Raw genomic sequence first — 44,272 nt, forward strand, 5'->3', positions numbered from 1 at the left:
TCTACGAGGACCGCGGGGTGGTGGACAAGTGCGACTTCTGCAAGGACATCGTCGATGCGGGCGGTGCACCGGCCTGTGTCGAGGCCTGCCCGATGCGAGCGATGGAATGGGGGGATATTGAGGAACTGAAGGCTCGCCATCCTGAGGCGGTGTTCCCGGTAGCGCCTCTGGCGGAGCCACAGGATTTCGGCCCCAATGCCCTGTACACCAAGCATATCTGGGACACGGGCCAGCCGGGCGAGATCCTGAATCAGGAAGAGATCTAGGCTGTACGGCCTCCGGCGCCTGGCGATGTGGTTCCCGTCAGGCGCCGGTCAAAGGAAGTATCCTGGCCGGGCACGCCCGGGTTGTTGGCTCAACAGGTCTGCGCGAGCGGACCTGTTGAGCGCCTGTTTCCGTCCGATTGTAAAGCTGTGGCGCTCAGACACGGCTTTGAGGGCGCAAGCAGGTTTTCCGGTTGCTGGTGTCTTGGAGGGTATACCGCCAGGATCGGGTGTGCCCGCCGCAACCGCTGCCATCTGACAGGGAAACAGCGCCATTCCTCAGTTGCGGGCTTGGATGCTCGATACTGATGGTACAATGATGTCGCAATCCAAGGGGCTGCTGGTATCCCACCGGTTGTGGTAACTGTTCGCTGTTTGCTGACAGGTCGTCAGCCTTTAAGGAGAGACTGCTCACCATGAATGAACGCTCCCTGGTCTACGAGGCGCGTCAGGCCGTGTATGCGGTATTCCAGCGGCTGTATGCCGCCGCCCCTGACCGGGCGTTGCTCGACTGGCTCGTCACGGAGCAGCCATTTGCGGAGTTCCCTGTGACGCTCGATGCGGAAGCGGATGCTGCCCGCCAGCGGGTGGCTGCGTCCTGCCCGCAGTTGACTTTGCAGGCACTGGCTGACGATTTTCACCAGTTGTACATCGGCTATGGCGCAATGCAGGCTCCTCCCTGGGAGAGTGTCTACCGTAATGAAGAACATACGCTGTTCGATATCCACACCCTGCAGGTGCGCGAGACGTATGCCCGGCACGGGATGGAATTCATCCACAAGAATAAGATGCCGGAAGACTCGATCAGTATCGAGTTGGAATTCATGAAAACGTTGACTGACCGTTTGTTAACCGCTCTGGAGAAGGGTGATGGGCGGGCAGAACGCATCCTGTTGAATGAACAGTTGAAGTTTCTCCAGGAACATCTGCTGGTCTGGGTGCCGGAATTTGTCGCCCTGAGCGAAAAGCACGCTCAGACACCATTCTATGGCAATCTGGGCAGTGTTCTGCTGGGCTTCCTCAGGTGGGATCAAGAAGTCCTGCGGGAACTGGTGGCGCTATTCCCGGCAGAGACCGGCTTTGACCTGAGTTGAGCGTGGAAACGGCGCCAACCCCCTGTGCTCATTGGGCAGGGTGGCTGGCTCCGAAGCTGTACGTGAATGCTGCCGGCGGGCGATCCGTTCTGGAGGCGTAACCCGGCGCGAGGAAAGCGAGAGTGCAATGCCTAAACCATTTACGCGTTTGATCGGTGTCATGCTGGTCGTCATGATGGCCCTGACGGCCTGCGGCGGTGAAACCCCGACCAGCACACCCACCCCTTCCAATACCCCTGAGCCAACGAATACACCGGCTCCGACCGACACCCCTGTTCCAACGGTTGATGTCGCCAGCCTGTCTGCCGCCGATTTGCAGGCAACCCTGACTGTGCTGGAAGTTGACCTGGCCAATGCTGAGGCTCGTCTGGCGGCTGCCTCCTCCGCTGGTGAAGAGAATGCAGCGGAGAACGACATCCGGCGCATTGAAGGCCAGATCGAAGAGATCAACGCCTTGCTGGCCGCTACTGGCAGCGAAGGGGCGGAAGGTCCTGTCCTGACGTTGAGCGGCGACTTCGTTGAATCCCGCGAGTGGACATGGGCGGAACTGGAGGCCCTGGGCACGGTTACGGCGACTGTCGCCGGTCCGAATGATGCGCCGGAAACCGAATACGCCGGTATCAGTCTGGTAGCGTTGCTGGAGGCCGCTGGACTGGGCGCAGATGCGACAACCCTGGTGGCGACAGCAGGCGACGACTTCACAACTGAGATCGCTGTAGCTGAGGTCAAGGCATGCGAGAACTGCCTGATCGTGGCGGAGGAGGGTGCTCTGCGCCTGATCATGCCTGGCTTTGACGGCAAAGCCTGGGTGAGTGGCCTGGTTAGCCTGGAAGCCAGATAGCGCGGGTCACGCCCTCTGCGCCGGGTGTACAGGGGTATACCGCAGTCGCACGTATGAAGACGATTCTGCGAATTGGGTTGTGTGCCGGGGGACTTCTGGCTGTGCTGCTGATCCTGCAACTGGGGGAAGTGGTTGCGGATGGCCCCCGGCAGTTCTCAGCCGGGGACTGCGCCGGGTGTCATCCTGGCCAGTATCGTGGGTGGTTGCTCTCCAGCCACCGCCTGACCCTGTATGACAGGGTATTTCAAGAAGCCTGGAAGCGGGAAAAACGCTCGACCGAGTGCCTGACCTGCCATACGACCGGCTATGACGAGGAGACTGGCCCGCTGTACTGGGGCGTGACCTGTGCGGCCTGTCATCAGCCAGCGGGGGCGGTTCTCCAGCCCGGCGAAGAGCGCGATCACGAGCCGCTGACCATCCCCGATGAGTCGGCAGATTGTGCGGCCTGTCACCAGGGCGGCCATACGGTTACCTATGCTGAATGGGCGGCCAGCGATCACAATGGTTACCGGCCTGCCAACTGCCAGGACTGCCATGATGCTCACAGCGTGGCGCTGGTCGCCGGGAATATCACCGATCTGTGTGGGATTTGCCACCTGCAGCCGGTGCCGACCGACGCTCCTTATATGCACTACGAGGGCACCTGCACCAATTGCCATGCTCACGAAATCTCGGTGGATAACGTGCATATGCGGGGTGGCGATAAGGCGGCAGCGAGTTGCGTGGACTGCCACATGTTGAGCGCCAGAAACTTCAAGGGCTACCTGACTGCGTCGGGCCACGGGATGACAGTCTCGCTGGCCAGTTGCGTGGGCTGCCATGGCAGCCTGCACGAGATGGCCGGGGGCAGTTCTCCGTAGCAAGGATGTACCGGTTACTCTGGCGGCGCGGAAGGACTTCTGCGCCGCTTTTACATATGGCGCCCGGCAGGTTGTGGGATCGGTCTTGCCTGCTCTAGAATGAGACCGGTGTGAACGGGATATGCTCCCCAGTGGGGACTCTTGATGGAGGTTGGCGACTCATGGTCATCGGCAATAGCACCCTGGCGGATCTGGCGCGGCTGCGTCCGGGGGTCCGGCGGCTGCGTGTCTCCAGTTACGATACGCGCGGCGGCAACTTTGACTGGTGGGACTTTGAAGCGGGTCAGGCGCGGGATATCGCCAGCCTGCGGGGACCGGGCTGCATCAAGCACATCTGGATGACGACGCTCTCTGATGACCGGTACGCCCTGCGCAAGGTGCTGCTGCGCGCCTGGTGGGATGACGAGCCGCTGCCGAGCGTCGAGGTCCCGCTGGGCGATTTCTTCGGCCTGGGGCACGGCCTGACGCGCAACTTCGTCTCCCTGCCGTTGCAGATGAGCCCTGAAGATGGCCGCGCCTTCAACTGCTGGTTCCCCATGCCCTTCCAAACGGCGGGGCGCCTGGCGGTGATTAATGAGACGGAGCGGCCCTTCCGCCTGTACTTCTATATCGATTACGAAGCTTACCCGGCGGGGACTTCCCTGGACGACTACGGGCGTTTTCATGCCCAGTGGCGACGGGAGAATCCCACCGCTGGCTGGGCTGACCCGGCTGTCCGCTGGGCCGACCATCCGGAATCCATGCAGACCGCCTGGCAGACGCCCAATACCAGCGGCAAGGACAACTACGTCATCCTGGAGGCGACGGGCCGGGGGCACTATGTGGGTTGCCACCTGGATATTGATTGCTTTTCCCGCCAGGCCAATGACTGGTACGGGGAAGGGGACGACATGATCTTCGTCGATGGGGAGCCATGGCCGCCCGCCCTGCATGGCACCGGCACCGAGGACTACTTCAACACAGCCTTCTGCCCCACGCAGGAGTACAACGCGCCCTATCACGGCCTGATCCTCTACCAGGGGACGGCTGACTGGCGCTGGCGCGGCAAGAACACGGTGTACCGTTACCACATCGAAGACCCGATCTTCTTTGAAAAATCGATCCGGGTCACTATCGAGCACGGCCACAGCAATAAGCTCAGTAACGACTATTCCTCCACGGCCTACTGGTACCAGGCCGAGCCTCATCATCCTTTCCCGCCCTTGCTCCCGGTTGCGGCCCGCCTGCCGCGCTGAAGCGAACAAGAGGCCCCGGACGATTGAGCCGTTCGGGGCCTGCGTATCAGGCTAGGGCGCTACACTCAGGTGAGGTCTCAGTTACCCTTCTCCCAGGTTACTTGCAAGGTGCCGCCGTTGACGGCCTCAAAGCGCAATTCATGGGTGGCCGCCAGGCCGTCTGTCTGCGCCAGAACGTCGCCGCCTTCGTCCTGCACGAGGATTGTCGCCGGGGCCGGGGGCAGGCGGCAGATCAAATGGACGGCCAGCCGCCCCTCTGCCTTGACGGTGTAACTGACGTCAAAGCGGCAGTCGCCGCAGCGCAAGTTGGTGATGCCGTAGGTCTTACCGGGTTCGAACAACGTCGCAGGCAGGGCTGGCGCGAGGAGGAAGCCGGTTGCTGGCCGATCGTTGGGTGTCTCCTTCAGCTCACGGAAGCCGATCAGGTTACGGATGACCAGCGAGGGGAAGGTTGCCCCCCAGCCGTAGTTCTCACAGCCGTCCAGGATCGGGTGGGCCTCCAGGTTGACCGGCCAGAATTCGCGGGCCACACCGGGGATGCGGTAGTTGTACTGGGCTGGCAGGCGGTCGGCATAGCGCGTGCTGGCAGGGCGCACCTCACGGGCATCCGTCCGAGCGTAAATGCGGTTCCCTACCTTGATCAGTTCCTCAGCGATGAACTCGCGTAGCCCGGCGTTCCAGCCTGCCTCGGAGAACGGTAGCCAGAATGACGGCCATTCCAGGAAAGGAGTCGGGTTATTGCTAAAGATCTGGAACTTGGGCCTGACGCCCTCGATCTGCTCCGGCGTGGCGACCCCTACTGCCAGCGGCACCAGCATCATGACATCGTAGTAATCTTCCAGCAGGAAGGGCCGGTTGTCCCGCCCGTCCCAGTCGCGGAACCAGCCATCCACGTACATGCTGCGGGTGCGGGCGATGCGATCTTCAGCCAGGCGCTGCCAGAGGGCGATGTCATCAGGGTGACCGGCGATGCGAGCATAATCGACCATGGCCAGCATTGCCTGGGCCATCCCGGCTTCGATATCGACCGTGCGCACGAAATGGGCTGGGGTGCCTTCCTGCGCGTCGCCGTGCAGGAAGCGTCGGGAGCCATCCTGGCCGGATTCCCAGCTATTGTCGGCGTGGAACCAGCCGTCTTCATCTGTGCGGTTGGCCAGCCACCATTCGATGAAGGCCTTGAGGTGTGGGTAGAGCCGCCGGATCCAGGCGTCGTCGCTGTCACGCCGGTAGATCGACTGGATGACCAGGAAGGGGAAGCCCCAGGTGGGAGCGGTGCCGCACTCCGCGCCGCTTTCGCCGATCATGTTCATGCTGCCGTCCTCGCGGCTACAGGGGACATTGGGCATCGGCGCGTCGGCGAAGACGCCGTAGATCACCTCTTTAGCCAGGGCGGTATCGCTATAGCTCAGGCAGAGCGCATCCAGGCAGGTCTCGCCCAGCACAGCACGCGGGGAATGAATCTGCATGGCGTCCCAGGGATGTTTGTAAATGCCCAGCGGGCGGCGGATGGTCATGCGCAGGGTTTCCAGGTCGTAGACCCAGCCATGCTTCCAGGCGGTGGGCCAGTCGCCGCTGAGCAAGGGCGCCTGCGCATAGAAGTGCTCGTCGTCAGCCAGTTGCCGCGCCGCTTCGTGGAAGGCGTCCGCGATCCTGGCCGGGAGCCGCCACAGGGCATAGAGTTCGTTGACATCCCGCACCAGGCCTATCACCAGCGCCTCACTGGTGCCGGGAGGCAGTTCCAGGACATAACTCATAACCGCGTAAATCGGGTCGTCGGTTTCGTGAAAGCGGACGACCGCACCGCTATTGGCGCTGAGGTCGCCGCTGGTGATCCAGCTATCCCACTGCTGCTGTGACGAGGTGGCTTTGTATGCGGCACTGCGCTGGCTGGCACCGAGGGCCATTACATCCCCGTAGGCCCAGACCTTGCTTACGGCGGCATCTTCGACGGGACGGTAGGAAGAAGTCACGCCGTCGCCGCCCCAGTACATATGGCCGCGATAGCCATAAATGTTGGTGGCGTGGACGGTCACGCGGCGGGGCTGGGGCGCCTTATTCTGCAGCTCCAGGATGCAAAGCAGGGCATGCTCGTCCGCCAGAAAGTACCTGGCACTGACATCGACTCCAGCAAATGCCCAGTCGTAGCTCATCAACGTTTTGGTGTGGTAACGCGAGATCAGGCTGACGCCATGAGCGGCGAAGTCTTCCGTCCGGTGAAAAACGACCGGTGCGCTGGTGTCACCGCTGATAGCCAGGCTGAGGTGTAGGAAGGACAGGTAGCTGACAGGGCGTTCTACGTCGATGCCGTAAGGCCAGGGCATAGCCCGGGCCCACCAGCCAAAACCCATCGGCGGCACGGTGCGGATGACGCCGCTGCGGTTGAACACGGCGCTGTGATAGGGGTTGTCCAGGTAGCCAAAGGGCGTGTAGTCGCTTTGCGGGAAGGTCTCAGGCAGGCGCAGCCGGCCAGAAAGTGGAGTCATGAGGTGCAATCCTTGTGAACATACATTGCCATAACACAGGCAGACTCTAGCATGCAGGGGCAGGGAGTACAATTTGCAATGGAAACAACCAAACGCTATCCGGGCTGTTTACCGCCTGAAAGGGTTGATTGTCAGCCGCCGGGGATGACTTTGTTCAGTATGCAACAACGCTGGCGTACTTGACCCCCGCCGCGATTTCGGGTTATAGTGTCAATTGTATAGATCAATCATGCGTCGTGATGATATGCAGGCGGTTTCCAACCGCGAGATTGTACAAACATCTTGGCGGCAGGCCCTGCTGTTTTGATCATCCGGCGCAGGTGCAGTTTGAGCGATCTGTCCTGTAGAGGGAAGGCTGGCGTCATGCCGGGACTGGCAGGCTGGCTGGCCTTGCCGGGTAGAGGGTATGGGGAAAGGAGTAGAGGCGAACGAATATTCAGGTGAAGCCAGAGGCTGAATGTCGTCTAGCCATAAGTGATGCATAACACTTTGCGCAGTGGTCTCTATGGAGGAGAACCATGAAGAAGTTTGGCAAGCTCCTGACGGTGTGCGTGCTGCTGGCGATGGTGGTGCCGTCGCTGGCAGTGTTAGCCCAGGAAGGCCAGATCACGCTGCGGGTGGTTGGCCTGGAAGTTGTACCCGAAGAGCGCGAGACTCCGCTGGCGATCGCCAAGCAGGCGGCCCGGACCCGCTTTATGGAGGCGCACCCGAATATCTTCATTGAGTCGCTGGAAACGCCGCCCGAATTCGATACGCAGGTGCTGGTTGACCTGGCCGCCGGGACCGCGCCCGACATCTGGTATCAGGACGCCTCGACCCTTGCCCGCCTGGTCGATACGGGCAATATCCTTGACGCAAGCGTCTGCCTGGAGCTTGTTCCCGAACTGACGCTGGATCGCTTCTCGGAAGGCATGCTGGACATCCACCTGCGCGACACCGGGGAACTGTGGGGTCTGCCCGATGGCGGTACGCCCATGGTGATGTATTACAACCCGGAAGCGGTGGCCAAGGCTGGCGTTGAGCCGCCTACCTCTGACTGGACCTGGGACGATTTCCTGACCTTCGCGCAGATGACCACCCTTGACAGCGAAGGCCGCAACCGTCTGGACCCGAACTTCGACGAAGAGAACGTTGTCCAGTGGGGTTTCCGCGTCCGCAAGTGGACGTTTGAGTGGATTTACTGGGTCTGGCAGAATGGCGGCGACGTCATTTCGCCCGATCTCACCACGGCGGATGGTTACCTGAATTCGCCAGAGAGCATCGAAGCCATCAAGTTCCTGCGTGACCTGGTACTTGAGTACGGTGTTGCGCCGGAGCCTTCGACGCTGGATCAGCTTGTCCAGCAGTTCGGGTTCCTGGAAGCCTTCCTGCGTGGCGAGGTGGTTATGTTCCCGCGCGGGCACTGGGAGATGGTCGGCCTGACCAACCAGGAAAGCTACACGCCGGAGCGCGTGGCCGTGGTTGGCAACCCCAGCAAGGTCAATGACGTGACCGTGATCTACGAATCAGGCTGGGTAATCAACGCCAAGGTCGCTGAGGATCCGGATAAGCTGCTGGCGGCCTGCCAGTTCGTGGAAGAACTGACCGACTATGAGTATCAGAGCACCAAGGTGGTGACCGGCCTGGAGATTTCCGCCAACCGTGAAGCCGCCGCGGCTGCCATTGAAGCCTCGGCCTGGCCGGAGATCGAGCGCGTGTTTGTGGAAGAGGCCGAAAATGGCCGCCGCAACTACGGCTCCATCTACGCCAACTGGCCGGTGGTTGAGGGTATCCTCGACTCGATGATGGAGAACATCCTGGCTGGCGCTGATGTCGAGGAAGAAGTCGCGATTGCGGTTGAGGAAATCGACCGCGAACTGCAGCGTTCCGCCGGCGGGTAACTCCCGATCGGGCGTCTGAACAATCCGGGGACCGCCTGCATGCTGTGGGCGGTCCCCTTTCCCCGCCAGGCTGGTCGCAAGCAGGCCGCTGTGGGCGTTTCCAGGATTACAGCGGTCTTCTTGCGGGCAGTCGGAGGGGAACTTTATTTGCCTCAATGAGGAGCGCAGCGATGGAGCGTACGTCCTTTCTGGAGCGGCCGATCTTCCATACTGGCCCAGGCTGGTGGCAGCGATTCTGGAGCCGTTCCAACGAGCGGGTGGGATACCTGTTCATCCTGCCCTCGTTTGTGCACCTGATTCTGTTTCTGGTTGTCCCGCTGGTCTTCAGCCTGTATCTATCGTTCACCGACTGGCGTGGAACAAATTTCTACAATGCGCCGTTCATCGGGACGGCCAACTACGAATTCATGCTGGGCGACCGGCGCTGGTGGAACGCCATGGCCAACTCTGGCTACTACACCCTGCTGGCGGTGCCGCTGGGCATGATGATCAGCCTGATGATCGCGCTGGTCATGAACATGAAGCTGCGCGGGGTGAACCTGTTCCGCACCCTGTTCTTTATGCCGGTCATTTCCTCCTGGGTAGCGGTCTCGGTGATCTGGATCACCCTGCTGGACCCGCAGGCCGGCATTGTCAATTACACCCTCAAATCGCTGGGGCTGCCGACCGTCAACTGGCTGGGCGACCCGGCTTCGGCTATGCCCAGTCTAGTGATGATCACGATCTGGAAGGGCGCGGGCTTCAACATGGTGATCTGGCTGGCCGGGTTGCAGGCTATCCCGCAGGAGCTGTATGAGGCGGCGGCCATCGATGGCGCTGGCTCCTGGCAGTCATTCTGGCGGATCACGCTGCCGCTGTTGAAACCGACGACCTTCTTCCTGGCTATCACTGGCGTGATCGGCTCCTTCCAGGTGTTTTCGTCGGTCTACGTGATCACCGGCGGCGGGCCGCGCGGGGCGACCGACGTGGCCGTGCACCGGATTTATCTGCGCGCCTTCGAAAGCTTCGATATGGGCTATGCTTCGGCGCTGGCCTGGGTGCTGTTTGCGGTGATCTTCGCCTTCACCCTGCTGCAGGTATGGTACATGCGCCGCCGCGAGGAAGCCTCGCTGTTCTAGGCCAGCGGGCAACAGTACGCAGGAGAAATGGACGATGGTTAGAGCCAAACATTGGTGGGACCTGCCCCTGAGCATCCTGGGCTATGCGGTGCTGATCGCGGTCACGCTCGGCATGGTGGTGCCATTCATCTGGATGATCACCACTTCACTCAAGCCCTCGGGGAGCGAATTCGCCTACCCGCCGGAGTTGCTGCCCAAGACGCTGGATTTTTCCAACTATGTTAACCTGTTCACGCTGGTGCCGTTTGGGCGGTACTTCCTGAACACGCTGATTGTCACCATCTTCACTGTCGCCGGGCAGGTGATCATTTGCTCGATGGCGGCCTATGGCTTCGCCCGGTTGCATTTCTTCGGGCGGGATACGATCTTTATCCTCTACCTGGCGACGATGATGATCCCGTTCCAGATCACCCTGATCCCGCTGTTCCTGATCGTGTTCGGGCTGGGCTGGATCAACACCTACCAGGGTCTGATCGTGCCGGGAATTTCCAGTGTGTTCGGTATCTTCCTGTTGCGGCAGGCCTTCCAGGGCATCCCGCAGGACTATCATGATGCGGCCCGTATCGACGGAGCCAGCGAGTGGGTGATCTTCACCCGCATCTTCCTGCCGCTGACCGGCCCGGCGCTGACAACGCTGGCGGTCTTTGCTTTCATGGGTACGTGGACCGACCTGCTGTGGCCGCTGCTGATCGCCCGCAACCAGGAGATGCGCACGCTGGAACTGGGCCTGGCTTACTTCAATGCTAACACGACGGCTTTCCGCCAGACCAACTGGCCGCTGGTCATGGCGGCGGCGGTAGTGGTCATGCTGCCTGTGCTGATCGTCTACATCTTCGCCCAGCGCTATTTTGTGGCCGGTATCGCCCTCTCCGGTGTCAAGGGGTAAGTCGGGAGGCTTGCCAGCCGGCCACGGAGCGTTTCTGTTCCGGTCTGTGTAGCATGCAGCCACGCCGTGAGGCGTGGCTGCTGCTTCAGGAGCGTGGGGTAAAGGCCAGTGCCCGCGCGGGGTTATCCACCAGCAGGCCGCGCACCGTCTCTTCCGCCAGGCCTGCCTGGCGCAGCATGGGGGCGAAGACCTGCAGGATGTAGGTAAAGCCCGCCCCGCCCAGGCCGTAGCTGTGCCAGTAGGAACGGCGGGCCAGATCGCCGGAGAGCAGCAGTTGCCCCGCGTGCCCCTCCGCCACCAGCCGGACGATGAACTCAACCCGGCGGCTATCCGGCGCGTACTGCGCCTTGCTGACCTGATCAAATCCGATGAAAACGCCTGTCCGCGCCAGAGCCAGGACGAACTCCCACTCCAGCCGCAGGTCAATGTGGCCGATGATCATATGCGACGGCTCGACCCCTTCGCCGGTCAGCAGCGCAACCTGCTCCAGCGCCATGGTGCCCTTCTCCGTGTGGGTGGAGATCGGCGCACCGGTGGTGTGGTGGGCCTGCGCTGCCGCACGGAACAACTTTTCCGCCAGCGGGGAAATCTCGTTCAGGGTGGAGGAAGCCTTGATCAACCCGGCCCGGCAGGATGTGCCGTCCATGCCATGCGTCACCTCGCCGGAAAAACGGGCGGCCAGTTCCTCAACCGTCGCGTCCTGCAGGAATGGCGCGGAGAACTTCTCCTTGTTGTAGCCGGTCGCGGCGATGATATGCACGCCGCTGGCGCGGGCGATCCGTTCCAGTGCGGCAGCATCCCGGTTGTAGTCCGGCGTGGTCATCTCCACCAGCGCACCCCCGCCCGCGGCCTGAAAACGCGCCAGCTCGCGGATGGCGGCATCTTCACTGTTCAGGGTCAGGTCTTCCGTGGCGAATGGCGCGGGCGGCCAGCCGTACAGGTGCTCGTGCGGCAGGCAGAGGCCGAGCGCCTGCGGCGGGATATCCCCCAGGATGGTGCGGATGATTGGCGTCATGGGGTTACACTCCTCTGCGCTGGCGCAGGAAAGCTTCAACAGCAGCAACATCCGGCGCACCAAGCACGCTGCGGCCCCCCTGCACGACCAGGGCGGCAGCGGCATTGGCGAAGGCGGCGGCCTCCGCCGGGGACATGCCGGCGTGACGGCCGTACAGGAAGGCGGCGTTAAACGAATCGCCCGCGCCAATGGTGACACTGGCCTGTACAGGGAAGCCTTCCACCTGAATGATCGAGTCGGGGCTGTACAGGCAGGCTCCGGCCTGGCCGCGCTTGACGACTACGCTGGCCGCGCCCGCTGCGATCAGCCGCCGGGCGCCAACTTCGGCGTCATGGTCGCCGGTTGCAACAGTCAGTTCATACTCGTTGGTCAGCAGGATGTCAACCAGCGGCAACAGCGGCGTCAGCGCCGGGAGGGTGGCGGAATGGTCAACCGCCGGGCCGATATCCAGCGCCGTGATCACGCCCCGTGCACGGGCAGTTTGCAGAATGGCCGCGAAGCCGCCCCCATGAAAACCGGGCAGCAGGGGATAGCCGGTGATTAGCAGGGTATGCGCCCCATCCAGCCAGGACGGGGGCAGGTCGGCAGCGCTGTAGGTGGAAAAGAGACCGGGATAGTAAAAGGACAGCCGGTTGAGCCGGTCGTCGATCACGGTGGTGGTGCTGGCGGTGCCATCCTCGCGGCGCAGGAAGGCACTGAGGTCGACCCCTCTGGCGGCCAGCCAGCCGGTCATCAGCGTCCCGATCTCGTTGGTGCCCGTACCGCTGCACAGCCGGACCGGGGCGCCCAGCGTCCGCAGGACATAGGCGCTGTTAGCGCCGTTGCCGCCAAGAGCGATGGTCAGCGGCTGACGGCAAAAAGACAGGCTGCTCGTCGTGAACTCGTCGCCGTCAAAACGCGGCATACGTTCCACGCCGGAGATGAACAGGTCGGCGGTTGTGGTGCCGATGACGACAAACATCTCAGATGATTGCTCCTATAGTGCGCAGACGTGCCTGCAGATCGCTGATGGGGACTTCACGCGGGGGGCATCCCTGCCGGGCGGCCAGTGCCGCGGCCACTGCCGCCGCCTGGCCCATCGCCATGCACTGGCCCATGCTGCGCACTGAGGCGTGGGCATCGTGGTCGGCGGAGAGGCAGCGCCCGGCCACAAGCAGGCCCTCCACGCTTTCCGGCAGCAGGCAGCGGAAGGGAATGTCGTAGGTTTCTCCCTCTGGCAGGTATTCCCAGACTGTGTCGCTGCCGGCGTGGTGATCCTCGATCGGCGCGCCGCAGCGGGCGATGGCGTCCTCAAACTTGCGCGCGCTCAGCACATCGGCCCTGGTCAGGCGGTACGCGCCAAAGATGCGGCGGCTTTCCCGCACGCCGATCTGGATGCTGAGACCGCCGAGCACCGCCCGCTCGTAACCGGGGACACGCTCGATCAGGAAGCGGGCGTACTCCTCCGCCTGGCGACGGCCTTCGATCTCGGCACGGGTGAGTTGTTCCGGATCGGTGGCATCGATGTTGGCCACGCGGGTCATGTTGGTGGCCATCACCCCATCAAGCGGCGTGATGTGGACGCTGCCTTCACGGCGGGGCAGGGCGTAACCATCCTCAATGGCGCGGGCCATCAGGGCGTGCAATTCATCTTTCCTGATGGCGCGGGCGCGGGCGACGTCGACATTCAGCAGGCGGAAGGTGGTGGTCAACGATTGCACCGGGCCATCGGCGGCGCTCTCGTAAGGCACGCCGGCGGCAGCAGCGACATCGGCGTCGCCGGAGGCGTCGATCACGACACGGGCCTTCAGCCGCACAAAGCCACCCTTGTTGACGGCGACCACGCCGGTCACGCGATCGCCTTCCATGAGCGCATCGACGACGAAGGTGTGGTAGAGGATGCGCACCCCGGCAGAAGTCGCCAGGCGCTCCCAGACAAGTTTGAGCGTCTCCGGGTCGTAGGTGATGCCCTGCCCGGCGCCGTAGGTGTTGGGGCGGAACAGGGCCTTGCCGCGCCGCAGCAGTTCATCGACCACCAGATCAGGGATGCCGCCGACGACCTTGCGCGACTGCTGGCCAGGTGTGTAGAAGCCGTAGAACGTATCCAGCACCTGGGTACTAATCCCGCCCATGAAGCCGTAACGCTCTACCAGCGCCACAGAGACCCCTTCCCGCGCAGCGGTGATGGCCGCCGTCGCCCCGGCGGAGCCACTGCCGATCACGAGAATATCGGTTTCCCACAGGTCGTGCACAGGGGCGGTATAAGTGTTCATGCGTGGCTGCTCTTTCTTGCGCTCGCGGGCGGTTCAGCGCACCGCTGCCGCCGCCTGCGCCAGGCGATCGTAGACTTCAGGCGTGATGGGGACGTCAAAAATCTGACCGATGATCGTACTCCAGCCCAGCAGGAAGTAGTCCCAGCCGTCGACGACGGTCAGGTTGCGGCGTTCCGCCTGCGCTTCCGCCTGGTGCAGGAAGTCCAGCGTGCCCCGGTAGTTTAACTCCCAAGCGAAGCCATCCTGCGGAAAGACACCGGCATCGGTGATCGGCGAACCGGGCGTATCCTTGCCCATGCCAGTGGCATTGATCACCAGTGAGCCGGGCGGCAGGGCGGCCATCAGCCGGTCATTGATGGCCGGATCGCTGTTTTCCACGAACTCGAAGGCGATTCCGGAACCCGGCAGCCGTTCAGCAATGAGCTGGCGCAGGCTTTCCAGGCGGGGGCGGGTGCGGTTGACAAAGATCACACGGGCCGGACGGTTGTCCGGCGGGAGGGTCCGGCACAGGTGGACGGCGATGGCTGTCGCCGATCCGCCTGCGCCCAGGCACAGGATGTGCGCCCGCGTGCGGCCCCAGTGCCTGGCGGGGATGAAGCGGCTCATCGCCAGGCCCGAAGTCATCGGGTCGACGGCGTGACCGATCAGCGCGCCATCTCGCTTGTAGATCGAAGCGACTTCGCCAGTTAGCTCGGCCTCCGGAGTCAGGTGATCGAACAAGTCGCGGGCGGCGTTGAGTGTGTTGATCTTGTGACTGGTGATCACCGCACCCAGCGATAACGGATCGCGCTTGATCTGGTAGACGGCCCGGCGGTAGACCTCCGGCGGGCCGTTGAGGGGCAGGTCGACGCCGATCAGCCGCGCCTGCCCCAGCCCCAGAATCTCCGCCCAAAGCGGGAACATACGGCGGCTGGAAGAAGCAGCGGTGGTCACCCCGAAGAAGTAAGCGGTCGGGGCGTTCTGCCGGGTGACGGCGAACTCTGGATCGGTCATCGTGGCCCTCAGTCACAACCGTAGACGCGCTTGAGCCGCCGCCGGTATTCGTCGTACGACTGGTCAAAGCGCCGCTGCGATTCTTCCGGGCCGATGAAATGGCTACTGGTCAGCACCAGCGGTGGCTTGCCCATCGCCGTTAGCTTCTCGGCGATGGCGCACTTGAGTGCATTGGTGACGGCGGCGCCGCCGATAGTTGAGCCAGGGCCGACCGGGTCATCCAGGCCGGGGATGTGCACCATGGCGTCGCCGGCGGGCGTGCCATTGTCGATCGTCACGTCCGCCACGTCGATCAGCTTCTTGCCGGAACTGTGGCGGGCGGGCTGGCGCTCACAGTGATCGCGGGAAACAACAGCGATGACAGGCAGGTCGCGCTTGCGAGCTTCCAGCGCCATCTCCACCACCACCTCGTTGACCCCGCTGTTGGAGAAGATCAGGAAGCTATCCGGCGGGGCGATGACGAAGTTGCGCAGGATGACCGGCGCAAAGCCCTCCAGGTGCTCCAGGTACATGGCCTGGCGCTGGCCGTTAGCCCCTACGACCTGGTTGTGATAGGTCAGCGACAGCTCCACGATCGGGTGAAAGCCGGGGAAGCTGCCATGACGCGGGTACATCTCCTCCACAAAGACGCGGGAGTGGCCGGTTCCGAACATGTGCACCAGGCCATCGTTGGCGATGGTATGGGCGCAAATCTCAGCGGCGCGGTTGATGTTGTCCATCTCGTTGTCGCGGATGCGCCGGAGGATGGCTTCGGCGGCATCTAGATAGGCCAGACTGGCGGTCATGGTTGTTCTCCCAATAATACTCTTGCAGCGGGCATTGAACGATCAGGAAGGTGCTATGGGATAAACGCCATAGCGACGGGCGGCTTCGAACAGGGTCACGACGTTTTCCGCCGGGACATCTGCCTGGAGGTGGTTGGCCGGGGCCAGGATGTACCCGCCGCCGGGGGCCAGGGCCGCGATGCGCTGCCGCACTTCTGCGATCACGTCGTCGCGGCTGCCGCGCATGGCATGGCTGATGTCGATGCCGCCCAGGAAGGCCAGCCGGTCGCCGTAACGGGCCTTGATCGCGGCCTGATCCAGCGCGGGGACCGGCTCCAGCGGGTGCAGCACGTCAATCCCCAGCTCGATAAACTCCGGCAGTAGCTTTTCGATCATACCATCGCTGTGCAACATGATCTTGATGGTTGGGTTGTGCTCGCGGATGGTGGCGATCAGTCGGGCCAGGGCAGGCTTAATGAAACGACGGAACAGATCGGGCGAGATCAGCAGGTTTTCGTTAGCGGCGTAGTCGTCGCCGGGCAGTTCGATCATGTCGATGAAGTCGCCGGCGGCCTCCAGGTAGCCTTCCAGCAGACCATTGATAGTCTCCGTCACCCGTTCGATCAGACGGAAGGCGAAGGCTTCGTTGATCACCATGTCCATCATGAATTCCGCCGTGCCGCGCAGATCGCAGGCTGTCTGGAAGACGCCGTGCGACGTGACCATCCGGGCGATGATGAAGCAGTCGGTGCCCGCCCGCAGCTCGGCGGCGCGCTCCCGGACTCCGGCTGTCCAGACCGGTGCAGTGACGTCCGGCCAGGTGACGCGGCGGTCGATATCGTCGACGCTGGTGGCGTCAGCCAGGATGCCCCGGTCAGCATAGAAGTAGGGTACGGCGCGCTTCCAGACCTGGCCGTAAGCATCCAGGAAGGTATCCGGCTCGGCGGTTTCCTGGCAGGGGCTGTTGGGCATGGCGTTAGGCCACACGTAGCGGGTATCGACGCCCAGGCGCTCCAGCAGCCGGTCGTCCATGTAGGAGATGCTGTGACCGGTGCGGAATGGTTTGACCGGTTCGCCCAGGTCAAGCAGCTTCAGCAGGCGGAAGTACAGGTCATCAACCACGCCGTACGGCCCGCCGCCCAGGGCGATAGGGACGCGATCCGGTTCCTGATGGTTGAGCGCGGCCAGGACGCGCTCCCGCGGAGACATGATAGCCATGGGGTTCATCCTTGCTCAGGCGAGCGTCACAGAGCGCGATGAGGCAGGAATGGATGGAAAAAGCCGAATGTTCGGACATTTGAGATCGTAGTCGACATGCTGCTTGCTGTCAAGCCGGTCACGGGGCGCTGCCTCTAGCAGGGGGAATAGGTGCTACTGGTGCTGTATTCGTACAGATCGGCGCGGTAGTAGGAGGTGGTGTATTCAATGATCTCGCCGCTGGCCAGGTAAGCCGCCGTGTTTACCAGCAGCAACGGATCGCCGACGCTAACCTGCAGCAACTCCGCTTTGAGATCGTCCGCCGCCACTGCCGTGACGGTATGCCTGATCTCCTGCACCACCAGACGGTACACACGGGCGAGGACATCATAGAGCGATTCGGTGTTGAAATCGTGCTGTTCCAGTCCCGGGCACTGCTCCGTCAGGATGATCGATTTCTGCAGTCCGATCGGCTCATCATCACCAAAGCGCAGGCGGATCAGGTTGAAACAGGGGGCGCCCAGGCGAGCCTTGAGCGCGGCGGGTGCGCTATCGTCGACTACGCCGGAAAACGCCTGCAGCACCCGCGAGTGAGCGCGGCGGCCCATGTCGGCCATCTGCCGGGTGAAACTGCGATCCAAAAAGAACTGCATCCGCCCCATCTGGCGGCTGACGACTGTCCCGCGCCCGGCCTTGCGGCTGATCAGCCGGTCATCCGCCAGGCGGGAAAGCGCCATGCGCATGGTGTGGCGGCCCACGCCGAAGGCGCGCGACAGCTCCACTTCCGGCGGCAGCAGATCGCCCGGACTGAGCACGCCGTCCTGGATCAGCGCCCGCAGGCTGGTCTCCACCTGGTGGTAGAGCGGGATCGGGCTGGCAGGGTCGACCGGCCTGATCGGCAGTTCATGCAGGTAGCGTTGTCTGGCTTCGGTCATGGTGATGCTCACTTTGCGAAAGAGCTGGCTCCGGGCATAGAATAGAGTCAGTCGATGTGCCTGCACTGTCAGCCGGAAAGTCATCGCTGCCGACAGGATGGTACGGGTACTGCCGGGGTAGCGCCCGCTCTGCATTCGGGCTAGTGGGTTGCTCCGTGCAGGCTGATTGACTGAAAAGTGCGGAATTTGTTATAATGTCGTTACTGCGAAATGACCGGACATTCGGACTATTTTGCAGTGTACACCAGTTTCGCCTGGTGCTCAATACACCCCACAAGCCCCATTTTACATATATGTATGAGGAGAAAGAGGAGTTCAGCATGAAAAGCAAGTGGTTATTCGTCTTGCCGGTGCTGGCGCTCGTCGTGGCGCTGGTCGGTTCCGGCTCCGTCAGGGCGCAGGGCGATTCGTTCGTCATCGGCGTCTCTAACGGCTTTGTCGGCAGCGAATGGCGCACCCAGATGATCCAGAACATGGAGAACGTGGTCGCCGAGTTCGCTGAAAAGGGTGTCAATATCGAGCTGGTGATCGAGAGCGCGGATGTGGACGTACAGGGTCAGGTGCAGCAGATTCAGAACCTGATCAACCGCGGGGTGGACGCGATCATCGTCAATCCGAACGACCAATCGGCGCTGAACCTGGTGCTGGAGGACGCGGTGGCGGAGGGGATTGTGGTCATCGCGGTGGACCAGGAGATCAGTGCTGAGGGCGTGTACAATGTGGTGATCGACCAGAAGGAATGGGCGAAGATCAGCGCGCGGTGGCTGGCGGAGCAGCTGGGTGGCCAGGGTGACGTGGTGCTGATCGAAGGCTTTGTGGGGCACCCGGCGAACGAAGCGCGGATGGAAGGGGTGATGGAGGTTTTCGCCGAGTATCCGGGCATCAACATTGTCGGGCGTGACACGGGGATGTGGGATCAGGCGACCGGCCAGCAGGTGATGAGCGACTTTCTGGCGTCGCTGCCGAACATCGACGGGGTATGGACGCAGGATGGGATGGCGCAGGGGGCGCTGACGGCGGTACGGACAGCGAACCCGGCGAAGTGGCCGGTGATGGTGGGTGAAGCGCGTGCGGGGTATCTGCAACTGTGGCATGAGGTGAAGCAGGAGCGTCCGGAGTTCACGTCGTTCGGTGTGGTCAACCCGCCCGGCGTGGGCGCTGATGGCATCCGCGTCGCTGTCGAAATCCTGATCGGCGGCACGCCGGATGTGTCCAAGCTCTCCGGCCCGTTCGGCAACACCTTCTACGTGCCGATCCCGTATGTGGTCGATGAGTTCAACTTTGAGGAACAGTACGAACTGGTGAAGGACCTGCCGGAGTCCTACACGCTCGACGGGTTCATCACCCAGATGCAGGCTGCAGGCTTCATGGAATAACCGACCATGAACACGGTGTCACTTTCAGCCCGGAACGTCACCAAACGGTACGGGGGCGTCGTAGCGCTCTCGGACGGTAACCTGGACGTGCAGTCGGGGGAAGTCGTTGCGCTGCTCGGCGCCAATGGAAGTGGCAAAAGCACCCTGAGCAAGGTCATCACAGGTGTAATCGCTCCCAATGAGGGGCGGTTACACCTGGATGGCCGGGCGGTCACGTTCTCTTCCCCACAGGCTGCCAAGAATGTCGGCATCACCGCCGTCTACCAGGAGCTGAGCCTGATCCCGGATATGACCGTGGCGGAGAACATCTGGCTGGCTCATGAGCCGCGCCGGTGGGGGATTGCCGTCGACCATCGTGAGATGCGTGCCCGCACACAGGACCTGATCGCCCTGTTTGCGGGCACGGTCCAATCTTCACTACAGCCGGATGCGCTGGTCAACAGTCTGCCGCCGGATGAGCGCCAGGTGGTGGAGATTCTCAAGGCGCTCAGCCTGCAACCGCGCCTGATGATCCTGGACGAGGCCACGGCCAGCCTGGACAGCCGCCAGGTCGCCCGCCTGTTTGAACTGATCGCGGACTGGAAGCGGCAGGGAATGGCCATCGTCTTTGTCTCCCATCGCATGGACGAGATCTTCCGCGTGGCCGACCGGGCGACTGTCCTCCGCAATGGGGCCAGTGTGGGCAACCGGGTGATCAGCGAAACAACTGAACAGGAACTCGTCGAGCTGATGATCGAGGGCATGGTCGCGCCGGAATTGGTACAGGGGAGGCAGCTGGCGCCGGACGCGCCGGTCCGGTTGCAGGTCAGGAACCTGCACACCGATCTGCTGAAGGACATCAGTTTTGACCTGCATGATGGCGAATTGCTGGGCCTGGGCGGTCTGCAGGGACAGGGTCAATCCGACTTGCTGCTGGCGCTGTTCGGGGCGATTCCCTGTGCAGGGCAGGTGCTACTTTCCAGCCAGCCGGCCCGTTTCTCCCACCCGCAGCAGGCCATGCAACATGGCCTGGCGTTTGTGCCGGGCGACCGGGCCACTGAAGGCGTGCTGCTCATCCGCTCCATCCTGGAGAATCTTCAGTTACCCTCCTGGCACAAGTACGGTTTCCCGCTGAACATGGTTCGGGCGCGTACGGATGCCAACCAGGTAGCACAGGAATTGCGCCTGGTGATGGAATCCCTGGACGCGCCAGTGAGCAGCCTGAGCGGTGGCAATGCCCAGAAGGTGGTGCTGGGCAAGTGGCTGCTGCGCAACCCGCGCGTGCTGCTCCTCAACGACCCGACCAAGGGTGTTGATGTCAGGACAAAAGTTGAGTTCTATGCGCTGTTGAACAGGCTCCGTGCCGCTGGGACGGCGATCCTGTTCTATAGCAGCGATGACGAAGAACTGCTGAGCCTGTGCAACCGTGTCCTGGTGCTGCATGATGGGCGAATCCGGGCGGAACTGGCGGGCGAAACGCTCAACCATGCCAACCTGGTCTCGGCCAGCATGGGCACGACCAATGCGAGTAACGGCCATGAATAGCGTAGTGCTGCGGCGGATCGCCCTGCGACACTCCTACCTGCTGGCCCTGCTGCTGCTCCTGATCGCGGTAGGGATCAACTTCTACCTGCAGCCTAACCTGTTTGAACTGCGGGTGCTCAACAGCAACCTGCGTAACTTCCTGCCCCTGATCATCCTGACGGTCGGGCAGACCATCGTCATCATCGGCGGCGGGATCGATCTTTCTGTTGGGGCGATCGTCTCCATGGCCAACGCCATCCTGGTCACGCTGATCCTGCCGGAATCGGGGCCAACCGAGATTCTCGTTGGTATCCTGGCGGCGGTAGGGGCGGGGTTGGCCGCCGGGGTGTTCAATGGCCTGTGCGTGGCTTACCTGCGGCTGCAGCCGATTGTGACGACCTACGCCACCAGCTTCGTCTATGCGGGTATCGCGCTGCTGATCCTGCCCCGACCTGGCGGCAACCTGCCGCGTGAATTCCTGCGATCCTACCGGGGTGCGCCGCTGGATATCCCGCTGGCGCTGTACTTCATTGCCCTGGCCATCCTGATCTGGCTGGTGTTGCGTTCAACGCGCTACGGGCAGTATCTCTTTGCCACAGGCGGCAAGGCTGACGCTGCCTATGCGACCGGCGTGCCGGTGAACTTCGTGCGCTTCAGTACGTATGTGTGGGCGGGGCTGGCAGCGGCACTGTCCGCACTGGCGCTGACGATGAATCTGGGCACAGGCAACCCGCGTATCGGTGACGCTATGACGCTGGATTCGATCGTGGCTGTGGTGCTGGGCGGGACGCGCCTGAGCGGCGGCCAGGGCGGGGTGATCGGATCGGTGCTCGGCGTGCTGATCCTGGGCGTGATCCGTAACATCATCTCCTTCGCCAACGTCCCTACGTGGTCTCAGACGCTGGTGGATGCGCTGATCATCATCGCGGCGCTGGCTGGCCCAGGGTTGGTGCGGTTCTTGCGGAGGCGGACAGCATGATTGACGCCATGCGATCCCTTCGACAGCAGTCGGCGCAGATCAGCCCGCCAGTCGTGGCGCTGTTGCTCTCTATCCTCCTGTTTCTGGCTGGCGGCCTGATCAACCCGAATTTTCTGAATATCAATCAGGCTGTGAATATCGTCCGCCTGGCTTCATTTCTGGGGATTATCGCTGCCGGGCAAACGCTGGTGATCATCAGCGGTGGTGAAGGTATCGATCTGTCAGCCGGGGCGGTGGTGACGCTGGGAGCCATCCTGACCTTCCGCCTGAGTAGTGGTCAGAATGACCTGATCCTGCCAGCGTTGCTGGTCGTGCTGGTAGTTGGTGCGGTGATCGGATTTTTGAACGGCCTGGGGATCATCGTGCTGCAGGTGCCGCCGCTGGTGATGACGCTGGGTATGACCGGCGTGGTGCAGGGCACGATCCTGGTGCTGACCCAGGGCGAACTGATCGGCAACATGCCACCGTTGCTGGGCCGCCTGATCGCTGAGCCGTTGATTCTGGGCATTCCCGGCGTGGTGATCCTGTGGGTACTGGTCGGGCTGGGCATGTGGCTGCTGCTGGAGCGCACGACTTACGGCAAGCAGTTATTCGCGATCGGCGTCAACCGCACGACGGCCCGGCTGTCCGGCGTGCGCGTGCCGTTCATTGTCATCATCACGTATACGCTCAGTGGCGTACTGGCGGCTTTTGGCGGGTTTGTGCTGCTGGGCTTTACCCAGACGGTCTTCCTTAACCTGGGTGGGCCGTACCAGTTTCCGGCGATTGCGGCGGTGGTGGTCGGCGGGACGGTGCTTTCCGGCGGCAAGGGTAGCTACTGGGGCACGATGTCCGGCGCGCTCGTCCTGACCCTGATCGAGAGTCTGCTGCGGGCGCTGCAGCTTCAGGAAGCCTACAAGCTGATAACGCTGGGGATCACCCTCGTGGTGCTGATCTCCATTTATGGCCGCCAGCGGAGCGTCCGACAGTGAGCGCAGTTTGCGTATCTGGGGAGGAGTAGAGTCTGATGCACAAGATCACGATGCTGGGCACCGGCCTGATCGGGATGTTTTACACGATGACCCTGCATGGCAGGCGCGGGCAGGACCGGGTGGCGGTGGTCTATTCCCGGACGGAAGAACGCGCCCGGCGGTTTGCCCAGGAATGGGGCATCCCGCGCTGGACAACCGACATGGCGGCGGCCATCCGCGACCCGGAGACTGATGTCGTGGTTATCGGGTTGCCCAACAACCTGCACGAGCAGGCTGTCCTGCTGGCGGCGGAAGCGGGCAAGGCGGTGCTCTGCACCAAGCCGCTTGGTCGCAACGCTGCCGAGGCCAAACGGATGCTGGACACGGTGGAGCGGGCGGGCGTCTTCCACGGTTATCTGGAAGATCTGGCCTATACGCCCAAGACGCTCAAGGCGCTCAAGTCGGTGAAGAGTGGCGCGCTGGGCAAAATCCTGTGGGCGCGCTCCCGCGAGGCGCATCCAGGCCCGCATAGCGACTGGTTCTGGGATAAAGAGCAATCTGGCGGCGGGGCGATTGTCGACCTGGGCTGCCATTGCATCGCCATCGCCCGTAACTTCATCGGCAAGGATGTCAAGCCGCTGGAAGTGATGTGCTGGGCCGATACGCAGGTGCATCCCATTGACGCCGAGGATAGCGCCGTCGGGCTGGTGCGCTATGCCAGCGGGGCGGTCGGCCAGTTTGAAGTTGCCTGGACGTTTCGCGGTGGGATGGACCTGCGCGACGAAGTCTCCGGTACCGAGGGCACGATCTGGCTCAATCACTGGCTGCGCACCGGCTTTGAGATGTTCACCGCTGTTGGCGAGCGCGGCTATGTGGCGGAGAAAGCCGAGGGCGATACTGGCTGGCTCTTCCCGGTTGGGGATGAGGTCGGCTCCCTGGGCTATAGCGACATGTTCGCCGACATGTTCGATTCGATGGACAGGGGCGTCGCCCCGATGGAGACCTTCTATGATGGCTACGTGATCAACGCCATCATGGATGCTGCCTATCGCTCCGTCCAGTCCCGCCAGTGGGAGCCGGTGATTCTGGAAGACTGGCGCGGAGCCGAGGAAGCAGAGGCGGGGGCTCGCCTGACCGATTACGACGAGGCGCATTTCCTGATCAAGCGGGAAGTGATGCCCGATGGCCAGGTCAAGCTGATCCTCAAGGAGAAGGCCAGCGGGCGCGTGGTGCAAAAGATCGTCAGCGCCTAAAGCGACGGGCGTCGGGGTCTGGCTCAGGAGGGGAGGAGGTCATGGAAAAGGTTCGTGTTGGCGTGATCGGCAGCGGGTTTATCGGCCACATTCACGTCGATGGCCTCAAGCGGGTGCCGGAGGCGGAGATCGTCGCTGTGGCGTCGCGCACGCCCGGCAAGGCCCGCCGCTTCGCCGATGAGCGGGGCATCCCGTATGCTTACGAGGACTACCGCCAGCTGCTGGCGCGGGATGACATCCAGGCGGTAACCGTTGGCGTGCCGAATTACCTGCACGAGGAAGTCGTGATCGCCGCGGCGGAAGCGGGCAAACATATCATGTGCGAGAAGCCGTTCACGACGACCATGCGTGCGGCCCGCAATATGCTGGCGGCGGTCAGGAACGCCGGGGTCAAGCTGGTCTACGGCGAGATGTTGTGCTTTGCGCCCAAGTATGTCCGCGCCAAGCGGCTGGTGGAGGAGGGCGCGCTGGGTAAGGTGTTCCTGGTCAAGCAGAGCGAGGAGCATGACGGCCCACACTCGCCCTGGTTCTGGGATGTCAATCTGTCGGGTGGCGGCGTGCTGCTGGACATGGGCTGCCACTCGATCGAGTTCGCCCGCTGGATCCTGGACCGGCCGCAGGTGCGCAGCGTTGGCGCCACGCTGGGCACGTTCGTGCACCGTGACCGCACGCAGGGCGAGGATCACGCGATCTGCATCATCGAATTCGAAAACGACGCCATCGCTATCGCCGAGAATAGCTGGGCCAAGACCGGCGGCATCGATGACCGTTGTGAGATCTACGGCTCCAAAGGCAACACGCGGGCTGACCTGATTCATGGCAACGCCCTGATCACCCACAGTAAAGTCGGCTACGGTTACGCCGTGGAAAAGGCTGATACCACCGTTGGCTGGACCTTCACCGGTTTTGAGGAAGAGTGGAACTATGGTTTCCCGCAGGAAATGCAGCACTTCATCAACGTGATCAAGGGCCGCGAGGAGCCGGTCGAGCGCGGCGAAGACGGCCTGGAGGTGCTGAAGATCATCCATGCAGCGTACCAGTCGGCGGGCGAGGGGCGTAAGATCACCTGGCCCTATGAGCCGCCTGACGTCCAGAAGCCGATTGACCTGTGGCTGAAGGCCTGACCAACCTGAGCGGATGATTATTCTGGCGGCCTGCCCGCAGCTAGAGGCAGGCCGCTCGCTTTGTGGTTTGTCGTCAGGCAGTCCTGTGCAGTACTGTCCACATCCCAGCCAGCATATCACTGTGCGGTTCAAAGCCATACTGGCGGTAAAACGGGATGGCGGTGGGCGTGGCGAACAGCCCCACGAAAGCATCACCCGGCGCGGCAGCACGGATGAACGCCAGCAGGCGCTCCAGCATCGCCCCGCCGACGCCCTGGCCCTGGTGTTCCGGGCGCACAGCGAAATCCTGAATGTAATAGAATTTGCCCCGGTCGCCGATCACCCGCGCCATGCCGATCGGCTGACCATCTCGCATGGCTACGACGCCATACAGGGTGTTAGCCAGGGCGGCAGCAGTTTCTTCCGGTGTATATGGCTGCCAGCCCACCGCCTCGAACAGGGCGTGGTGCTCCTGCGGGGTGGGGAGGCGCTCGATAAGCTCGTAGGTCATGGGCGTCGCTCTTTCCGGGATGTGTTTGACTGGTATGCCCGGGCAGAGATCCGAGCCTGCCGCCAGACGTCTCACGCCGATGCCAGCAGGCGCGGGCTGAACTGCCCGTGTCCGGCACCGGCGTGAGATGGAATGCAGGCTGATCCTGGCGGCAGCATCCGCTGTGGTCGTTTTACCCGGTGCTGCGCTCCGGCAGCGTGTCGTAAATCCCGGTGATCACCTTCTCAATATCGTCAATGTTGGTGTGCTTCGGGTCAGCTTCGCAGACCTTCTTGCCACGGCGCAGTACCACGATCCGGTCGACCACCTGGAAGACATGGTAGATGTTGTGGGTGATGAAGATGCACGACAGACCTCTATCCCGCGCGTTGTGGATGAAGCGCAGCACGCGGTGTGTTTCTTCCACCCCCAGGTTGTTGGTTGGCTCGTCCAGGATGATCAGCCGCGATTCAAAGAACATGGCGCGGGCGATGGAAATGGACTGGCGCTCCCCGCCGGAGAGAGAGGTAATCGGCGTGTCCGGGTTGATGTACTTGGTGATCCCCAGTTCGCTGAGCAGCTTACGGGTTTGCTCTTCCATAAAGCGCTTATCCATGCGTTGTAGCCATGTGGGGCCGGTTAGCGGTTCGCGGCCCAGGAACAGGTTGCGCGCGATGGAAAGCTGGGGCACAAGCGCCGAGTCCTGGTAGATCGTCTCAATGCCCAGTTGAATGGCGTCCCAGGTGTTCTTGATCTCCACCGGCTTGCCATCGAAGTAGATCTGCCCGGAAGTGGCTGGATGCGCGCCGGAGAGGATCTTGATCAGCGTGGATTTGCCTGCGCCGTTGTCGCCAACCAGGCCGACGATCTCCTGGTGTCCGACGGTGAAGGTGACGTCATTGAGCGCCTGTACGCTGCCGAAATTCTTGTAGATATGCTCCATGCGGACCAGTTCGGTAGTCGCCATGGCTTCACCTTCCATTCCCGGTGCGGCGTTCGAGACTCGAGTGTAACACCATCATGCCCAGGATGATCGCGCCGATGAAGATCTTGTAGGCCAGGCCGGGGACGCCGACCATGACGATACCGTTGCGCATCACGCGCAGGATTAGCACGCCAAGGACGGTGCCGATGATCGAACCGCGCCCGCCGGCCAGTGCTGTCCCGCCAATGACGACCATCGCGATGACCTCCAGCTCGTAGCCGTCGCCGCTGTTCGGGTTAGCCGCGGAGACGCGGATCGAGCTGGTAATGCCTGCATAGGCGGACATGATCGCCGAGAGGATGAACAGCATGATCTTGGTGCGGCCAACCTTGACGCCGCGGGCGATGGCCGCCATCGCATTGCCGCCGGAAGCCAGAATCCAGTTGCCGGCTTTGGAGTGTACCAGCACGTAGTGCAGGATAACCGTGAACAGGATGAACCAGGGCAAGGAGGCGTAGATACGCACATCGCCAATGTAGAACTCGCCAACCAGGATGGCCGACAGTACGGATTGTCCGGCGTTCCAGGTACGCTGCGGGAAGCCATCGGTGATGTACAGCGCCGAGCCACGCGCTACCAGCAGCATGCCCAGTGTGACCAGGAACGACGGGATGCGCAACCGGGTCACGAACCAGCCGTTCACAAAGCCGATAGCGACCGAAATCAACATGGCCAGCACAAAGCCAATTTCCAGGGAGGTGGCGCCGGTGTTGAAGAATGTCCACATGATGATCGCCGCAAAACCGAAGACCGAGCCGACCGAGAGGTCAAATTCGCCGGCGGTCATTAGCAGCGTCATGCCGAGGGCGATCATGCCCAGTTCCGGCGTGAAGGCCAGCAGGTTGCTGATGTTGGTGGACGACAGGAACGACGGAAAGATTGAAAAGAACGGATCGGACGCGGCGCGCCGGGAGGTGAGAAAACTGAACACCACAATCTCAATGATCAGCAGCACCAGCGGGCCGAATTCCGGTGCAGCAATCAGTTTCCTGACCGAAGGTGCGGTCATGGCCTTCTGCAGGCGTGAAGATGCTTCCATCGACTGCCTCGATATCTTGAATCCGACAGGCCGATAAAAGGGGATGAGACTGGCGCCGGAGCGCCAGTCTCATGCCGAACTGCGCGCCCTGACCCGTAAAGGGCGGGCCGCTTAACCAGATTCTACTGGCAACCCATCAGGGCGCCGTAGACGTCAGCCTTGTCCGGGCCGTACAGCGTGCCAACGATGATGTCCGTCGGCGGGATGCCGCTGGCCGCCATCATCGCCTGCGCCAGGGCCAGGTAGCTGGTGAGCTGCGGGTCCTGCCAGGTCGCGGCGAAGACATAACCTTCCTTGACCTCATTCACCGTGTCGCAGGAGTTGCCCCAGCCAACCACCGGGATGTCGCCAGGAGCGACGCCAACCTGGTCGAACACACGCTTGATGCTGCCGGTCACCAGGTCGCCCAGGCCGATGATCGCATCGATCTTATCGCGGTTGGCGGTCAGGTAATCCGACATGCGGGTGATGATCTCGGCCTGGTCCAGGGTGGCGTCGGTGATCTCATACTCAACGCCCAGCGGGCCAAACACGCTGTCGATGCCTTCGGTCTCGTTCACCTGGTAGGTCGCGCCGGGGACTTCGACGGGCATCCAGACGAAGCTGCCGGTCGTGACATAGCCGTTGTCGACCATGTACTTCGCCCAGTCCGCGCCGATGACGAAGTTGTCGCCGCCGACGTAAGCGTCACGGCCACTGGTCTTGTCCTCGGTGTTCATGATGATGACCGGGATGCCAGCTGCATGCGCTTCGGCGATCACTTCGGTCAGGCTGCCGGGGTCAGGTGTGCTGGTGACGATGCCCGTCGCGCCAGCAGCAATAGCCGCGCGAACGGCTTCCTGCTGCGAGGGTACATCGCCAGCATGGAAGGACGTGCGGACTTCGAAGCCGGTGTCCTCGGCGAATTGCTGCGCCCCGCCCAGGAAGAACACCCAGACCGGGTCAGCAGGATCACCATGCGAAATCCAGTAGAACACTTTCGGGGGGGTCTGCGCCGCCACAGGCAGCGCGCTCAGGACGAAAATAGCGATCAGTAGCAATGCAGCGAATTTCTTGAACATAGCTTCTCCTCTTTTCAAACACATGCCGATAGTTCCTGACGCTCTCTACAGCTCCGGCCCCTGATGGCCGGACTGGAGCGCACGTGCATGGATGTGTTTCTGGTTTGCTTTACCCTCCTTTCTATCTGAGCCTGGAGTCTCTACCTTGATTGATTATAGCACTACGTGATTTCTGCGCTGTGGTGGGGGGGGAATCTCCCGCCATGCGCAGTGACCTGCCTGGCGACCCAGCAAGGAAAAGGCACGTTATGCCGCGGATACAGTGTCCAATCCGGGTGGCTGGTGAATGGTACTGTCGGGCTGCCGCAGGAAATCGATGTTCTTTGTTCGCACATTTGCAGCATAGTACGTTCTGCCGACGATTGTCAAGATTACCGGAATGCACACGTCAGGCTCTTAACAGCAGCACTTTTGGCGGGCAACCGGGCGCGTAGTACAATACATTTATCCGCGGCGCCACAGGATCAGGTCATATGGAGCCGCCACAGTGATGGAGGGGGAGGCATCATGACGGCGCTGTACGCCAGCATCGACCTGGGCGGCACCAAGATCGCCGGGGCGCTGGCCGGAACAAACGGCCAGATCGTGGCCGAGAAAACCATCCCGACTGAATCGCAACAGGGGCCGGAAGCGGTGGTGCAGCGTATAGCCGGCCTGATCTGCGACCTGGCCGCGCAGGCCGGGCAATCTCCGGTGGCGCTGGGCATCGGCGTCCCGGGACTGATTGATCTGAGCAGCGGTACGACCCGCTTTTTGCCCAACTTTCCCACTAACTGGCGTGATGTTCCCGTGCGCGACTGGCTGGTCCCCCAGATCAATTGCCCGGTTTATTTGCTCAACGACGCCCGCATGGCTGCCCTGGGCGAGCTTACCTACGGGTGCGGGCGTTCGGTTGGCACAATGATCTTCTTCACACTGGGGACAGGCATCGGCGGCGGCGTGGTGGTGGATGGCCGGCTGCGGCTGGGGCGGCTTGGCGCAGCAGGGGAACTGGGCCATCATACCATCCTGCCGGATGGCCCGCGCTGTGGCTGTGGCAACCGGGGCTGCCTGGAGACGCTGGCCAGCGGTCCGGCCATTGTGGGCAAAGGGGTCTGGCTGATGCAGGCCGGGCGCGCACCGCGCCTGCATGCGCTCGTCGAAGGCAACCCGGCGCGGGTGACCCCGCGGGAGATGGCCCTGGCCGCCGAAGCCGGCGATGAGGCTGTGCGCGAGGAATTGATCCGGGCGGCGCAGTACATTGGTATTGGTGTGGCCAACGTGGTGGTGACCCTGCACCCGGAGATGGTGGTGCTGGGCGGCAACGTGGCCGGGATCGGGGCACTGCTCTTTGACACGGTGCGCCAGACTGTCCGGGAGCGTGTGGGCATGTTCCCGACCGATGATGTGGCGATCGTCGAATCCGCGCTGGGCAATCGGGCCGGGCTGCTCGGCGGGATCGCTCTGGCCGCGGCTCAGGGCATGGTGGGGTGAAGGAGGGAAGAGGGGAATGGACTACACCTATCACGAGCTGGCCAAGATGATCGACCACTCGTTGCTCAATCCGACGCTGACGGTGGCCGACCTGGAAGCGGGCATCCAGCTTGCCCTGGCCTATGATGTGGCCAGCGTTTGCATTATGCCCTACTACCTCAGACGCTGCGCCGACCTGCTGCGCGGCAGCACCGTCAGGGCCAGCACGACGATTGGCTTTCCGCACGGTGGCCATACGACCGCGATCAAGGTCGCCGAAGCCGAACAGGCGCTGGCTGATGGCGGTGAGGAACTGGACATGGTGGTCAATATCAGCCAGGTGCTGAGCGGGGCCTGGGACGCGGTGGCCCGCGACATCGAGGCGGTGACCGCCGTCACCCATGCCGCCGGGCAGAAGATCAAGGTGATCTTTGAAAATTGTTACCTGAACGATGACCAGAAGATCATGCTCTGCCAGATTTGCGGCGAGATCGGTGTTGACTGGGTCAAGACCTCGACTGGCTACGGTAGCGGCGGAGCGACCGATGCCGACCTGCGACTGATGCGCCAGCATACCCCGCCGCAGGTGCAGATCAAGGCGGCAGGCGGCGTGCGTACGCTGGACCGCCTGCTGGAAGTCCGTGCGCTGGGCGTCTCCCGCTGCGGTGCGACGCGCACTGCCGCCATCCTGGACGAGGCCAGACAACGCCTGGCGGGCTAGCCGCGCCAGTTCTGCGTGACCTTCCTTTTGGGTTGAAAGGAGAGTGCAACAATGGGGCGAACAATTACCCTGTTCACAGGCCAGTGGGCCGATTTGCCTCTGGAAACGCTGGCCCGCAAAGCCGCTGAATGGGGCTACCAGGGGTTGGAACTGGCCTGCTCCGGCGATCACTTTGAGGTGGAAAAGGCGCTTGCCAGCGACTCCTATGTGCGGGAAAAGCGCGCCCTTCTGGAACGGTACGGACTGCAGTGCTTCGCCATCAGCAACCACCTGGTCGGGCAGGCCGTTTGCGATCCGATTGATGAACGCTACCGGAGCATTCTCCCGGCTTACGTGTGGGGCGACGGCGATCCGGAAGGAGTACACCAGCGGGCGGCGGAGGAGATGAAGCGGACGGCACAGGCAGCGCGGCTGTTCGGCGTGGAAACTGTCACCGGCTTCACCGGCAGCAGCGTGTGGAGCAAGCTGTACTTCTTCCCGCCTACTTCCCAGGCAGAAATTGACGCCGGTTATCGCGATTTCGCCGCGCGGTGGCTGCCGATCCTGGACGCCTTCCAGCAGAACGGCGTCCGCTTTGCGCTGGAGGTTCACCCGACCGAGATCGCCTATGACATCGTGACGATGCAACGGGCGCTGGATGCCGTCAACCACCACCCGGCTTTCGGCGTGAACTTCGACCCCAGCCATCTGGTTCACCAGTTTGTTGATCCGGTTGCTTTCCTGGAGACCTTCGCTGAGCGAATCTTCCATGTCCACGTTAAGGACGTCAAGCGCAATCTCAACGGGCGGACAAGTATCCTTGGCTCGCACCTGAGCTTTGGCGACGCCCGGCGCGGCTGGGACTTCGTCTCGCCGGGGCATGGCGACGTGCCTTTTGAGGCCATCGTCCGTACCCTTAACCGGATCGGTTATCGCGGGCCGCTCTCCGTCGAATGGGAGGACAGCGGCATGAACCGTGAGTTTGGCGCCCAGGAGGCATTCCACTTCGTCAAGAAGCTGGACTTTGAACCGTCGGATATCGCCTTTGACGCGGCGTTTGCCAAACATTAGCAGGGGAGGGGGTAGGGATGGACGATCTGCGGGCAGCAGTGATCGGGCTGGGCTTCATGGGGGGCACCCACATTGAGGCGCTGCGCCGGTTAGGGGTTGAGGTCGTGGGATGCCTGGGTGTGACCCCGGAAGAGACGGAGGCAGGCGTCCACAAATACGGGCTGGACGCTGCGTATGCGAACCTGGCCGAACTGGTAAGCGACCCGGATATTGATGTGGTGCATGTCTGCACGCCGAATTACCTGCACTACGGGATGGTCAGGGCGGCGCTGCAGGGCGGCAAACATGTCATTTGCGAAAAGCCGCTGACCGTCACCAGCGCCGAATCCGCTGAACTGGTGCGCCTTGCGCAGGAAGTCGGGCGGGTTGGCGCGGTGAATTACAACATCCGCTTTTATCCCCTCTGCCACGAGGCCCGCAACCGTGTCCGGGCAGGCGAACTGGGTGAGGTGCGGCTGATTCACGGCCACTACCTGCAGGACTGGCTGCTGTATAAAACTGACTGGAACTGGCGGCTGGAAACTGATCAGGGCGGGGCCATGCGCGCTGTCACGGACATCGGCACGCACTGGTTTGACCTGGTGACCTGGATCACCGGCCTCAAGATCACGGCAGTGATGGCCGACCTGGCGACGATCGTCCCCACCCGCCTGAAGCCGACCCAGGAAGTGGATACCTTCGCCAACAAGCTGGAGACAGCCCAGGAGGCTGTCGAAGTGCCGATCGCTACGGAGGATTACGCTTCGATCCTGCTGGAGTTCAGCAATGGCGCGCGCGGTGTGTTGACGGTGTCGCAGGTCAGCGCCGGGCACAAGAACCAGCTGCAATGGGAGATCAACGGCTCGCAGGCGTCGCTGGCCTGGCAGCAGGAGAATCCCAACGAATTGTGGATCGGGCGGCGCGACGGGCCAAACGGCATCGTAGCCAAGGACCCCTCGCTGCTGGGGGCGGAGGCGCGGAAGGTGGCCGGCTATCCCGGCGGCCACGCGGAAGGGTACCCGGACACGTTCAAGCAGCTGTTCAGGGCGGTTTACGACTACATCGCGGCGGGGGACTACAGCGCACCCGCGCCATTCCCTACCTTTGCTGATGGGCACGCCGAGATCGCTCTGTGTGACGCGATCCAGCGTAGCGCGCAGGAGCGCCGCTGGGTGGCAGTGGCGTAGAGCGGCCCGCAGAACAGCCGTGCAGACGAAAGAGCGCCCAGCAATGGGCGCTCTTCTGCTTCTGGTTGGGCAGGAGGTTAGACGGTGCCGGTCAACTCGCGGCGGATGATGCGTGTGCCTTCAACCATCGCCTTGAGCTTGGCGCGGGCCGCCCAGCGGGCCGTCTGGCTGAAGCCGCAGTCCGGGGTGATGGTCAGCTTCTCCGGGGGGACGACCTCCAGCGCGCGGCGGATACGCTCGGCAACATCCTCTGGCGTCTCAACGTAGTAGTTTTTGACGTCTACCAGCCCGGCAGCCAGTGTTTTGTCGCTGGGGAATTCCCGCCACAGGTTGATCTCGGCCAGTTCGCGATTGGCGAACTCCAGGGCCAGCTCGTCGGCGTGAACCTCAAGAATGTGAGGGAATAGGGGTCGGTAAGTGCGTTTGGCGACCGGGCGCCCCACGTAATTGCCAAAGCACAGGTGCAACCCGATCCGTGCCTCCACTCCGGCGACCGTCTGATTGAACAGGCGGACAAATTCCGCCGGGGAGCCAGCCTGCGCGTGTACAGCATACGATGGTTCGTCGAGCTGGATGAAGGTGACGCCAGCCTGCACCAGCGCACGCAATTCGCGGTTGATAATCTCAGCCAGCGCATAAGCGACATCGACACGGTCGTGATAGATTGCGCCCGGCTTGATCCGCCCGGCCAGGGTGAACGGGCCGGGGCATGGCATTTTGATCGGGTGGGTCGTGCGGGTCCGCACGTAGGCGAATTCCTCAAGCAGTCCCAGCCCCTCCGGCGCGGCGATCGGCTCAACAGCCTCATAGCTCTCCCGCTGGTCGTGGCCGACAACGCCGACCTTGCGGCGGGGAGGCAATTCCCGCAGGCCGGTCATATGCCCGTAAAACTCGGCGGTGAAGAAGCCCACCCGGCGCATCTCGCCGTCGGTGATGATGTCCACGCCGGCGTCTTCCTGGTCGCGGACGGCCATGTCCACGGCGTCATCCTGGGTTTCGCGCAGGTCGTCCGGGCCGTATTCGCCGCGCCGGGCCGCATCCAGAGCGGTGTGCAGCCAGGCTGGCCAGGCATAGGAGCCGATGACGCTGGTGGGGAGGATCGGGGTAGTCATGGTCTGCTCCTTTGGTAGGCTTTGTGCCGGGGTGAAGTCCGGTATAATCAGGCAACCAGTGTAGCATAAGCGGAGAAAACACGATGATTCAGCCCAGGCAGGCTGGCGCAGCGTTGCTGCAGGATATCAATACAACCCGGCCCGGACCCGGCGAGGTGGCCATCTGGTGGCTGGGGCAGAGCGGCTACGCAGTCAGGACGGCGTCGGCGCTGGTGTACTTTGACCTGTACCTGTCGGAGCATCTGACGGCCAAGTATGCCGGGACGGAAAAGCCGCACATCCGGATGACCGAGGCTCCTCTGCGCGGGCGCGAGATCACCAACGCAACGTGGGTCTTCGCCAGCCACAAACACTCCGATCATCTCGATCCCGGCACGCTGCCCGATCTGTTTGTTGCCTCGCCAGAAGCCAGGCTGGTGCTCCCGGCGGCGGTGGTGGACCATGCGGTGGCGCTGGGGCTGGCCCGCGAGCGACTGATCCCTACACGTGGGGACGAGACGCTGCAGATCGGGCCGCTGACCGTCCACAGCATCCCGGCGGCGCACCCCGGCCTGGATTACGATCCGGCGGGTGGCTACCCCTGCCTGGGCTATGTGGTGGAGATGGACGGGCTGCGGCTGTATCACAGTGGCGACACGCTGGTCTATGATGGCCTGGCGGAGCGTCTGCGGCGCTTTGAACCGGACATTGCTTTCCTGCCGGTCAATGGCACCACTGAGCGCCTGCTGGCGTTGCAGGTGCCGCCTAATATGAACGCAGCGGAGGCAGTGGCGCTGGCGCAGGCTGTCAGGCCACGGCTGGTCATCCCCGGCCACTACGACATGTTCACATTCAACACCGTTGATGTCAGCGAGTTCACGCGCCGCGCAGATGCAGCCGGCGTACCCTACGCCGTGCTGCAATGCGGGGAGCGTTTCCTGTGGCGGCGGCCGTAGCAGGCGGCTGAACGGACAATCTGTCGCTACGCCATTGGCTCCGCAGAGGCAGCGCATCGCTGGAGAGTGAGGCCCGGTGCGGCGCGGGCTGACGTCGCCGCCGGGGTTGCATATTCCTGGTTTCCCCTGTACTTCCTGTTTTTCGGGTGGATTGAGCGGAAAATTCTGGGCCAGGGTGATTGACAGGCATGATGTAATCGATTACACTGATCATGATGAACTAGATTTTGGCTGGAAAAAGGCACACCCCACATGACAACGGTCAAGGATGTGGCGGTCCTGGCGGGCGTTTCCACCGCTACCGTGTCGCGGGTGCTCAATGGCCACCCGAACGTTTCCCCGGAGACGCGGGCCAGAGTTGCCAGGGCAGTGGAGCAACTGGGTTACCGGCCTAACCGGGTAGCCCGCAACCTGCGCGTCCAGACCAGCCAGACTATCGCCGTGATCATCCCCGACATTCAGAACAACTTCTTTGTCTCCGTTGTCCGCGGGATCGAGGACGTGGCGATCGTCCGCGACCACATCCTCCTGCTGGGCAATACCGACGATTCGCTCTCCCGTGAAGCGCGGTATATCGATGTGTTGCTGGCCGAGGGTGTGGCCGGGATCATCATCTGCGCCTCTGATGGGGAGCGCAGTTGTGTCGCCGTGCGCCGGGCGGTCGAGCAGGGGGTGCCGGTCGTGGCGCTGGATCGCCAGTTGCACGGGCTGGACGTGGACACAGTGCTGACCGACAACGTGGGCGCCAGCCGCACAGCGACCGACTACCTGATTGCGAACGGGCATATCCGCATCGGGCTGATCGCCGGCCCGGATTACCTGACGCCGGGCCGGGAGCGACGCGAGGGGTACGAACAGGCGCTGGCCGCACATGGGCTGCCCGTGGACCCGGCGCTGGTGAAGGTCACGGATTTCCGGCCCAGCCAGGCCCGCGAAGCGGCCCGGACGTTGCTGGATGCGCCGGAGCCGCCGACGGCCATGCTGGTTTGCAGCGGGCTGATGGCCGTTGAGGCGATGCGCGAGCTGGCCGCGCGCCACTTGGACCCACAGCAGGACATTGCCCTGGTGGCCTTTGATGATACGGTTTTGAACCGCTGCCTGTGCCCGCCCATCCCGCTGATCACGCAATCCACCTATGAACTGGGCCAGGCGGCGGCGCAGTTGCTTTTTGCCCGCATGCATGATCCGCAGCAGCCCACCCGTACGCTGCGGCTGCCGACCAGCCTGCTGCTGCCGGAGAGCGTGTCTGCAGTCGGTCATACCCCGGCTGCAGGCCGTTAGCCTTCAGGATAGGGAGGAAAGCGGCTGCAATACGCTTGCTTTCTTCGCGGCCGGTTATTCCCGCTACAGGTCTGGAATCGTTCAGGTCAGAAAGGAGGAGTACGCCCTACTTTCGCCGAAAAAGAAGCTGAATCTGATGCCCGTTGATGTCTGTCAGATCACTTACGGAGGAGAGCAAGATGAAGCGGTACTGGCGTCTGATCACCGTCGCTCTGCTGGTAGCCCTTCTGGCTACGGCGCTGCCGTCGGCTGTGGCCCAGGATGTGCTGAAGTTCTGGACCTTTGAATACGCTGAAGATGTCGATCCGTTCTTTGAAGAATACATTGCCGAGTGGAATGCTACCCATGAGCTGCAGGTGGAGCGCCAGGAGTTCCCCTGGGCGCAGTACACCGGCGAAATCCTGACGACTGGCATCGCCACCGGAGAGGCTCCGGATGTCTTCTTCATCAGCCCTGGCGACTGGCGGCGCTATGCGGAAAGCGGCCTGGCACTGCCGCTGGAAGACTACATGCCGCAGTACCTGTTGGACGACCTGCTGCCGGCGTCGGTGGAAGCGGTGACGCTCAACGGCCACATTTACTCGGTACCGTTTGAGATGGAGCCAGTGGCGCTGTGGTACAACAAGGCTATGCTGGCGGAAGCCGGTCTGGAAGTGCCCAAGACCTGGGACGAGCTGGTGGCCGCCGCCAAACAACTGACCACGCCGGAGCGCTACGGCATCCTGATCCCCACCAACCCCGACTACTATGAGAACTTTGTGTTCTATCCGTTCCTGTGGATGGCTGGCGGCGAGGTTGTGAATGAGGACTTCACGGCGGCCGCCGTCAATACGCCGGAAGCCGCCCGCGCCCTGGACCTGTGGGGCACGCTGATTCGCGAAGGCTATGCCGCGCCGACCAGCACTGGCAGCGACCCCGTCGACGAGCGCTTCCCGACTGGCCAGGCGGCCATGTTCGTTTCCGGCTACTGGGTCTACGGCTGGATCACAGCCAACTATCCGGACTTTGTAGCCGATCTGGGTGTGGCGCCGATCCCCGCGCCTGACGAGGGCGACGAGCTGAAGACGGTCTACGGTGGCTGGACGGTGATGGTCTATGCCGGTACGCAGCATCCGGCGGAAGCTGCCGAGTTCGCCATCAACATGTTCGGCGCGGAGGATAACTCGCGCGCGGCGGCCTGGGGCATCCAGTACAACACCAAGCTGTCGCCGCGCCAGTCGGTGGTGGCCGATAATGCCGAGTTCTATGAGAACTTCCCGCACAATGTCTTCGCCAACGAGATCTTCCCCACTGCGCGGCCAGAGCCTTCCTACCCGCCGGAGATCGCCCAGTCTGTCTGGGAGGCGCTGCAGGACGTGATGTTCAACAACGTCAGCCCTGAAGACGCCGTCGCCGCCTGGGCGGAGAAGATCGACGCCTACCTGGCGACCCGCTAGCACACTCACGTTCCGGGGTTGCCGGGCGCCGGGCCGGTGCCCGGCAACCTGCTTGATCGGTCGGAAGGAAGGCAGATATGGCGACAACCGAGCCGACGACGATTGAAGCGCCCGTCAGGGGTGGGGTGCGTGGCTGGCTGGGCCGCCTGAGTGGGATGGATCGCGACCGGCTGGAGCAGGCGGTGGTTGGCTATGCCTTCGTGCTGCCCGACCTGATCGGCCTGCTGGTCTTCATCGTCGGGCCGATGTTCATGGCACTGATCATCAGCCTGAGCGACTGGAAGCTGGTCGGCGAGCCGCAGTTCGTCGGGCTGCGCAACTACGAAATGATCTTTAAGGACCCCAAATTCGGCGCTTCGCTGGGACGGACTATCCTTTACACGATCAGCTTTGTGCCCGCCGTCTACACCCTGAGCCTGGGCATGGCCGTATTGCTCACCCGACGCTCCCGGAGCAACAACTTCTTCCGCACGGTGTACTTCATGCCGGTGGCCATGTCGCTGGTGGTGGCCGGTGTGATCTGGCGCTTCATGTTCGATCCGGGCAACGGCCTGATCAATGAGCTGCTGGCCGCGGTAGGGCTGCCTACTTCGCAGTGGATCGGGAGCGTCCAGAGCGCCATGCTCTCCGTGATCATCGTCTCCGTATGGAAGAGCGCGGGCTACTTTATGATCATCTTGCTGGCGGGCATCCAGGATATCCCCGGTGACTACATTGAAGCAGCCCAGATTGATGGCGCTAACCGCCGCCAGGTGTTCTGGCACATCATCCTGCCACTGCTGAAGCCGACCAGCTTCTTTGTGCTGGTGATCCTGACGATCAACGCCCTGCAGGCCTTTGACCAGATTTACGTCATGACCCGCGGTGGCCCGGCCTATGCCACCTACACCCTGCTGATGTACACCTACGAGAAGGCCTTCCGGGAGTGGAACTTTGGATATGCGGCGGCTATGTCGGTGGCGTTGTTCGCCATGATCTTTGTGCTGACGCTCATTCAGGTGCGCTACTTCCGTTCCGGTGAGATCAAGGCCTAGAGGAGGATCGCCATGCACAAGACTCCCCGCCAGATTCTGGGTATCAGTGTCTGGTACCTCATCGCGATTGTGCTGGCTGTCGCGTTTGCCGGGCCGTTTGTGTGGATGTTATCCAGCTCCTTGAAGCCCGCCGACGAGATTTTTGCCAACCCGCCTATCCTGATCTCGCCGAACTTCTCCATGAAGAACTTCGAGGAAGTCTTCCGTCAGGCGCCGTTTGAACGCTACATGTTCAACTCCTTCGTGGTGGCGTCGACGGTGACGGTGGTGGCCCTGATCCTGCACGCTATGGCCGGTTATGCCCTGGCCCGGCTGGAGTTTCCGGGGCGGCGGTTGATCTTCATCGGGATCATCAGCACCCTTATGATCCCTTTTTATACCATCCTGATTCCCCTGGCTTTGCTGGTCAAGCAGCTGGGCTGGCTAAACACCTACTGGGCGCTGATCATCCCGGCGATCCCGCACGCTTTTGGCATTTTCTGGTTGCGCCAGTTCTTCCTGGGCATCCCCCAGGACCTGGAAGACGCAGCCCGCATTGATGGCGCGTCACGGGTTGGTGTCTTCTATCATGTGGCGCTGCCCCTGGCCCGCCCGGTGATGGCGGCGCTGGCAGTCTTCTTCTTCCTGGCTAACTGGGATTCGTTCCTGTGGCCGCTGGTGGCCGCTAACCGGGCCGACATGCGCATGGTGCAGGTGGGCATTCAGTCCTTCACCGGCGAGCATGGGAATGCCTGGGAGCAGATCATGGCTGCGTCTGTGATCGCCATCATCCCCACGCTGTTGCTGTTCTTCAGCCTGCAGCGGTTTATTGTGGAAAGTGTCAAGATGACGGGCCTGAAAGGATAAGCGATGCGTTTGCGTGTGATCCTGTACCTCGCTGTTCTGGCTCTGGCCAGCGAATCGGCGGCGCTGGCCCAGGAGGGTACCGCCCTGCGTGCGATCACCGACGTTGAGTTTGTTGCCTGGGTGACCGGCCCGGAATCGCCCAGCCAGACCGACGTTCGCTACGATGTTGACGGCACCGACCTGGGCAGCATGTTCGCCCTGGGCGATACGCTGTATATCGCCTTTGGCGATACTTTCGGTTGCTGCCGTCCTGCAGGGGGCGGAGCCGGAGGAGAAAACTGGCGCTCTAACGTCCTGGCCTATACGACCGACACCGAACTGGAAGACGGCATCACGTTTGATGGCATGATCACGGATGACAATGGTCGGGCGCGGGCGGTGCTGCGTCGCTGGCGCGACGATGTGACCATCATCCCCACCTATGGCATCGCCATTGGGGATCGGCTGGCGCTGCACTATATGGCGGTCAAGGAGTGGGGGCCGCCGGGCGAATGGACGCTCAACCGCTCCGGCTGGGCCTATTCGGACGATGGCGGGCAAACCTGGGAGCAGCCCTTTGACGCCATCTGGGAGGGAGATACCAACTTCGGCCAGGCAGCCCTGGTGCTGCAGGAGGACTATCTGTACGTGTTTGGCATTCACGGCGGGCGGTTTGGCGGTGTGGCGCTGGCCCGCGTGCCCGCCGAGTCCTTCCTGAAGATGGATGCTTACCGCTACTGGGATGGCACGACCTGGGTGGAGGGGCATGAAAACGCCATTGTGATCGCTTCTGCCCCGGTGGGCGAGCTGTCAGTGGCCTGGAACGCTTACCTCCAGCGCTGGATCATGACCTACCTGGATGAAGTGCGCCGGGCGATCGTCCTGCGCGAGGCCCCTGAATTGACCGGCCCCTGGAGCAAGCCCATGATCGTGGTCTCGGCGGATGATTATCCTTCCCTGTATGGCGCTTACCTGCATCCCTGGGCCAGCGATGGGGAAGTCATCTACTTCAACATGTCGCAGTGGGGGCCGTACAACGTCAGGTTGATGCGCGCCCGGCTCGTTGCCAGCGACTGAGGCAGGCCGGGCTTTTTCAGGAGGAAAGCATGGCTGTGTTCAAAGGAAGCCCGCTGGGCGAACTGGCTCGAATCCGCAATGTGCGCACCCGGCGCGTTTCCAGCTGGGATCGTACGGGCGGTAATGACGATCGCCTGCATATCGCGCCGGGGCAGACCGTGACCCTGGCGGATATCCAGGGTGCAGGTTGCATCAACCATATCTGGTGCACCATCGATTGCCAGCAGGAGCATTACCTGCGCCGGATCGTGCTGCGCATGCGCTGGGACAATGAGCCGGGGTATTCGGTTGAAGTGCCGATCGGGGACTTCTTTGGTGTGGGCCATGCCCTGACCACCAACTACGTTTCGCTGCCGCTGCAGATGAGTCCGGCGGATGGCAAGGCGTTTAACTGTTTCTTCCCCATGCCGTTTGCAGAGCGTGCCCTGATCGAGGTGGAGAACGAGTGCGATGTCGAGGTGCTGTTTTACTACTACATCGACTACGAGATCCATCCTGCCATCGACTCCGATCTGGGGCGCTTCCATGCCCAGTGGCGACGCCAGAATCCCTGCGACGGTATTCCAGACGCCGATATGACGAATCCGGAGTGGTCTTTTGGCGGCGTGAACCTGGACGGTCGCGGCAACTACGTGATTCTGGAGGCGCAGGGGCAAGGCCACTATGTGGGCTGCAACCTCAGCATCCATAACCTGCGCCGGGGTGAGGGTATGGACTGGCCGGAAGGCGTCCCCTGGCCGCTACGGATGGAAGACTTCCGTGTCCACGGTGACAAGATTCTCAAGTGCTTCAACTGGTATGGCGAAGGCGACGACATGATCTTCATCGATGGTGAGGTCTGGCCGCCGAGCCTGCATGGCACCGGCACAGAGGACTATTTCAACACTGCCTGGTGCCCGGCGGTTGAGTACAGTGCACCGTATCATGGCATCACCCTGGCCGGGGACGAAAACTGGTCGGGCAAGATCTCGCTGTACCGTTTCCACATCGAGGATCCGATCTGCTTTCAGCAGTCGATCCGGGTGACGATCGAACACGGCCACGCCAATCGCCGCTCGGACGATTACGCCAGCACGGCGTACTGGTACCAGCACGAACCGCACTTGCCATTCCCGCCGCTGCTGCCGGTCGCCCGGCGCCTGCCGCGCCCGGACTAGCGCCTGCCGGGGATCGCGCTAACCCGCTGGTGCGATCCCCTTTGTTTTGCCCAGCCGGTAGTTCTCAGCCTGCCATCGTGGTGCAAGCACAGGCATGACTGTATCGCTGCGATGGCGTCTTTCCGCCGCTAGTCCAGCTCGATCATGACCTTCATCGTGCGGCCAGCAGCCTCTTCAATGCGCCGGTAGGCGTCAGTGTAACGATCAAAGGGGAAGCGATCGCTGATCAGCGCTTCCAGTTGTAGCTTGCCACTGCTGGCCAGGGCGATGGCCGTCTCGTAGTCCTGGCGCTGGTACATTAACGTACCAACCAGGCTCAACTCGCGATCCTGCACCAGGCCGAGATCAACACGCGGCTTCTGCCCGAACACGCCAACCACGACAATGGTCGTGCCCTTACGGGCGCAGGCAATGGCCTGAGTGATCGTGTCTTCCACACCGACGCACTCCAGCATGAGATCGGCCCGGTCCGGCCCAAAGTTGCGGCGGATAGCTGCCTCCAGCGCTTCTTCCGCAGTGTTGATCACGTAATCCAGGCCGCAGCGCCGGGCCAACTCTAGCTTGTAGTCGCTGATGTCGGTGATCATGACGGCCTGTGCGCCGGAGGCGCGGGCAACCTGAGCGGTCAGGTTGCCGATGGTGCCAGCCCCCAGCACGATCACTTTCTTGCCCGCTGCCCCGCCGCCGCGCCGGATGGCGTGCGCGGCAACCGAGATCGGCTCGATCATGGCTCCCTGATCCAGGGTCAGGCTGTCCGGTAGCTTAAGGACTTTGTCCGCGTCCAGTGGAAAGTAGTCCTGTGCGGCCCCATTCGTCTGAAAGCCCATCACCTTCAGCGATTCACAGATGTGTTCCATCCCGTGGCGGCAGGGGTAGCACTGCCCGCAGGTGACCTGTGGCATGAAGGTAACGTGATCCCCGACGGCGAAGCCGGTTACCGCGCGGCCCACCTCAGCGATCTCGCCGGAGACTTCATGACCCTGGACGACGGGGTAGCCGGTATAGGGGTGTTTGCCGTGCCAGACGTGGATATCGGAGCCGCAGACTCCGATGCGTCGGGTTCGCAGGAGGATCTGGTGATCCTGGATGGCCGGGCGGGGGACATCATGAATGACGATCTGGCCCGGTGCGGTCATAACTGCCTGTTTCATCTCAAGCCCCTTTCATACGCACGAGCAATACGAAAGCCTGGATGATGACCATTGTACTCCAGGGTACGGGGGAAGTCTTTTGCGCCGGCGCGCAGCCACAACCGCGGCATATTGCCGGACTACAAGGCTGGCGGGGGGCATCTGGTTAGGGACTGTAGTCGGACTCTCAGGCGGATTTGGTCTAAAGGAATTATAAAGAATTTCTAAAATTTTTATAAAAGTCAATTTGTGAAGAAATTATAAAACTATCATGAAATTATTCTAAAAAATAACCTTACTATATTGAACTAGTTCTCTGCATTTTTTATTCTGGTGGTAGCGACAACACCATCACTACTTTATCAGTATTTCCTTATCAGTGTTAAGGAGTGCATTTATGAACAAGCGAATTCGTATAGCTCTACTAGGGAGCTTGCTGCTGATCCTGGCGGTTTCGGTTGGCATGCTCGTGGCGGCTACAGAAGTCCGCATGAGCGATGATTTCGACCCGGCGATTGACAACACGCAGTGGTCATCGCTGGTCAATGCGTCACGGGTAGACAACTGCGGCTCGCTGGCGATGTATAGCGGCGGCGCGCTGCGCTTGACCGGAGACAACGCTGTGGCGGCAACGAATAACCTGGATGTTTCCGGGGGTGGGTCGATCAGCTTCGTGTTGCACCGGGGCCATCGCGGCAGTAGCTGCACTCAGGCTGTCAGTACGCTTTCCCTCCAGTACAGCACGAACGACGGCGCCAGCTGGACAACCATCAGTACCTATGCCGCCAATAACAGTGTCTATGGCGCCTGGACCCCGGTTACAGTGTCCATCCCTGCCGGGGCGCAAACCGCTTCCACCCGCTTCCGTTTCACCGATAATCGCGGCTGGCTGATCGACAATGTGGTTATTACCGCTACCGTTCTCAATCCTGACCAGGACGGTGACGGGGTACCTGATGCGAGCGACAATTGCCCGGCAGTCGCCAACCCCAGCCAGGTGAACACCGATGGTGATGCACTGGGCGACGCCTGCGATCCTGATGATGACAATGATGGTGTGCTGGATGGGGTGGATAACTGCCCACTGGTGGCTAACCCGACGCAGACCGATACCGACGGCGACGGGATCGGCGATGCCTGTGATAGTCTGACCGATAGCGATGGCGATGGCGTGGCTGACAGCGCGGACAATTGCCCGCTGGTGGCCAACCCGGCGCAGACCGATACCGACGGCGACGGGATCGGCGATGCCTGCGATCCTCTGACCGACAGTGATGGCGACGGCGTGGCTGACAGCGCGGACAATTGCCCGCTGGTGGCCAACCCGGCGCAGACCGATAC

40 protein-coding genes are annotated in these 44,272 nt (G+C 62.3%); 26 read left to right on the forward strand and 14 right to left on the reverse strand.

The features are described from left to right. The 5 genes from HPY64_14430 to HPY64_14450 form a co-directional block, all read left to right on the forward strand. A partial coding sequence (locus tag HPY64_14430; GenBank protein NPV68335.1) for a dimethyl sulfoxide reductase subunit B occupies nucleotides 1–266 on the forward strand: 266 nt, incomplete at its 5' end. 413 nt (nucleotides 267–679) lie between these two features. Further along, a complete protein-coding gene (locus tag HPY64_14435) occupies nucleotides 680–1,357 on the forward strand; it encodes a hypothetical protein (protein NPV68336.1) in 678 nt (225 codons plus the stop codon). A gap of 127 nt (nucleotides 1,358–1,484) precedes the next feature. Continuing rightward, nucleotides 1,485–2,198, forward strand: coding sequence for a hypothetical protein (locus HPY64_14440; GenBank protein ID NPV68337.1), 714 nt, complete (start codon nucleotides 1,485–1,487; stop codon nucleotides 2,196–2,198). Nucleotides 2,199–2,251: 53 nt separating this feature from the next. Next, complete coding sequence (locus HPY64_14445; GenBank protein NPV68338.1) at nucleotides 2,252–3,058, forward strand: hypothetical protein; 807 nt, start codon at nucleotides 2,252–2,254, stop codon at nucleotides 3,056–3,058. 161 nt (nucleotides 3,059–3,219) lie between these two features. Then, entirely contained in the window at nucleotides 3,220–4,293 is a 1,074-nt protein-coding gene (locus HPY64_14450) for a DUF2961 domain-containing protein (protein ID NPV68339.1), read from the forward strand. 77 nt (nucleotides 4,294–4,370) lie between these two features. On the opposite strand, the gene HPY64_14455 is transcribed toward HPY64_14450, so the two are convergent. Further along, the gene (locus HPY64_14455) at nucleotides 4,371–6,776 is read right to left on the reverse strand and encodes a hypothetical protein (protein NPV68340.1); all 2,406 of its coding nucleotides are present in this window, start codon (nucleotides 6,774–6,776) and stop codon (nucleotides 4,371–4,373) included. 518 nt (nucleotides 6,777–7,294) lie between these two features. Between HPY64_14455 and HPY64_14460 the strand changes: the two genes are divergently transcribed. The 3 genes from HPY64_14460 to HPY64_14470 all read left to right on the forward strand — a co-directional run bounded on the left by HPY64_14460 (nucleotide 7,295) and on the right by HPY64_14470 (nucleotide 10,660). Then, entirely contained in the window at nucleotides 7,295–8,656 is a 1,362-nt protein-coding gene (locus HPY64_14460; protein ID NPV68341.1) for an extracellular solute-binding protein, read from the forward strand. A gap of 170 nt (nucleotides 8,657–8,826) precedes the next feature. After that, a complete protein-coding gene (locus tag HPY64_14465) occupies nucleotides 8,827–9,774 on the forward strand; it encodes a sugar ABC transporter permease (GenBank protein ID NPV68342.1) in 948 nt (315 codons plus the stop codon). 34 nt (nucleotides 9,775–9,808) lie between these two features. Then, entirely contained in the window at nucleotides 9,809–10,660 is an 852-nt protein-coding gene (locus tag HPY64_14470; protein ID NPV68343.1) for a carbohydrate ABC transporter permease, read from the forward strand. Between the two features lie 85 nt (nucleotides 10,661–10,745). Here the strand turns inward: HPY64_14470 and HPY64_14475 are convergent, their stop codons facing one another. From HPY64_14475 to HPY64_14505, 7 genes are all read right to left on the reverse strand, one after another. Beyond that, nucleotides 10,746–11,675, reverse strand: coding sequence for a phosphotriesterase-related protein (locus tag HPY64_14475; protein ID NPV68344.1), 930 nt, complete (start codon nucleotides 11,673–11,675; stop codon nucleotides 10,746–10,748). Nucleotides 11,676–11,679: 4 nt separating this feature from the next. Further along, entirely contained in the window at nucleotides 11,680–12,636 is a 957-nt protein-coding gene (locus HPY64_14480) for a carbohydrate kinase family protein (GenBank protein NPV68345.1), read from the reverse strand. Nucleotide 12,637: 1 nt separating this feature from the next. Beyond that, nucleotides 12,638–13,927 (reverse strand): FAD-dependent oxidoreductase, encoded by a 1,290-nt coding sequence (locus HPY64_14485; GenBank protein NPV68346.1) that lies wholly within the window; start codon nucleotides 13,925–13,927, stop codon nucleotides 12,638–12,640. A gap of 33 nt (nucleotides 13,928–13,960) precedes the next feature. Then, nucleotides 13,961–14,920 (reverse strand): shikimate dehydrogenase, encoded by a 960-nt coding sequence (locus tag HPY64_14490; GenBank protein ID NPV68347.1) that lies wholly within the window; start codon nucleotides 14,918–14,920, stop codon nucleotides 13,961–13,963. 8 nt (nucleotides 14,921–14,928) lie between these two features. After that, nucleotides 14,929–15,705, reverse strand: a complete 777-nt coding sequence (locus HPY64_14495) for an SIS domain-containing protein (protein ID NPV68348.1) — start codon at nucleotides 15,703–15,705, stop codon at nucleotides 14,929–14,931. 42 nt (nucleotides 15,706–15,747) lie between these two features. After that, nucleotides 15,748–16,902 carry a hypothetical protein gene (locus HPY64_14500; protein ID NPV68349.1) on the reverse strand — a complete coding sequence of 385 codons (1,155 nt, stop codon included), beginning with the start codon at nucleotides 16,900–16,902 and terminating at the stop codon, nucleotides 15,748–15,750. A 134-nt stretch (nucleotides 16,903–17,036) separates the two neighbouring features. After that, nucleotides 17,037–17,951, reverse strand: a complete 915-nt coding sequence (locus HPY64_14505; protein NPV68350.1) for a GntR family transcriptional regulator — start codon at nucleotides 17,949–17,951, stop codon at nucleotides 17,037–17,039. Between the two features lie 158 nt (nucleotides 17,952–18,109). Here HPY64_14505 and HPY64_14510 point away from each other — a divergent pair, with 158 nt between their 5' ends. Genes HPY64_14510 through HPY64_14535 form a run of 6 tightly spaced genes read left to right on the forward strand, consistent with a single transcriptional unit; the run spans nucleotide 18,110 to nucleotide 25,001 of the window. Beyond that, nucleotides 18,110–19,192, forward strand: a complete 1,083-nt coding sequence (locus HPY64_14510) for an ABC transporter substrate-binding protein (protein NPV68351.1) — start codon at nucleotides 18,110–18,112, stop codon at nucleotides 19,190–19,192. A 6-nt stretch (nucleotides 19,193–19,198) separates the two neighbouring features. Next, on the forward strand, nucleotides 19,199–20,716 hold the full coding sequence (locus HPY64_14515; GenBank protein ID NPV68352.1) for a sugar ABC transporter ATP-binding protein: 1,518 nt from the start codon (nucleotides 19,199–19,201) through the stop codon (nucleotides 20,714–20,716). Next, entirely contained in the window at nucleotides 20,709–21,674 is a 966-nt protein-coding gene (locus tag HPY64_14520) for an ABC transporter permease (protein NPV68353.1), read from the forward strand. The genes HPY64_14515 and HPY64_14520 overlap by 8 nt, the downstream gene beginning before the upstream one ends. 8 nt (nucleotides 21,675–21,682) lie before the next feature. Then, complete coding sequence (locus HPY64_14525) at nucleotides 21,683–22,645, forward strand: ABC transporter permease (GenBank protein ID NPV68354.1); 963 nt, start codon at nucleotides 21,683–21,685, stop codon at nucleotides 22,643–22,645. 50 nt (nucleotides 22,646–22,695) lie between these two features. Then, nucleotides 22,696–23,877: a Gfo/Idh/MocA family oxidoreductase gene (locus HPY64_14530; protein NPV68355.1), complete on the forward strand. Its 1,182-nt coding sequence runs from the start codon at nucleotides 22,696–22,698 to the stop codon at nucleotides 23,875–23,877. A gap of 41 nt (nucleotides 23,878–23,918) precedes the next feature. Beyond that, nucleotides 23,919–25,001, forward strand: coding sequence for a Gfo/Idh/MocA family oxidoreductase (locus HPY64_14535; GenBank protein ID NPV68356.1), 1,083 nt, complete (start codon nucleotides 23,919–23,921; stop codon nucleotides 24,999–25,001). 73 nt (nucleotides 25,002–25,074) lie between these two features. Here HPY64_14535 and HPY64_14540 read toward each other — a convergent pair whose 3' ends face one another. The 4 genes from HPY64_14540 to HPY64_14555 all read right to left on the reverse strand — a co-directional run bounded on the left by HPY64_14540 (nucleotide 25,075) and on the right by HPY64_14555 (nucleotide 28,555). Then, entirely contained in the window at nucleotides 25,075–25,491 is a 417-nt protein-coding gene (locus tag HPY64_14540) for a GNAT family N-acetyltransferase (GenBank protein NPV68357.1), read from the reverse strand. A gap of 172 nt (nucleotides 25,492–25,663) precedes the next feature. Next, a complete protein-coding gene (locus HPY64_14545) occupies nucleotides 25,664–26,437 on the reverse strand; it encodes a sugar ABC transporter ATP-binding protein (protein NPV68358.1) in 774 nt (257 codons plus the stop codon). Nucleotides 26,438–26,441: 4 nt separating this feature from the next. After that, nucleotides 26,442–27,464: an ABC transporter permease gene (locus HPY64_14550; GenBank protein ID NPV68359.1), complete on the reverse strand. Its 1,023-nt coding sequence runs from the start codon at nucleotides 27,462–27,464 to the stop codon at nucleotides 26,442–26,444. 152 nt (nucleotides 27,465–27,616) lie between these two features. After that, nucleotides 27,617–28,555 carry a substrate-binding domain-containing protein gene (locus tag HPY64_14555; GenBank protein ID NPV68360.1) on the reverse strand — a complete coding sequence of 313 codons (939 nt, stop codon included), beginning with the start codon at nucleotides 28,553–28,555 and terminating at the stop codon, nucleotides 27,617–27,619. A gap of 507 nt (nucleotides 28,556–29,062) precedes the next feature. Between HPY64_14555 and HPY64_14560 the strand changes: the two genes are divergently transcribed. The 4 genes from HPY64_14560 to HPY64_14575 are packed head-to-tail and all read left to right on the forward strand — an operon-like array spanning nucleotide 29,063 to nucleotide 32,944. Continuing rightward, a complete protein-coding gene (locus tag HPY64_14560) occupies nucleotides 29,063–30,028 on the forward strand; it encodes an ROK family protein (GenBank protein ID NPV68361.1) in 966 nt (321 codons plus the stop codon). Between the two features lie 16 nt (nucleotides 30,029–30,044). Further along, complete coding sequence (deoC, locus tag HPY64_14565; protein ID NPV68362.1) at nucleotides 30,045–30,728, forward strand: deoxyribose-phosphate aldolase; 684 nt, start codon at nucleotides 30,045–30,047, stop codon at nucleotides 30,726–30,728. 51 nt (nucleotides 30,729–30,779) lie between these two features. Then, nucleotides 30,780–31,778, forward strand: coding sequence for a sugar phosphate isomerase/epimerase (locus HPY64_14570; protein NPV68363.1), 999 nt, complete (start codon nucleotides 30,780–30,782; stop codon nucleotides 31,776–31,778). 17 nt (nucleotides 31,779–31,795) lie between these two features. Then, complete coding sequence (locus HPY64_14575; GenBank protein NPV68364.1) at nucleotides 31,796–32,944, forward strand: Gfo/Idh/MocA family oxidoreductase; 1,149 nt, start codon at nucleotides 31,796–31,798, stop codon at nucleotides 32,942–32,944. 77 nt (nucleotides 32,945–33,021) lie between these two features. Here HPY64_14575 and HPY64_14580 read toward each other — a convergent pair whose 3' ends face one another. Then, nucleotides 33,022–34,056, reverse strand: coding sequence for a methionine synthase (locus tag HPY64_14580; protein ID NPV68365.1), 1,035 nt, complete (start codon nucleotides 34,054–34,056; stop codon nucleotides 33,022–33,024). Between the two features lie 83 nt (nucleotides 34,057–34,139). On the opposite strand from HPY64_14580, the gene HPY64_14585 reads away from it, so the two are divergent. From HPY64_14585 to HPY64_14615, 7 genes are all read left to right on the forward strand, one after another. Next, a complete protein-coding gene (locus tag HPY64_14585; GenBank protein ID NPV68366.1) occupies nucleotides 34,140–34,991 on the forward strand; it encodes an MBL fold metallo-hydrolase in 852 nt (283 codons plus the stop codon). Nucleotides 34,992–35,243: 252 nt separating this feature from the next. Next, a complete protein-coding gene (locus HPY64_14590) occupies nucleotides 35,244–36,272 on the forward strand; it encodes a LacI family DNA-binding transcriptional regulator (GenBank protein NPV68367.1) in 1,029 nt (342 codons plus the stop codon). A gap of 179 nt (nucleotides 36,273–36,451) precedes the next feature. Further along, nucleotides 36,452–37,708, forward strand: coding sequence for a sugar ABC transporter substrate-binding protein (locus tag HPY64_14595; GenBank protein ID NPV68368.1), 1,257 nt, complete (start codon nucleotides 36,452–36,454; stop codon nucleotides 37,706–37,708). Nucleotides 37,709–37,785: 77 nt separating this feature from the next. Then, a complete protein-coding gene (locus HPY64_14600; GenBank protein NPV68369.1) occupies nucleotides 37,786–38,742 on the forward strand; it encodes a sugar ABC transporter permease in 957 nt (318 codons plus the stop codon). A 12-nt stretch (nucleotides 38,743–38,754) separates the two neighbouring features. After that, a complete protein-coding gene (locus tag HPY64_14605; protein ID NPV68370.1) occupies nucleotides 38,755–39,588 on the forward strand; it encodes a carbohydrate ABC transporter permease in 834 nt (277 codons plus the stop codon). A gap of 3 nt (nucleotides 39,589–39,591) precedes the next feature. Next, entirely contained in the window at nucleotides 39,592–40,644 is a 1,053-nt protein-coding gene (locus HPY64_14610; protein ID NPV68371.1) for a DUF4185 domain-containing protein, read from the forward strand. Between the two features lie 29 nt (nucleotides 40,645–40,673). Continuing rightward, nucleotides 40,674–41,801 (forward strand): DUF2961 domain-containing protein, encoded by a 1,128-nt coding sequence (locus HPY64_14615; GenBank protein NPV68372.1) that lies wholly within the window; start codon nucleotides 40,674–40,676, stop codon nucleotides 41,799–41,801. Between the two features lie 128 nt (nucleotides 41,802–41,929). Here the strand turns inward: HPY64_14615 and HPY64_14620 are convergent, their stop codons facing one another. Next, the gene (locus HPY64_14620; protein NPV68373.1) at nucleotides 41,930–42,952 is read right to left on the reverse strand and encodes an alcohol dehydrogenase catalytic domain-containing protein; all 1,023 of its coding nucleotides are present in this window, start codon (nucleotides 42,950–42,952) and stop codon (nucleotides 41,930–41,932) included. Nucleotides 42,953–43,328: 376 nt separating this feature from the next. Here HPY64_14620 and HPY64_14625 point away from each other — a divergent pair. Further along, nucleotides 43,329–44,272, forward strand: a 944-nt coding sequence (locus HPY64_14625; protein NPV68374.1) for a hypothetical protein, incomplete at its 3' end; no start/stop codon positions are given.

Source organism: Anaerolineae bacterium (genome assembly GCA_013178165.1).
Taxonomy (GTDB): Bacteria; Chloroflexota; Anaerolineae; order Aggregatilineales; family Ch27; genus Ch27.

Excerpts from the sequence above, each read along its gene's own strand:
- HPY64_14435 (NPV68336.1), top strand. The coding sequence starts at position 680 with ATGAATGAACGCTCCCTGGTCTACGAGGCGCGTCAGGCCGTGTATGCG.
- HPY64_14440 (NPV68337.1), top strand. The coding sequence starts at position 1,485 with ATGCCTAAACCATTTACGCGTTTGATCGGTGTCATGCTGGTCGTCATG.
- HPY64_14445 (NPV68338.1), top strand. The coding sequence starts at position 2,252 with ATGAAGACGATTCTGCGAATTGGGTTGTGTGCCGGGGGACTTCTGGCT.
- HPY64_14450 (NPV68339.1), top strand. The coding sequence starts at position 3,220 with ATGGTCATCGGCAATAGCACCCTGGCGGATCTGGCGCGGCTGCGTCCG.
- HPY64_14455 (NPV68340.1), bottom strand. The coding sequence starts at position 6,776 with ATGACTCCACTTTCTGGCCGGCTGCGCCTGCCTGAGACCTTCCCGCAA.
- HPY64_14460 (NPV68341.1), top strand. The coding sequence starts at position 7,295 with ATGAAGAAGTTTGGCAAGCTCCTGACGGTGTGCGTGCTGCTGGCGATG.
- HPY64_14465 (NPV68342.1), top strand. The coding sequence starts at position 8,827 with ATGGAGCGTACGTCCTTTCTGGAGCGGCCGATCTTCCATACTGGCCCA.
- HPY64_14470 (NPV68343.1), top strand. The coding sequence starts at position 9,809 with ATGGTTAGAGCCAAACATTGGTGGGACCTGCCCCTGAGCATCCTGGGC.
- HPY64_14475 (NPV68344.1), bottom strand. The coding sequence starts at position 11,675 with ATGACGCCAATCATCCGCACCATCCTGGGGGATATCCCGCCGCAGGCG.
- HPY64_14480 (NPV68345.1), bottom strand. The coding sequence starts at position 12,636 with ATGTTTGTCGTCATCGGCACCACAACCGCCGACCTGTTCATCTCCGGC.
- HPY64_14485 (NPV68346.1), bottom strand. The coding sequence starts at position 13,927 with ATGAACACTTATACCGCCCCTGTGCACGACCTGTGGGAAACCGATATT.
- HPY64_14490 (NPV68347.1), bottom strand. The coding sequence starts at position 14,920 with ATGACCGATCCAGAGTTCGCCGTCACCCGGCAGAACGCCCCGACCGCT.
- HPY64_14495 (NPV68348.1), bottom strand. The coding sequence starts at position 15,705 with ATGACCGCCAGTCTGGCCTATCTAGATGCCGCCGAAGCCATCCTCCGG.
- HPY64_14500 (NPV68349.1), bottom strand. The coding sequence starts at position 16,902 with ATGGCTATCATGTCTCCGCGGGAGCGCGTCCTGGCCGCGCTCAACCAT.
- HPY64_14505 (NPV68350.1), bottom strand. The coding sequence starts at position 17,951 with ATGCAGAGCGGGCGCTACCCCGGCAGTACCCGTACCATCCTGTCGGCA.
- HPY64_14510 (NPV68351.1), top strand. The coding sequence starts at position 18,110 with ATGTATGAGGAGAAAGAGGAGTTCAGCATGAAAAGCAAGTGGTTATTC.
- HPY64_14515 (NPV68352.1), top strand. The coding sequence starts at position 19,199 with ATGAACACGGTGTCACTTTCAGCCCGGAACGTCACCAAACGGTACGGG.
- HPY64_14520 (NPV68353.1), top strand. The coding sequence starts at position 20,709 with ATGAATAGCGTAGTGCTGCGGCGGATCGCCCTGCGACACTCCTACCTG.
- HPY64_14525 (NPV68354.1), top strand. The coding sequence starts at position 21,683 with ATGCGATCCCTTCGACAGCAGTCGGCGCAGATCAGCCCGCCAGTCGTG.
- HPY64_14530 (NPV68355.1), top strand. The coding sequence starts at position 22,696 with ATGCTGGGCACCGGCCTGATCGGGATGTTTTACACGATGACCCTGCAT.
- HPY64_14535 (NPV68356.1), top strand. The coding sequence starts at position 23,919 with ATGGAAAAGGTTCGTGTTGGCGTGATCGGCAGCGGGTTTATCGGCCAC.
- HPY64_14540 (NPV68357.1), bottom strand. The coding sequence starts at position 25,491 with ATGACCTACGAGCTTATCGAGCGCCTCCCCACCCCGCAGGAGCACCAC.
- HPY64_14545 (NPV68358.1), bottom strand. The coding sequence starts at position 26,437 with ATGGCGACTACCGAACTGGTCCGCATGGAGCATATCTACAAGAATTTC.
- HPY64_14550 (NPV68359.1), bottom strand. The coding sequence starts at position 27,464 with ATGACCGCACCTTCGGTCAGGAAACTGATTGCTGCACCGGAATTCGGC.
- HPY64_14555 (NPV68360.1), bottom strand. The coding sequence starts at position 28,555 with ATGTTCAAGAAATTCGCTGCATTGCTACTGATCGCTATTTTCGTCCTG.
- HPY64_14560 (NPV68361.1), top strand. The coding sequence starts at position 29,063 with ATGACGGCGCTGTACGCCAGCATCGACCTGGGCGGCACCAAGATCGCC.
- deoC (NPV68362.1), top strand. The coding sequence starts at position 30,045 with ATGGACTACACCTATCACGAGCTGGCCAAGATGATCGACCACTCGTTG.
- HPY64_14570 (NPV68363.1), top strand. The coding sequence starts at position 30,780 with ATGGGGCGAACAATTACCCTGTTCACAGGCCAGTGGGCCGATTTGCCT.
- HPY64_14575 (NPV68364.1), top strand. The coding sequence starts at position 31,796 with ATGGACGATCTGCGGGCAGCAGTGATCGGGCTGGGCTTCATGGGGGGC.
- HPY64_14580 (NPV68365.1), bottom strand. The coding sequence starts at position 34,056 with ATGACTACCCCGATCCTCCCCACCAGCGTCATCGGCTCCTATGCCTGG.
- HPY64_14585 (NPV68366.1), top strand. The coding sequence starts at position 34,140 with ATGATTCAGCCCAGGCAGGCTGGCGCAGCGTTGCTGCAGGATATCAAT.
- HPY64_14590 (NPV68367.1), top strand. The coding sequence starts at position 35,244 with ATGACAACGGTCAAGGATGTGGCGGTCCTGGCGGGCGTTTCCACCGCT.
- HPY64_14595 (NPV68368.1), top strand. The coding sequence starts at position 36,452 with ATGAAGCGGTACTGGCGTCTGATCACCGTCGCTCTGCTGGTAGCCCTT.
- HPY64_14600 (NPV68369.1), top strand. The coding sequence starts at position 37,786 with ATGGCGACAACCGAGCCGACGACGATTGAAGCGCCCGTCAGGGGTGGG.
- HPY64_14605 (NPV68370.1), top strand. The coding sequence starts at position 38,755 with ATGCACAAGACTCCCCGCCAGATTCTGGGTATCAGTGTCTGGTACCTC.
- HPY64_14610 (NPV68371.1), top strand. The coding sequence starts at position 39,592 with ATGCGTTTGCGTGTGATCCTGTACCTCGCTGTTCTGGCTCTGGCCAGC.
- HPY64_14615 (NPV68372.1), top strand. The coding sequence starts at position 40,674 with ATGGCTGTGTTCAAAGGAAGCCCGCTGGGCGAACTGGCTCGAATCCGC.
- HPY64_14620 (NPV68373.1), bottom strand. The coding sequence starts at position 42,952 with ATGAAACAGGCAGTTATGACCGCACCGGGCCAGATCGTCATTCATGAT.